General features: G+C 68.1%; 47 protein-coding genes and 1 tRNA gene (2 of these 48 cut by a window edge). 27 read left to right on the forward strand and 21 right to left on the reverse strand.

Translation table 11 applies throughout. The features are described from left to right. Together AC1DES_RS06575 and AC1DES_RS06580 are read left to right on the forward strand one after the other, a co-directional pair. A protein-coding gene (locus AC1DES_RS06575; RefSeq protein WP_476894885.1) for a thioredoxin domain-containing protein crosses the window boundary here: on the forward strand, positions 1 to 690 show its 3' end. 1617 nt of this gene lie to the left of the window's left edge; the window shows 690 of its 2307 coding nt (coding positions 1618-2307); the start codon falls outside the window, past its left edge; its stop codon occupies positions 688 to 690. Continuing rightward, positions 687 to 1352, forward strand: a complete 666-nt coding sequence (locus AC1DES_RS06580; protein ID WP_476894886.1) for an HAD family hydrolase — start codon at positions 687 to 689, stop codon at positions 1350 to 1352. The genes AC1DES_RS06575 and AC1DES_RS06580 overlap by 4 nt, the downstream gene beginning before the upstream one ends. Before the next feature lie 71 nt (positions 1353 to 1423). On the opposite strand, the gene trhA is transcribed toward AC1DES_RS06580, so the two are convergent. Further along, entirely contained in the window at positions 1424 to 2086 is a 663-nt protein-coding gene (gene trhA, locus AC1DES_RS06585) for a PAQR family membrane homeostasis protein TrhA (protein WP_476894996.1), read from the reverse strand. Between the two features lie 213 nt (positions 2087 to 2299). Between trhA and AC1DES_RS06590 the strand changes: the two genes are divergently transcribed. Beyond that, the gene (locus AC1DES_RS06590; protein ID WP_476894997.1) at positions 2300 to 3061 is read left to right on the forward strand and encodes an isoprenyl transferase; all 762 of its coding nucleotides are present in this window, start codon (positions 2300 to 2302) and stop codon (positions 3059 to 3061) included. A 233-nt stretch (positions 3062 to 3294) separates the two neighbouring features. Continuing rightward, positions 3295 to 4737, forward strand: coding sequence for a PhoH family protein (locus AC1DES_RS06595; RefSeq protein WP_476894887.1), 1443 nt, complete (start codon positions 3295 to 3297; stop codon positions 4735 to 4737). 477 nt (positions 4738 to 5214) lie between these two features. Here the strand turns inward: AC1DES_RS06595 and AC1DES_RS06600 are convergent, their stop codons facing one another. Together AC1DES_RS06600 and AC1DES_RS06605 are read right to left on the reverse strand one after the other, a co-directional pair. Further along, positions 5215 to 5865, reverse strand: coding sequence for a GNAT family N-acetyltransferase (locus AC1DES_RS06600; RefSeq protein ID WP_476894888.1), 651 nt, complete (start codon positions 5863 to 5865; stop codon positions 5215 to 5217). A 36-nt stretch (positions 5866 to 5901) separates the two neighbouring features. Next, positions 5902 to 6720, reverse strand: a complete 819-nt coding sequence (locus AC1DES_RS06605) for a hypothetical protein (protein ID WP_476894889.1) — start codon at positions 6718 to 6720, stop codon at positions 5902 to 5904. Between the two features lie 58 nt (positions 6721 to 6778). On the opposite strand from AC1DES_RS06605, the gene AC1DES_RS06610 reads away from it, so the two are divergent. Then, positions 6779 to 7327, forward strand: coding sequence for a prepilin peptidase (locus tag AC1DES_RS06610; protein ID WP_476894890.1), 549 nt, complete (start codon positions 6779 to 6781; stop codon positions 7325 to 7327). Positions 7328 to 7387: 60 nt separating this feature from the next. Next, positions 7388 to 7858: an NUDIX hydrolase gene (locus AC1DES_RS06615; protein ID WP_476894891.1), complete on the forward strand. Its 471-nt coding sequence runs from the start codon at positions 7388 to 7390 to the stop codon at positions 7856 to 7858. Between the two features lie 104 nt (positions 7859 to 7962). Here AC1DES_RS06615 and AC1DES_RS06620 read toward each other — a convergent pair whose 3' ends face one another. The 5 genes from AC1DES_RS06620 to AC1DES_RS06640 form a co-directional block, all read right to left on the reverse strand. Then, positions 7963 to 9624 carry an MDR family MFS transporter gene (locus AC1DES_RS06620; RefSeq protein ID WP_476894892.1) on the reverse strand — a complete coding sequence of 554 codons (1662 nt, stop codon included), beginning with the start codon at positions 9622 to 9624 and terminating at the stop codon, positions 7963 to 7965. Continuing rightward, complete coding sequence (locus tag AC1DES_RS06625) at positions 9621 to 10292, reverse strand: TetR/AcrR family transcriptional regulator (protein WP_476894893.1); 672 nt, start codon at positions 10290 to 10292, stop codon at positions 9621 to 9623. Before AC1DES_RS06625 ends, AC1DES_RS06620 begins: the two co-directional genes overlap by 4 nt. Before the next feature lie 192 nt (positions 10293 to 10484). Next, positions 10485 to 11921, reverse strand: a complete 1437-nt coding sequence (locus AC1DES_RS06630; RefSeq protein ID WP_476894894.1) for a class II fumarate hydratase — start codon at positions 11919 to 11921, stop codon at positions 10485 to 10487. Positions 11922 to 11972: 51 nt separating this feature from the next. Beyond that, positions 11973 to 12608, reverse strand: coding sequence for a carbonic anhydrase (locus AC1DES_RS06635; protein ID WP_476894895.1), 636 nt, complete (start codon positions 12606 to 12608; stop codon positions 11973 to 11975). Positions 12609 to 12618: 10 nt separating this feature from the next. After that, a complete protein-coding gene (locus AC1DES_RS06640; protein WP_476894896.1) occupies positions 12619 to 13341 on the reverse strand; it encodes a DUF4245 domain-containing protein in 723 nt (240 codons plus the stop codon). Positions 13342 to 13552: 211 nt separating this feature from the next. On the opposite strand from AC1DES_RS06640, the gene glpX reads away from it, so the two are divergent. Both glpX and galE read left to right on the forward strand, forming a co-directional pair. Beyond that, a complete protein-coding gene (gene glpX, locus AC1DES_RS06645) occupies positions 13553 to 14575 on the forward strand; it encodes a class II fructose-bisphosphatase (RefSeq protein WP_476894998.1) in 1023 nt (340 codons plus the stop codon). Between the two features lie 113 nt (positions 14576 to 14688). Next, a complete protein-coding gene (galE, locus tag AC1DES_RS06650; RefSeq protein WP_476894897.1) occupies positions 14689 to 15663 on the forward strand; it encodes a UDP-glucose 4-epimerase GalE in 975 nt (324 codons plus the stop codon). Between the two features lie 417 nt (positions 15664 to 16080). Here galE and AC1DES_RS06655 read toward each other — a convergent pair whose 3' ends face one another. From AC1DES_RS06655 to AC1DES_RS06675, 5 genes are all read right to left on the reverse strand, one after another. Further along, positions 16081 to 17052, reverse strand: coding sequence for a lipid II:glycine glycyltransferase FemX (locus AC1DES_RS06655; RefSeq protein ID WP_476894898.1), 972 nt, complete (start codon positions 17050 to 17052; stop codon positions 16081 to 16083). 4 nt (positions 17053 to 17056) lie between these two features. Further along, the gene (gene manA / locus AC1DES_RS06660) at positions 17057 to 18349 is read right to left on the reverse strand and encodes a mannose-6-phosphate isomerase, class I (protein ID WP_476894899.1); all 1293 of its coding nucleotides are present in this window, start codon (positions 18347 to 18349) and stop codon (positions 17057 to 17059) included. A gap of 49 nt (positions 18350 to 18398) precedes the next feature. Next, entirely contained in the window at positions 18399 to 19985 is a 1587-nt protein-coding gene (locus AC1DES_RS06665; RefSeq protein ID WP_476894999.1) for an LCP family protein, read from the reverse strand. An 88-nt stretch (positions 19986 to 20073) separates the two neighbouring features. Beyond that, complete coding sequence (gene purE, locus AC1DES_RS06670) at positions 20074 to 20679, reverse strand: 5-(carboxyamino)imidazole ribonucleotide mutase (RefSeq protein ID WP_476894900.1); 606 nt, start codon at positions 20677 to 20679, stop codon at positions 20074 to 20076. Beyond that, positions 20676 to 21872: a 5-(carboxyamino)imidazole ribonucleotide synthase gene (locus AC1DES_RS06675; RefSeq protein ID WP_476894901.1), complete on the reverse strand. Its 1197-nt coding sequence runs from the start codon at positions 21870 to 21872 to the stop codon at positions 20676 to 20678. The genes purE and AC1DES_RS06675 overlap by 4 nt, the downstream gene beginning before the upstream one ends. A gap of 205 nt (positions 21873 to 22077) precedes the next feature. Here AC1DES_RS06675 and AC1DES_RS06680 point away from each other — a divergent pair, with 205 nt between their 5' ends. Further along, a complete protein-coding gene (locus AC1DES_RS06680) occupies positions 22078 to 22641 on the forward strand; it encodes a GtrA family protein (protein WP_476894902.1) in 564 nt (187 codons plus the stop codon). 91 nt (positions 22642 to 22732) lie between these two features. Here AC1DES_RS06680 and AC1DES_RS06685 read toward each other — a convergent pair whose 3' ends face one another. After that, on the reverse strand, positions 22733 to 23437 hold the full coding sequence (locus AC1DES_RS06685; protein WP_476894903.1) for a TIGR03089 family protein: 705 nt from the start codon (positions 23435 to 23437) through the stop codon (positions 22733 to 22735). Between the two features lie 365 nt (positions 23438 to 23802). Between AC1DES_RS06685 and AC1DES_RS06690 the strand changes: the two genes are divergently transcribed. From AC1DES_RS06690 to AC1DES_RS06700, 3 genes are read left to right on the forward strand one after another with little or no spacing between them, the layout of a single operon-like run. Next, a complete protein-coding gene (locus AC1DES_RS06690) occupies positions 23803 to 24345 on the forward strand; it encodes a WhiB family transcriptional regulator (protein WP_476894904.1) in 543 nt (180 codons plus the stop codon). After that, the gene (locus tag AC1DES_RS06695; RefSeq protein ID WP_476895000.1) at positions 24345 to 27752 is read left to right on the forward strand and encodes a glycosyltransferase family 2 protein; all 3408 of its coding nucleotides are present in this window, start codon (positions 24345 to 24347) and stop codon (positions 27750 to 27752) included. Before AC1DES_RS06690 ends, AC1DES_RS06695 begins: the two co-directional genes overlap by 1 nt. Beyond that, entirely contained in the window at positions 27745 to 29385 is a 1641-nt protein-coding gene (locus AC1DES_RS06700; protein ID WP_476894905.1) for a DUF5719 family protein, read from the forward strand. The genes AC1DES_RS06695 and AC1DES_RS06700 overlap by 8 nt, the downstream gene beginning before the upstream one ends. On the opposite strand, the gene AC1DES_RS06705 is transcribed toward AC1DES_RS06700, so the two are convergent. Further along, positions 29382 to 29924, reverse strand: a complete 543-nt coding sequence (locus tag AC1DES_RS06705) for a metallopeptidase family protein (RefSeq protein WP_476894906.1) — start codon at positions 29922 to 29924, stop codon at positions 29382 to 29384. The genes AC1DES_RS06700 and AC1DES_RS06705 overlap by 4 nt on opposite strands. Before the next feature lie 209 nt (positions 29925 to 30133). Between AC1DES_RS06705 and AC1DES_RS06710 the strand changes: the two genes are divergently transcribed. The 5 genes from AC1DES_RS06710 (at position 30134) to AC1DES_RS06730 (ending at position 35279) form a co-directional block, all read left to right on the forward strand. Beyond that, entirely contained in the window at positions 30134 to 30523 is a 390-nt protein-coding gene (locus AC1DES_RS06710) for a DUF3499 domain-containing protein (protein WP_476894907.1), read from the forward strand. Positions 30524 to 30606: 83 nt separating this feature from the next. Beyond that, positions 30607 to 30870, forward strand: coding sequence for a hypothetical protein (locus AC1DES_RS06715; protein ID WP_476894908.1), 264 nt, complete (start codon positions 30607 to 30609; stop codon positions 30868 to 30870). A gap of 158 nt (positions 30871 to 31028) precedes the next feature. Next, positions 31029 to 32507 carry an adenosylhomocysteinase gene (gene ahcY, locus AC1DES_RS06720; protein ID WP_476894909.1) on the forward strand — a complete coding sequence of 493 codons (1479 nt, stop codon included), beginning with the start codon at positions 31029 to 31031 and terminating at the stop codon, positions 32505 to 32507. A gap of 204 nt (positions 32508 to 32711) precedes the next feature. Further along, positions 32712 to 33938, forward strand: a complete 1227-nt coding sequence (locus tag AC1DES_RS06725; RefSeq protein ID WP_476894910.1) for a L,D-transpeptidase — start codon at positions 32712 to 32714, stop codon at positions 33936 to 33938. A gap of 111 nt (positions 33939 to 34049) precedes the next feature. After that, entirely contained in the window at positions 34050 to 35279 is a 1230-nt protein-coding gene (locus AC1DES_RS06730) for a TIGR01906 family membrane protein (RefSeq protein WP_476894911.1), read from the forward strand. A 97-nt stretch (positions 35280 to 35376) separates the two neighbouring features. Here the strand turns inward: AC1DES_RS06730 and AC1DES_RS06735 are convergent, their stop codons facing one another. Both AC1DES_RS06735 and AC1DES_RS06740 read right to left on the reverse strand, forming a co-directional pair. Beyond that, on the reverse strand, positions 35377 to 37206 hold the full coding sequence (locus tag AC1DES_RS06735) for an AMP-dependent synthetase/ligase (protein WP_476894912.1): 1830 nt from the start codon (positions 37204 to 37206) through the stop codon (positions 35377 to 35379). 59 nt (positions 37207 to 37265) lie between these two features. Continuing rightward, positions 37266 to 39011, reverse strand: coding sequence for a dolichyl-phosphate-mannose--protein mannosyltransferase (locus AC1DES_RS06740; protein ID WP_476894913.1), 1746 nt, complete (start codon positions 39009 to 39011; stop codon positions 37266 to 37268). 121 nt (positions 39012 to 39132) lie between these two features. On the opposite strand from AC1DES_RS06740, the gene rsmI reads away from it, so the two are divergent. Beyond that, complete coding sequence (rsmI, locus tag AC1DES_RS06745; protein WP_476895001.1) at positions 39133 to 40005, forward strand: 16S rRNA (cytidine(1402)-2'-O)-methyltransferase; 873 nt, start codon at positions 39133 to 39135, stop codon at positions 40003 to 40005. 206 nt (positions 40006 to 40211) lie between these two features. Then, the gene (locus AC1DES_RS06750) at positions 40212 to 41711 is read left to right on the forward strand and encodes an NAD-dependent succinate-semialdehyde dehydrogenase (RefSeq protein ID WP_476894914.1); all 1500 of its coding nucleotides are present in this window, start codon (positions 40212 to 40214) and stop codon (positions 41709 to 41711) included. 60 nt (positions 41712 to 41771) lie between these two features. Here the strand turns inward: AC1DES_RS06750 and AC1DES_RS06755 are convergent, their stop codons facing one another. The 3 genes from AC1DES_RS06755 to AC1DES_RS06765 are packed head-to-tail and all read right to left on the reverse strand — an operon-like array spanning position 41772 to position 46995. Then, positions 41772 to 44375, reverse strand: a complete 2604-nt coding sequence (locus tag AC1DES_RS06755) for a transglutaminase TgpA family protein (protein WP_476894915.1) — start codon at positions 44373 to 44375, stop codon at positions 41772 to 41774. After that, positions 44372 to 45829, reverse strand: a complete 1458-nt coding sequence (locus AC1DES_RS06760; RefSeq protein WP_476894916.1) for a DUF58 domain-containing protein — start codon at positions 45827 to 45829, stop codon at positions 44372 to 44374. Before AC1DES_RS06760 ends, AC1DES_RS06755 begins: the two co-directional genes overlap by 4 nt. 14 nt (positions 45830 to 45843) lie before the next feature. Beyond that, positions 45844 to 46995 carry an AAA family ATPase gene (locus AC1DES_RS06765; RefSeq protein WP_476894917.1) on the reverse strand — a complete coding sequence of 384 codons (1152 nt, stop codon included), beginning with the start codon at positions 46993 to 46995 and terminating at the stop codon, positions 45844 to 45846. A 238-nt stretch (positions 46996 to 47233) separates the two neighbouring features. Here AC1DES_RS06765 and AC1DES_RS06770 point away from each other — a divergent pair, with 238 nt between their 5' ends. From AC1DES_RS06770 to AC1DES_RS06790, 5 genes are all read left to right on the forward strand, one after another. Further along, positions 47234 to 48121 (forward strand): TatD family hydrolase, encoded by an 888-nt coding sequence (locus AC1DES_RS06770; RefSeq protein ID WP_476894918.1) that lies wholly within the window; start codon positions 47234 to 47236, stop codon positions 48119 to 48121. Positions 48122 to 48402: 281 nt separating this feature from the next. After that, a complete protein-coding gene (locus AC1DES_RS06775; RefSeq protein WP_476894919.1) occupies positions 48403 to 49587 on the forward strand; it encodes a ubiquitin-like domain-containing protein in 1185 nt (394 codons plus the stop codon). Between the two features lie 103 nt (positions 49588 to 49690). Next, entirely contained in the window at positions 49691 to 50578 is an 888-nt protein-coding gene (gene rsmA, locus AC1DES_RS06780) for a 16S rRNA (adenine(1518)-N(6)/adenine(1519)-N(6))-dimethyltransferase RsmA (RefSeq protein ID WP_476894920.1), read from the forward strand. A 161-nt stretch (positions 50579 to 50739) separates the two neighbouring features. After that, on the forward strand, positions 50740 to 51702 hold the full coding sequence (locus tag AC1DES_RS06785; protein ID WP_476894921.1) for a 4-(cytidine 5'-diphospho)-2-C-methyl-D-erythritol kinase: 963 nt from the start codon (positions 50740 to 50742) through the stop codon (positions 51700 to 51702). 84 nt (positions 51703 to 51786) lie between these two features. Further along, complete coding sequence (locus AC1DES_RS06790; RefSeq protein WP_476894922.1) at positions 51787 to 53616, forward strand: ABC-F family ATP-binding cassette domain-containing protein; 1830 nt, start codon at positions 51787 to 51789, stop codon at positions 53614 to 53616. Between the two features lie 655 nt (positions 53617 to 54271). Here the strand turns inward: AC1DES_RS06790 and AC1DES_RS06795 are convergent. After that, positions 54272 to 54871, reverse strand: coding sequence for a TetR/AcrR family transcriptional regulator (locus tag AC1DES_RS06795; protein ID WP_476895002.1), 600 nt, complete (start codon positions 54869 to 54871; stop codon positions 54272 to 54274). Positions 54872 to 55071: 200 nt separating this feature from the next. On the opposite strand from AC1DES_RS06795, the gene AC1DES_RS06800 reads away from it, so the two are divergent. The 3 genes from AC1DES_RS06800 to AC1DES_RS06810 form a co-directional block, all read left to right on the forward strand. Continuing rightward, positions 55072 to 55143: transfer RNA gene (locus AC1DES_RS06800), tRNA-Gln, on the forward strand. A gap of 208 nt (positions 55144 to 55351) precedes the next feature. After that, entirely contained in the window at positions 55352 to 56839 is a 1488-nt protein-coding gene (gene glmU, locus AC1DES_RS06805) for a bifunctional UDP-N-acetylglucosamine diphosphorylase/glucosamine-1-phosphate N-acetyltransferase GlmU (protein ID WP_476894923.1), read from the forward strand. Between the two features lie 5 nt (positions 56840 to 56844). Further along, positions 56845 to 57671: the 5' portion of a ribose-phosphate diphosphokinase gene (locus tag AC1DES_RS06810; RefSeq protein ID WP_476894924.1), read on the forward strand. Its footprint extends 154 nt past the window's final position; the window shows 827 of its 981 coding nt (coding positions 1-827); the start codon lies at positions 56845 to 56847; the stop codon falls past the right edge of the window.

Consider the following 57671-nt stretch of genomic DNA (forward strand, 5'->3'; position numbering starts at 1 on the left):
GCCGGAGTGGCTCGGGGGATCGGGGGGTTGCTGGAGGACTACGCCTTCTGCGCCGAAGGGCTGCTTTCGCTCTACGCCGTTTCCGCGCGCACACGCTGGTACCTGCTGGCCGAGGCCGTCGTGCAGGCGGCCTGCGGACGGTTCGTGACCGAAGGAGTCCTGAGGGACACGGAGGGCGCGTCGGCGCAGGTGTTCAATGCCCAGGGCGGGCGTGCCTCCCTTGACCCCTTCGATAACGCCGCCCCCAGCGGCGCCGCAGCCTTCGCAGGCGTGCTGCTGGCGTACTCGGCCCTCTCCGGCTCCAGCGAACACCGCGCCCTGGCCGGCAACATTTTCGCCGTGCTGCCGCCCCTGGCAGTCCGCGCACCCCGGGTGGCAGGCTGGCTGCTCGCCACGGCGCAGGCGGCACTCGCCGGCCCGGTGGAAGCCGCCGTCGTTGGCGCGGACACACCGCAGCGCGCTGCACTGCACCGGGAACTGCTGCTGTCTCCGAGCCCCGGGCTCGTGATTGCGGTCCAGGACGCGGCCCTCCGGGAGGACACCGGGCTGACGCAGGTGCCGCTCCTGCGCGGGCGCGAGGCAGCTCCGGACGGAACTGCGCTGGTCTACCTGTGCCGCGGCATGGTCTGCGATCTTCCGGTGGGTTCTGCCGCGAAAATGCGCGAACGCCTCGCTACCATGGCGGAATGACTTTCCGGGGCGGCTTCGAACTCGTGGTGTTCGACTGTGACGGCGTCCTCGTCGATTCCGAGGTGATCGCCGTGCGGGTGGACCAGCTGGTGCTCGCGGACCTGGGCTGGGAGCTCGAACTGGAAGAAATCGTGGAACGCTTCGTGGGCAAGAGCGAGGCGAATTTCATCGCCACGGTCGAACAGCAACTGGGGATCGAGCTGGCCGAGGGCTGGGACGGCAAATACGAGCCGTGGTACCGGCAGGCGTTCGAGCGTGACCTCGTGGCCGTCGACGGCATCGTGGAAGCCCTGGACCGGCTCGGGCTTCCGCACTGCGTTGCCTCAAGCGGCAGCCACGCGAAGATGCAGCGGACCCTCGGGCAGACCGGACTGCTGGACCGGTTCGAAGGGCGGATCTTCAGCGCCACGGAAGTGCCGAACGGCAAGCCGGCGCCGGACCTGTTTTTGCACGCGGCGGACCGGCTCGGCACTCACCCGGCGCGGTGCGCCGTCATCGAGGACAGCGCCTACGGTGTTCAGGCGGCGCGGGCGGCCGGGATGCACGTCTTCGCCTATGCCGGCGGGGTAACCCCGGCCGGGCGGCTGTCTGGCCCGGGTACCACCGTGTTCCACGACATGCGGGACCTGCCGGAGCTCATTGCCGCCGGACGTCCCGGCTGACCCTCCCTCCCGGCGTCGCTGTCTCAAAGGTTGGGAGAATCCGCACGGGCAGCCGCACTATGCCGGCAGGCTCAGCCCAGGACAGCGATGGCAATCGCGATGAAGTGCGCTGCGAAGGCCAGGACCGTAAACGCGTGGAACAGTTCATGGAAACCGAAGTGCTTGTAACTGAAGTTCGGTTTCTTCAGGGCATAGAAGACCGCACCGGCGATGTAAAGCGCGCCGCCGACGCAGATCAGCACGGCAGCGGGAACACTCGCGGCGAAGAAGTCCGGCAGGTAGAACAGTGCCCCGCATCCCAGGGCAATGTAGATCGGCACGTAGAGCAGGCGCGGCGCATGGGTCCAGAGCACCCGGAAGAGCACTCCCAGGATGGCCCCGCACCAGATCACCCACAACAGCAGGACGGCCTTGGGCCGCTCCAGGAGCGCCCAGGCGAGGGGCGTATAGCTGCCGGCGATGACCAGCATGATGTTCGTGTGGTCCAGCCGCTTCAGCACGACCTTCACGCGCGGCGACCAGTTCCCGCGGTGGTAGACGGCGCTCACGCCGAACAGCAGCACCCCGGTCAGGCCGTAGATGGCGGAGGCGAGCTTTAGGTCCGGCGTCGGGGCCAGGATTACAAGCACCAGGCCGGCCGCCAAAGCGAGCGGCGCCGTCACGGTATGGATCCAGCCGCGCCACTTGGGCTTGATCATCAGGAGTTCGGCGATCCGGACCGCGGCATCGTCCATCGCTCGGTTTCCACGGGCCGTGGGCTGCTCCGGCCGGGGCTCAGGAGTGTTGCTTTCCATTCCGCCATAATAACCTACGCTCCGGTAGGTTACTCAGGAGTAACAAGCGACCCTACTAGAATCGTTCCAGCCGTGCACGTGCTCCGCCCTCCGGCAGGTAGCCTAGGATCTGCACTGCGCAAAGTACCTCAAGGAAGCCAGGTGAATCTCCGGATGGAATTGCCCGGATTCCTCTACGGCTTCTACGAGCGCAGGATCCAGCGCTCCCTGGACCCTGCGCGCATCCCGCGTCATATCGGCGTCATGGTGGATGGCAACCGGCGCTGGGCCCGCCAGTTCAACGCCCCCACAAGCCAGGGGCACCAGGCCGGCGCCGACAAAATCCACGAGTTCCTCGGCTGGTGCCAGGAGCTCGGCGTCAAGGTCGTCACGCTCTACATGCTCTCCACGGACAACATGAACCGCTCGGGGGAGGAGCTCGATCTCCTCATGGGCATCATCGCCAACACCCTGGACCGGCTGGACGACGACGCCAACATTTCGGTGCACGCCATGGGCGCCCCGGAACTGCTGCCGGACTATCTGGCCGAGCGGCTGAACAAGCTCACCGCCCGCACACCTGCCCGGGAGAAGATCCACGTGAATGTCGCCGTCGGCTACGGGGGACGGCGCGAGATCGTCGACGCCGTCCGGGAACTGCTGCACGACGCCGTCGCCCGCGGCTCGGACATCGGGAAGCTGGCTGACGAGCTCACCGTGGATGACATCTCCAGGTTCCTCTACACGCGTGGCCAGCCCGATCCGGACCTCGTGATCCGCACCTCGGGGGAGCAGCGGCTGTCCGGGTTCCTGATGTGGCAAAGCGCCTACAGCGAGTTCTACTTCTGCGAGGCCCTCTGGCCTGCGTTCCGCAAAGTGGACTTCCTGCGCGCCCTGCGTGACTATGCGGGCAGGCAGCGCCGGTTCGGCGCCTGAGCCGTTCACGCGGAGTTCACGGTGAGGTAACAAGAATCGCCGGAAAATGGGCCCGGAATGTGGCGTCGGAGGCTTACGCTAATCCCATCGGCAGGCAATTCGCCGGCCGATCGGGGAGGCCAGTACTATGGAGCGGATTTTCGCACCGGATGTATGGGAGGCCGCGTCCGGCCTCCAGGCCGAGCCGCCTCACCAATAACAATTCCGGGCACTGCCCCGGGGCTGGAGTCGATGTGGCTATTTCTGAGCAACTGCCCGACGTCATTTCCGACCAGGGACAGAAAGCTACCTCTCGCGCCAAGCGAGCCACCTCAAAGACCGGTGCAGCACGAACAGATGCTGTGGCCGGTCTTGCTGTTTCCGGGGAAGGAACAGGGAACCGGGGCGCGGCCCGCAGCTTCGTGATCGATACCTCCGTGCTGCTCTCCGATCCGCGGGCCATCCTGCGCTTCGCCGAGCACGAGGTCATCCTGCCGATTGTCGTCATCACCGAGCTCGAAGGAAAGCGCCACGACCCGGAGCTGGGTTACTTCGCGCGCAGGGCCCTGCGGCTGCTCGATGACCTGCGTCTTGAGCACGGCGGCCTGGACCGTCCCATCCCGCTGGGCCGCGACGGCGGCACGCTCACGGTGGAGCTGAACCACATTTCCGCCGAGGTGCTGCCTGCGGGCTTCCGCGGGGCGGACAACGACAGCCGCATCCTCGCGGTCGCCAAGAACCTGGCCAACGAGGGCCGCGACGTGACGGTGGTGTCCAAGGACCTGCCGATGCGCGTCAAGGCCTCGGCCATGGGGCTGTTGGCCGACGAGTACCGCAACGAACTCGTGAAGGATTCGGGCTGGACCGGCATGGCCGAGATCGATGCCGGCGAGGACGAGGTGGCGACCCTCTACGGCCACGAGCCGGTCTTCATCCCCGCGGCTGCGGAGATGCCGACCAACACCGGGCTGGTGCTGCTGTCCAGCCGCGGTTCGGCACTCGGGCGGGTGGGCGCGGACAAGCAGGTCCGCCTCGTCAGGGGCGACCGCGACGTCTTCGGCCTCCACGGCCGTTCGGCGGAGCAGCGACTTGCGATCGACCTCCTCATGGACCCGTCGGTGGGCATCGTGTCCCTCGGCGGACGCGCCGGTACCGGCAAGTCCGCCCTGGCCCTGTGCGCCGGTCTTGAGGCCGTCCTGGAGCGCCGCGAGCACCGCAAGGTGATCGTCTTCCGCCCGCTCTATGCGGTGGGCGGGCAGGAACTGGGCTACCTGCCCGGATCCGAGGCGGAGAAGATGAACCCGTGGGCCCAGGCGGTGTTCGACACCCTGGGTGCGCTCGTCAGCCAGGAAGTCGTCGAGGAAGTGATGGACCGCGGCATGCTTGAAGTCATGCCGCTGACCCACATCCGGGGACGGTCGCTGCATGATGCGTTCGTGATCGTGGACGAGGCACAGTCCCTCGAGAAGAACGTCCTGCTCACCGTGATGAGCCGGATCGGTCAGAACTCCAAGATCGTCCTGACCCACGACGTCGCCCAGCGCGACAACCTGCGGGTCGGACGGCACGACGGCGTCGCCGCCGTTGTCGAGACGCTCAAGGGCCACCCGCTCTTCGGCCACATCACCCTGACGCGGTCCGAGCGCTCGCCGATCGCGGCACTGGTGACGGAACTGCTGGAGGGCGCGGAGATCTAGGCTCATTCCGCGAAGGGCCGTGGCTGGGTTCGCCGGGCCGCGGCCCTTCGCCGTTGTTGGGTTTGCCGTGGTTGCGTTCGCCGGGCCACGGCCTTTCGCCGTCGCTTAGCGCAGAGGTCCCTTCCCAAGGCTCGCAAGCTCGCCTCGGGGCCCGCGGGACGCTGCTTGCGACGCATGGGACCCGCTGCGGTCGCTGGGCGACCTCCGGGGTCCGATGCGACGCGATGCGCTCCTTTACGAAAGACCGCGTCCCGGCAGGTTTGTCCTTCACGTTGCGAAAGTCCGCGTCCCGGCTGGCGAGCGTCCCACCTTACGATAGTCCGCGTCCCGGCTGGTGAGCCTCTCATCGTCGCGGGGCTGCGGTGTCCCGCAAAGGAGCGCATCGCCGACCAAAGCGAAGCGAAGGTCGCCCAGCGACCGCAGCGCAGCGACGGGAGGTGTCTAAGCGACGGCGGGACGCCGCGGCCACGCCTCGGGTTACTTTTGAATGCCCAGGAACTTTGCGGTGGCTTCGTGGCCTTCCACCTGCAGGTTCCAGTCGGGGCGCTTGAAGGATCGCGTGGTGAGACGGACCTTCTGGACTTCCTGGAGTTCGCCGCCCCAGGCGGCCCGGGTCACGCCGTTCAGCTCGTAACCGAGGGCGCGGGAAACGCCGAGGGACTGCTGGTTCCAGGCCGCGGCCTCGGATTCGGCAACCTCGGCGCCGAGCCAGCCAAAGGCATACAGGGCGACGGCGGCCCGCATCTCCTTGCCGAAGCCTTGGCCTTGGGCGCTCTTGCGGAGCCAGGATCCTGTGCTGACCGTCTTGAGGGTCGCGAAGTCCTTGCCCTCGATGTCCTGGCAGCCGATGAATTCGCCCTCGTGCCAGATCGCCAGCAGCAGGGTCCATTCCTGCGGCGACATGTTCGCCCGGCACCGCCAGTACCACTGCGCCATGTTTGCGCCGAGCTCATCGGCGGGGGCCTCGGTCCACGGGTTGCTGAAGGGGCTGCGCCCGGGCTCGTGGATGCCGCTCAGGGCCGCCTGCACGGCGGACGGAATCTCCTCGTCACGGATCGGCCGGAGGGTGAGGCGGGGCGTGGTCAGCGTGAGGCCGAAGGGCGGCCAAAAAGGGACGGGCGCAGTCATTTCGGAAGCCTAGCCGCGGGCGCCCCGGACCGCCAGTCACACGCCCCGCGGAACGTCCCAGCTGATGTGCCGGCGCACATCGGTGAGGTTCATTGATTCGGCAAGGAAGAGGTCATCGAGCATGTACTCGTCCACGGCCAGGATCCGCAGCCAGTGGCCGTAGCTGGCTGGCCCGTCGCTGGCTCCCGGCGCGTCCAGCCAGCGGCTCGAGACGCAGACCCCGGTGCCGGCGTCGATCCTCAGCAGCGTGCGCCCGGGCCGGCACAGGGGCGCTCCGGGATCGGCGGGCCGGTAACTTGCGTTGGGACTGACGGTGGTTTCCAGGGCTGGCCGGCCCTCGTGGTCCACCTCGGTGATGGGACCTAGCTCGACGGCGTTGGAGTTCGGGAATTCGAGCGGTACGGGGCTGCTTCCTGCCAGCTCGACGGGGTCCAGGGCGGCGGCGAAGCGGGCGTTGCCGAAGGAGGGTTCACCGTAGGCGGCCTCCGGCCGGCGCCGGACCAGGCCGCCGTCGTCGTAGACCGGCGTGAGCAGGTGCGGGGGCAGGAGCCAGGACTTCCGTGTGGAACGGACGTAGAAGCCGTCCCGGGAATCGTTGATCCCGGTGGTGCTGTGGAGGACCAGCCCATCGGCGGTTTCAAGCCGCATCGCGCCGGGGCGCCGCAGCCACGCCCTGACGAGGTCCGGCGCCCCGGATTCCGCCGAACTCGCCGGTGGCCGGTCCAGGTATTCGAACCGCAGCGACTGCCACTTCCAGGGCGAGGAGCGGCATAGGTTCCGGAACGCAGCAGCCTGCTCCGCCGGGCCGCCGGGCGCGCGGGGCTCGCGCCGGTTCCTGCTGTCCCATGCGGCCATATCCACAGTTTACGCGGGGGTCCGTCCCGGCGGGAGGAATATCGCGTAGCATCCGAGAGTGATCGAACGACTCGGCGAACTCGGCGCAGCCAACATGCCGGCCTTCTGGCTCGTGATGGCCGCCTGCGTGTATTTTGCGGTCATGGCCGTCCGGCTCGCGGTCATCGACGTCCGGCACCACCTCCTGCCGGACCGGATCGTCTTCCCGTCGTACGCCGTCGCTGGGCTCCTCCTGCTGGGGGCCGCCGCCAGCCAGATGTTCGCGGGCGCGCAGACCTCCGACGCCGGCGCCGGAATGTTCGGGGTGCCCGGGCTCCGCGTGCTGGCCGGGGGAGCGGTGCTGTGGCTGTTCTACTTCCTGCTGCGTGCCGTGTACCCGCCGGGGATGGGTTTTGGCGACGTGAAACTGGCCGGGGTCCTGGGGATGTACCTGGGCTTCCTCGGCTGGCCGCATGTATTCGCGGGCACCTTCGCGGCGTTTGTGCTCGGCGGGCTGTGGAGCGTCGCCCTGCTTACCCTGCGCCGCGGCACCCTGAAATCGGCCATTCCCTTCGGGCCCTTCATGCTGGCCGGTGCCGCCGCCGCCATGCTGATGCCCGCGCTCTGACCACCGGCCGGACGATGCCGCCGATCGCGCCAGGCGGAAGGCCCCGTCTAGGCTGTCGGGATGGCTACCCCGGACTTCATCCTCAGGCTGCGCGAAAAAATAGGTCACGAGACTCTCTGGCTTCCCGGTGTCCGGGGAGTGGTGTTCGATGACGCCGGACGGGTGCTGCTCGGTCAACGGGCGGACAACGGGCGCTGGGGCCTGATCACCGGGATCCTGGAACCCGGTGAGGATCCGGCACCGGGTCTGCTCCGGGAGATCCTCGAGGAGACGGGCGTCGTAGCCGTCACCGAACGTCTCGTGTCCGTTGACGCCGTGGGCCCTACGATCTACCCGAACGGGGACGTCTGCCACTTCCTGACCCTCGTCTTCTGTTGCCGCTATGTGTCCGGCGAAGCCAGGATCAACGACGACGAATCCCGGGCGGTGGGCTGGTTCCGGCCGGCGGACTTCCCGGAGCTGATGCCCGGTCACCGGGAAGCCGTCCGGCTCGCAGCTGATCCGGCCGCCGCCGTCCGGTACCGGCGCTGACGTGCGCCACCGGCGAAGGAACGCCGCAACCCCCAAGGTTTGCGGCGGTCCTTCGATTCACCCGGGTTGATTCATCCGGGCTGGTCCAGCCGGGCAGGCGAGGCTCAGCTGCGAGCGCGCGTGAGCCCGTCGCCGTCGTTCCTGACGGCGGTGGCGCGCGCGGCGTGCCGTTCGGCCTCGAGGAGCTCAGCTTCCTCGCCGCCCACGGCCTCGCCGCGGGCCACCATGCCGGCGGTGTCCGAGAGCGGGATCTGCTTCAGGGTCAGCGCGAGGACCAACGCGATCCCGAGGAAGGGCAGCAGGTACCAGAACACAGGCGCCAGTGAATCGGCGTAGGCATTGACGATCGCGTCCTTGAGCTGTGCCGGAAGCTGGCTCAGGGCCTGCGGGTCCAGGGTGCGGGTGGACTGCGAGGCCTGCGCGGCGGAAGCGCCCGCGCCGGTGAACGCCGTGGTCAGGGACTCGGAGAGACGGGTGGTGAAGATGGAGCCGAACACTGCGACGCCAAGCGAGGCGCCCACTTCGCGGAAGTAGTTGTTGGTGCTGGTCGCGGTGCCGATCTGTTCTGCCGGCACGGAGTTCTGCACCACCAGCACGATGACCTGCATGATCGAGCCCAGGCCGGCACCGAAGACGAACAGCTGCACACAGATGACCCAGATGGGAGTCGCTGCGGTCAGGGTGGTCAGCCACAGCATCGCGGCAATGGTCAGGGCGGCGCCGAGGACCGGGAACATCTTGTACTTGCCGGTCTTGGAAATGCGGATACCGGAGAAGATGGCCATGCCCATCAGGCCCACCATCATGGGCAGCATGAGCAGTCCGGATTCCGCGGCGGAGGTGCCGGAGGACATCTGCAGGAAGGTCGGGACGAAGGCGATCGCCGCGAACATGCCAAGGCCAAGGGTGAAGCCGATCGCCGTGGAGTTCACGAAGATCCGGTTCTTGAACAGGCTCAGCGGAATGATGGGGTCCTCGGCCTTGCGCTCCACGAGCACGAAAGCGATGGCCGCCAGCACCATGCCGGCGCCGAAGGTCCAGGTCAGCGGCGAATCCCAGCCCTCGTCCTTCTTACCGCCGAAGTCGGTGAAGAAGATCAGGCAGGTGGTGGCAGCGGAGAGCAGCAGCACGCCGGGGAGGTCAATCCGTTTCTCGGCCTTCTTGTTGGGCAGGGTCAGCGTGAACCAGGCGATGGTGAACGCTGCGATGCCGACCGGGATGTTGATGTAAAAGGCCCATTCCCAGGTCAGGTGGTCCACGAAGAAGCCACCCAGCAGGGGGCCGGCGACGGCGGAGAGGCCGAAGATCGCGCCCAGCGGCCCCATGTACTTGCCGCGCTCCTTGGCCGGCACGATGTCCGCGATGATGGCCTGCGAGAGGATCATCAGCCCGCCGCCGCCCAGGCCCTGGATGGCGCGGAAAATGACGAAGCCCCAGAAGTCGCTGGCGAAGGCGCAGCCCACGGAGGCGAGCGTGAACAGCCCGATGGCGACCAGGAACAGGTTCCGCCGGCCCAGGATGTCGCCGAACTTGCCGTAGATCGGCATGACGATGGTGGTGGCCAGCAGGTAGGCGGTGGTGATCCACGCCTGGTGTTCCACGCCGCCGAGCTTGCCGACGATGGTGGGCATGGCCGTGGACACGATGGTCTGGTCCAGGCTGGAGAGCAGCATGCCCGCGATGAGGGCGGAGAAAATGATCCAGATACGCTTCTGGGTCAGCAGCAGCGGTTCGGCTGCTGGTTTGGTGCTGACGGCGGAACTCATTGGGGTCCTTCGGGGGAGAGCGGCAGGGAGATGCCAAAGGGCTGGCAGAACAGGGTGCGGGCCGCTGCGACGTTCTCGAGCAGCATGTCCTTGTACGGGCGGGTGTTGCCCTCGGAGAAGTAGACGGCGCTCGTTTTCCGGGCGATCGCGCCCAGGAGGAGGACGGCCATGCGGACGACCGGATGCTCCGGGGCCACCCCTTCCCGGGCCGAGAGCAGCCGGGCGAAGTCGGCTTCACGTTGTTCCGAGGCGCCGATAATCCGCAGCATCAGCTGGGGTTCCTTCTGGATGACGCCGATCAGCTGGCGGGTCTCTTCCTCGGTGGCGTTCATGTGTTCGGATAGGTCGAGGGAGAGCTGCACAAGGTCCTCCAGCAGGGTCGGTGAGACGGTCCCGGGGGCAGAGCCGGCGCCGCCTTCGATGAAGCGGCTCACCACCTCGGCCGGGAAGTCATCGTCGACGTGCCCGATGATCGCGTCTTCCTTTGTCGGGAAGTAGTTGAAAAAGGTCCGGCGGGAGATCCCTGTCCGTTCGCAGACTTCCTCCACGGTGTAGCCGTTGAGGCCGCGCTCGGCAGTCAGGGAACGCGCGACGGCGGTGATCGCGGCCCGTGTCGCGGCCCGTTTGCGCTCGCGGAGGCCGACCTCAGAGATTGCACTGTTGCTCATATAGTGTATTTTTACACTAAATCCGAATTAGTGCAAAGAGCTTGGCCGGTCGGTGCGGTCGATATTGTCGCTGCCCGCCGTAGCCTGCTCGTGTCCAGCGGCCGGGGTAGAGCCCCGGTTCCTGGGCCGGACACGACGGCGGCCGGCGCCTTTCGGAGGAAAGGCGCCGGCCGCAGGGAACCGGATCCCGGACTAGGCCTTGTGCGGCGGACGTGTCATGGACATGACGTCCAGGGCGGTGTCCAGCTGATCTTCGGTCAGTTCGCCGCGCTCGAGGAAGCCCATGGCCACCACGGTTTCGCGGATGGTCAGGCCCTCGGCCACGGCCTTCTTGGCGATCTTGGCGGCGTTCTCGTAACCGATGAACTTGTTCAACGGCGTGACGATGGACGGCGAGGCCTCGGCGAGGAAGCGCGCACGCTCCACGTTGGCGGTGATGCCGTCGATCATCTTGTCCGCCATGACGCGGCTGGTGTTGGCCAGCAGACGCACGGACTCGAGCAGGTTGGCGGCCATAACGGGAATGCCGACGTTCAGCTCGAAGGCGCCGTTGGTGCCCGACCAGGCAATGGCGGTGTCGTTGCCGATGACCTGGGCGCAGACCATGATGGAGGCTTCGCAGATGACCGGGTTGACTTTGCCGGGCATGATCGAGGAGCCGGGCTGCAGGTCGGGGATTGCGATTTCGCCGAGGCCGGTGTTGGGGCCGGAGCCCATCCAGCGGAGGTCGTTGTTGATCTTCATGAACGAGATCGCAATGTTGCGCAGCTGGCTGGAGGCCTCGATCAGGCCGTCGCGGTTGGCCTGGGCCTCGAAGTGGTCGCGGGCTTCGGTCAGCGGCAGGCCGGTGTCGGCGGCGAGCAGTTCGATCACGCGCTCCGGGAAGCCGGCCGGGGTGTTGATGCCGGTGCCGACGGCGGTGCCGCCGAGGGGGACCTCGGCGACACGGGGAAGGGAAGCGTTGATGCGCTCGACGCCGTAGCGGACCTGGGCGGCGTAGCCGCCGAATTCCTGGCCAAGGGTGACGGGGGTGGCGTCCATGAGGTGGGTGCGGCCGGACTTCACGACGTCCTTGAACTCGACGGCCTTGCGGTCCAGCGAGTCGGCGAGGTAGCCGAGGGCCGGAATGAGGTCGTTGATGAGGGCGGAGGTGGCAGCGACGTGGACGGAGGTCGGGAAGACGTCATTGGAGGACTGGGAGGCGTTGACGTGGTCGTTCGGGTGGACCACCTTGTCGCTTCCGCCGGCCTTGAGGGCGCGGGTGGCGAGTTCGGCGATGACCTCGTTGGTGTTCATGTTCGAGGACGTACCGGAGCCGGTCTGGAAGACGTCGATCGGGAAGTCGCCGTCGTACTTGCCGGCCGCCACCTCATCCGCGGCGTCCGCAATCGCCTGGGCCAGCTCGCCGTCGAGCACTCCCAGTTCTGCGTTGGCCTGCGCGGCCGCCTTCTTGACCCGGGCGAGGGCTTCGATGTGGGTGCGCTCCAGGGTCTTGCCGGAGATGGGGAAGTTCTCCACTGCGCGCTGCGTCTGTGCACGGTACAAGGCGTTCACGGGGACGCGGACTTCGCCCATCGTGTCGTGTTCAATGCGGAACTCTTCGGTGTTCAACTCATCTGTGGAAGTCATGGGGCTAGCTTATTGGGCGCGGGCGTCCCACCGAAAACCGTGAACGGCGTGCTACTGCCCGCCGGGGAGTCCCTCGAGTTCGCCGATTCCGGATACGAGGTCGGCCCTGCCGTCCACGAGGCTGTACGCAAGCCCGATCACGGCCGCCCGGCCGCCTTCGACTGCGTCTGAAATCACACGGGAACTGTCCACCAGGCGCTGCGAGGTCTGTTTGACGTTCTCGACCACCATGTCGTTGATCTCGGGCTGGTTGTTGCGCAGCGAGGTGAGCACGGCGGGGGTGATGCGCTCGACGAGGCTGCGCATGAAGCCGACGGGCATCTGGCCGGTTTCCACGGCGCTCTTGGTAGCCGTCACCGCGCCGCAGCTGTCGTGCCCGAGCACGACGATTAGCGGGACGCCGAGGATGCTGACGCTGTACTCCAGTGAGCCGAGCACGGCATCATCGATCACCTGGCCGGCCGTGCGAACCACGAACGCGTCCCCGAGGCCGAGGTCGAAGATAATTTCGGCCGCGAGCCGGGAGTCGGAGCAGCCGAAGATCACGGCGAACGGGTGCTGGTTCTCCACGAGGGAGGACCGGCGGGATGCATCCTGGTTGGGGTGGGAGGCTTTGCCGGCGACGAATCGTTCATTGCCTTCACGGAGGCGGCGCCAAGCCAGGGCGGGAGTCAGGTAAGTGGCCACGGCCAATAGCTTACGGCGAAGGGGTGCCTGTTGGTGAAACCGGTGTGTCGGGCCGGGCGGCGGATGACGGGCTGTTGAGTGACTTCACGACGGCAGTTGCCAGCGCGGAGAATTCATCGAGCTGCGCCGTCCCGGTCAGGACGACCGTGGTGCCGGCATGGACGAGCACCATGGACTTCTCGCCCTTGCCGGTGTCGCGAAGTTCCCAGTCCAGTCCACCAGCGTTCCGGGTTCCCGTCACCCGGGCGTTTTTGGTCTGCTCCAGCAACCACGTCGGGTTGGCCTGCCGTGTCTGCACCAGCCCGATGAAGGACTCCCTGGGGGTGACGAAGCCGACCTCCCACGCGGCCACGCCGCTCCCGGCGCCCGAGTTCCACCGGGCATAGTTGGGGCGGAAGTTGCCGCCCGGCTCCGGGGCCACGGGTGTGAATCCCGCCACATCCGCGGCGTTCTGCGCGACAGCGCTGACGTTGATGTCCGGCCGGTAGCCGTCGGTCTTCGGCGACGGATTCATGAGGACGATCGGCAGGAAAGCCGCGATGCTCACGACCAGGGCGATGATCATGCCCATCACCGAGGCGTTCGCCCTTTTCGCCGCGGCCGCCGGGATGACGGGCCGGACGGGCGTCTGGCCGGCCGCGGCCGGGTCTGTTTTGGGGTCCGCGGCGGCCGGAGAAGGCTGGGTTCCGGGGGACGTGTCCTGCAATTCACTCACCCCTCTATAGTCGCCCATGACCGGGCCGATCTCCCATTCGGGCCGACCGCCCGCCCGCCGGGCGGGCGCGTGCCTCGGCTGTTGTGTTTCATGGCTTGGTCATCCAATGACCTGCGGATGCCGCCGCGACTATGATCAGTAGCAGACGAATCACCGCGACGGATCGAAACTGGCCGTACGGGTTCTATGATCGCCACTCGAAGAAGAGGTTCACGTGACACCAGCGCCTATGTCCCAGAAGTACTCCACGCTTTCCCCCTCGCTCGCCGTCGGGATCGACGAGCCTGACCGCAACCTCGCACTGGAACTGGTCCGCGTCACCGAAGCCGCGGCCATCGCCGGTGGCCACTGGGTCGGTTTCGGTGACAAGAACAAGGCCGACGGCGCCGCCGTCGACGCCATGCGCTCCTTCCTCCAGACAGTGCACTTCAACGGTGTCGTTGTCATCGGTGAGGGCGAGAAAGACGAAGCGCCGATGCTCTTCAACGGCGAGCGTGTCGGCGACGGCACCGGCCCGGAGTGCGACGTCGCCGTCGACCCTATCGACGGAACCCGTCTGACCGCCCTGGGCATCAACAACGCCCTGGCCGTCCTGGCAGTGGCCGAGCGCGGCTCCATGTTCGACCCCTCCGCCGTGTTCTACATGGAAAAGCTCGTCACCGGCCCGGAAGCGGCCGACATGGTTGACCTGCGCCTGCCCGTCAAGCAGAACCTGCACCTGATCGCCAAGGCCAAGGGCGTCAAGGTCAACCAGCTCAACGTCATGATTCTGGACCGCGACCGCCACCGCCCGCTCGTGGAGGAAATCCGCGAAGCCGGGGCCCGCACGAAGTTCATCATGGACGGCGACGTAGCGGGGGCCATCGCCGCTGCCCGTGCCGGCACCGGCGTCGACGCCCTCATGGGCATCGGCGGAACCCCGGAAGGCATCGTTGCGGCCTGCGCCATCAAGTCCCTCGGCGGCGTCATCCAGGGCCGGCTCTGGCCCACGAGCGACGACGAGAAGCAGAAGGCCATCGACGCCGGCCATGATCTCGACCGGGTCCTGTCGACCAACGACCTCGTCTCGAGCGACAACTGCTACTTCGCCGCCACCGGCATCACCGACGGCGACCTCCTCAAGGGGGTCCGCTACTCCAAGGACAAGGTCCTCACGCAGTCCATCGTGATGCGGTCCAAGTCCGGTACCATCCGGTTCGTCGACGGCGAGCACCAAGCCAGCAAGTGGGAGGGCTACGCCCGCAAGAGCTAGCACCGTAGTTCAGCAGCAACACGAACATCACGAATCCCGGGGCCGCCACAGCCGCCCCGGGATTCGCTGTCTGGGTCCGGGTACCGCCGCCCGGAGTCCGCTAGGGTGGAGCCATGACGTGGCTCGTAACCGGCGGTGCAGGATATATCGGTTCGCATGTGGTGTCCGCTTTGCGCGGGGCCCGGATCCAGCCGGTGGTGATCGATTCCTTGTCCAGCGGGCACCGCGAATTCGTCCCGGATGATGTGCCCTTCATACACGGCAGCATCCTCGACGCGGAACTCGTGGCCCGCACCCTGCAGGACCACGCCGTGACCGGCGTGATCCACCTCGCCGGGTTCAAATACGCCGGCGTCTCGGTGCAGGAGCCGCTCCTGACCTATGAACAAAACGTCACGGGCACCGCGCAGCTGCTCAAAGCGATGGAGCTGGCCGAGGTCGACAAACTCGTCTTCTCGTCCTCCGCCGCCACCTACGGCACCCCGAGCGGCGCCCTCGTCACTGAGGCCACGCCCACGCTGCCGGAATCGCCCTACGGCGAGAGCAAGCTGATCGGCGAATGGCTGATCCGGGACCAGGGCCGGGCCCGGGGACTCAAGCACACCTCGCTGCGCTACTTCAACGTCGTCGGCTCCGGCTCATCCGAGTTGTACGACACGAGCCCCCACAACCTCTTCCCGATCGTGCTCCGGGCCCTGACCTCCGGGCAAACCCCTCGCATCTACGGCACCGACTACAACACCGAGGACGGCACCTGCGTGCGCGACTACGTGCATGTGTCCGATCTCGCGGTCTCGCACGTCTCCGCGGCCCAGGCCCTCGCCGCCGGCCGGCCTCTGGAGCGCGTGTACAACCTTGGTTCCGGCGACGGGCTCTCGGTACGCCAGATCATGACGGCGATGGCCAAAGTCACGGGTATCGACTTCGAGCCCGAGATCGGCCCCCGCAGGCCGGGCGATCCGGACCGGATCGTGGCCGACGGCACTCTGGCCGCCCGGGACCTGGACTGGAAGATGCGGCACTCCGTCGAGGACATGGTGGCCAGCGCCTACGAGGCTCAGAAGCGGGCTGCCGCCGCGGGACGGTAGCGGCGCTTCACGGGTGGACATGCTCAGTGTTCAGTGCCGGAGCTGACTTCCTCCAAGGGACATGTCCAATGTTCACGCCTGCCGCTGCTCCTTCATGGAACATGCCCAGTGGCCAGCCCGAGCGTGGGGCATGTCGGGGGTTCACGGGGGACATGTCCAGTGTTCAGTGCCGGAGCTGACTTTCTCCAAGGGACATGTCCAATGTTCACGCCTGCCGCTGCTCCTTCACGGAACATGTCCAGTGGCCGGGCCGGACGTGGGGCATGTCTGGGGTTCACGGGGGACATGTCCAGTGTTCGCGCCCTGGGCTGGACATAGGGGCCTATGTCCAGTGGCCAGCCCGAGCGTGGGGCATGTCCAGTGGCCGGGCCGGGCGTGGGGCATGTCCACTGGTGGGCAGGGCGGCCGCCGCAGGACCTAGCGCCCGAGCCGGGTCCGCAGCGCTTTGAGAAGCGTCCTCGCACCTTGCGCGCCAGTGCGGGCGAGCTGGTACGCGCCGTAGCGCAGTTTCCGGACGGGCAGGTCCCACGTTCCGGGATAGGCAACTTCGCGGCCGCCGAAGGACTTTTTGAACGCGGTGAAGCCGGCCCACTTGTGATCCGGCTGGTCGGCCGGGGCCACTCCCCACAGGTCCACGTGCTGCAGGCCCTTCGCCTTCGCGTCGGCGATCAGGGTGACCAGCAGCGGGATGCCCGCGCTCAGTTTGCGGTGGGTGTCATCCAGGGCGGCGTGGGCGTACGTCCGGGTATCCGCGGAATCGTAGGCGAGGGCCGCGGCGATCGGCGCCCCCTCGAGCTCGGCGATGAAGAGGGTCGCGGCGCCGGACGGCATCAGCGAGCGGGCCACCTGGCTCAGGTACTCGTCGCTCTGGGGCTTGAAGCCGTTGCGGGCGGCGGTCATGTGCAGAAAGTCCAGGAGCACGGACACCTCGGCCGGGTCCTGTGTTGAACGGAAGGTCACGCCCTTTTTGTGGATGTTCCGGTACAGGTTGCGGTTGACCGGCTTCATGTCCGCCAAGACGTCCTTGAAGTCCCGGTCCACGTCCACGATCCAGCTGAGCTCGGGCTGCTGGTTGGCCGGGGCAGGCAGCAGGCCGCGGCTGCGGAGCACGGCATCGGCCTCGGAGGGCCGGAAGCCTGCGCTGACCGGCTCAATCCGGACAAACACGGCCCCGGAGGATTGTGCTAGCGCCGTCAGAGCCGCCAGCGCGGCGTCGAACGCCACCAACGACTCGGCCACGGGGCCGTAGGGCGCGTACAGCAGCTTCCCGGCCGGGTTGGTCTCCTCGACAGCAAGGAAGCTCCAGCCGGGACCGGACTGTTGGTGGACGGTGCGGCCCAGGGCTCGTTGGAATTCGGCCCAGTGCGGGCCCTGCAGGAAGAAGTCCACGGTGTCAGGCTTTCAGTGCGGTGGTGACGGCGAAGGCGAGGGCGGTGTCCGTCGCACCGGAGACGGGGTGCACGTTGACCGGGGCCTCGGCGGCCGGCAGGAATGCGCTCGCCCCGCGGGCCAGGTGCAGGTCGCCCTTGGGGGAGTCGAGGAGGACGGATCCGGACACCACGATGATGACGGCGGCGCCGGACTGCGCCAGCGGGACCGGGGCGGCACCGGGTGCCAGTTGGATGCGCTGCAACTGGAATTCCAGGAACGGGGGCCGGAAGAGTTCCTGGCCCAGCTCCGACGTCTCGGCGCTCAGCATCGGCACCCCGACAGCCTCAAAGGCGACGGTCTTGAGCAGTTCCGGCACGTCGACGAACTTCGGCGTCAGCCCGCCGCGGAGTACGTTGTCGGAGGACGCCATGACCTCGATCCCGAGACCGCGCAAATAGGCGTGCACGTTGCCCGCGGGCAGGTAGACGGCTTCCCCCGGGGCCAGCGAGATCCGGTTCAGCAACAGCGAGATCAGCACGCCCGGATCACCGGGATACTGCCCATTGAGCGTGATCACGGTGGTCAGTTCGGCCTCGTAGGGCGCGTGCGGCGCGCCGGAGGCCAGGGCCTCGGCGGCGACTCCCGTCGCCTCGGAAACTTCCTCCCCGCCGGTGATCAGGCGCTGGAAGGCTGACTTGAGGGCCGTCGGCTCGTCGGGCTGGGCGAGGTCCGCCAGGAGCTGGGGGATCACCGGGGGCACCTCCGCGCCGGCCTGCTGAATGCAGGCGGCCAGGTGCTGGAGGACCGCGCGTGACTCCGCGGCCGGCCGGAAGCCGCACAGCGCCTCGAAGGGCGTCAGCGCGAGGATCATTTCCGGCTTGTGGTTGTCGTCCTTGTAGTTGCGTCCGGCGGCCGAGCGGTCGACGCCGGCGGCCTCCTCACGGGCGAAGCCTTCCCGCGCCTGGGCGAGGGTCGGGTGGACCTGCAGGGACAGGGGACTGTCCGCGGCCAGGACCTTGAGCAGGAATGGGAGGCGGGGCCCGAACTCGGCCACGCTTCCGCCGCCCAGGTGGTGCTCGGGATCCCCGGCGATCAACGTATCCAGGGCCAGCCGTCCGCCGTCGGCCGTTTCCGGCGTGTGCCGCCCCGGACCGGGGGCCGCGGACGGCGCCGCCACCACGGAAGGGGAGTCGGGGTGGGCCCCGATCCACAGTTCTGCCTCCGGGCCACCGGAGGCAGGACGGCCCAGCAGCTCGGCGATGGCGGTCGTGGACCCCCAGGCATATGGCCGGAGGACGTTCTCGAGTTCGTACATAGCCTGGTCCCTATCTGGTCAATTATGTCCGGTCACGCGTGGGCGGCCCTTAGAGCGGTGCACACTGGCCGTTGGTGGCGACGAGGTTGCGGATCGACTGTTCGTCGCCTTCGCGTTTGAACTGGTTCAGCATTTCCTCGGTGATCGGCTCGCCCTCGGGCGTCGTGGTCACCGGTGTGAAGTCCGACGGCGCCGGGGACGGTGCGGGCTGCGTGCCCGGCGCCGTTCCCGCCGCGGACAGCGGCCCGGCCGCCGCGGCTGCGGGCTGGCGGACCGAGTCATCAACCGCACCGGCGGCGGACGGGGTCCCTGCCAGGAGCTGGTGGACCCGGTCGTGGATGACGTTGAAGTCCGGTGTGGTGGAGAAGGCTGCGTCGAAGTCCGGCGGTCCGATGGTCAGCCGGCTCACGTTCTGGCCCTTCGCCTTCATAGCCAGGTCCACGAAGCTGCCGAGCTGGCTTGCAGAGATATTCGAATCCACTACCTTGGTGCCGGCCTTGGCGATGTCCTCGAACTTGGACAACAGGGTGGCGGGATCCAGCTGCTTCAGCATGGCCTGCTCGACGCACTGCTGCCGCTGGATGCGGGCATAATCGTCCACAAACTCGCGGGAACGCCCATACCAGAGGGCGTGGTAGCCGTCGAGCTTCTGGTCGCCCGCCGGGATCCACCCGGTGGGCATCCCGTGGATGCCGCGGGCCTCATCAACCATGTCGCCGCTGAGGGGAACCCAGCCGCCGGCCTTGATCCGGATGCCACCCATCGCGTCGATGAGTTTCGAGAAACCGTCCATGTCCACGAGCACGTAGGCCTGGACCTTGATGCCAAGGGTTCCGGACACGGCTTCCAGCGTGGCCTGCGCGCCAGGGTCCTCGACGCCGGGGTAGAGGTCCTGGTGTTTCTCGGTGACCTCGGTGTTGACGGCGTTGATGAGGCACTCGTCGCCGCAGTTGTAGCCCTCCGGGTAGATTTTGCGCATCGGGGAGTCTTCGCTGAACTGGGCGTTCTGCAGGTTGCGGGGGACAGAAATGATGTCCGATTTTCCGGTCTTGGCATCGACGCTGATGACTGAGAGGCTGTCCGGCCGGCGTCCCGTCCGGTCTGCCCCGGCGTCGCCGCCCATCAACAGGAAGTTGTACCGGCCGTCGGCGGGTTCGATCGCGGGTCCGTTGGAGGAGAAGATGCTGCCGATGGCGTCGCGTCCGACGTTCAGCAGGTACGCGGCGTACCCCAGCGAGCCGCTGCTGAGCAGCATCGACAGCACCAGGGCGATGCCGACGGCGGGCCGGATCCTGGGGGTGAGGAGTGCCGGCCGGATCAGGCGCAGGGTGTTGATGAAGAGGGCGGCCCAGCCGATAGCCAGGGCGGCGAGTCCGATAACCAGCAGAAGCGACGCGGCCGGGCTCGCAAGGAGGTTGATCAGCGTTGAACGGGCCGTCAGGAGGAGAACGATTGCCAGAATGACCAGGGCCCAGACCGTGAAGGTGACCCGGAGCGCGGTTCTGCCCAGCCGACGGCGTCCCGCGACGATCTGGGCACTGCCGGGAATGAGGAGCGTCATCAGGATCAGGACGAACGCCCGCTTGGTCAGGACCGGCGCAGCGGCACCCGAGGGGTACCGCACCGGGTCCGTCATCGCCTGTCGGGACCTTCCATCCGGCTGCGGTTCGTCCGGCCGTGCCGGCCGGCGGGAAGGGGCATAACTGTTGGTCATGTGGTGATCCTTAACGGCTGCCCCGTGTGATGACGTTTCCGTCGGCGAACATTTCGCTCACCTTGTGCCGCAGGGTTGCGCCCTTTCGGGTGGCGACATCGTTGAGCTCTTGCGCGAAATCCAGCAGATCTGCCCGGAGCTGGACCGCGAGCCCGTCGGTACCGGAGGCCAGCATGCGCACCGCCAGGAGGCCGGCATTGCGTGCCCCCGCAATGGAGACGGCCGCGACGGGAACTCCGGCAGGCATCTGCACGATCGACAGCAGGGAATCCATGCCGTCGAGGGTCTTCAGCGGTACGGGGACACCGATGACGGGCAGCGGGGTGACGGACGCGAGCATGCCCGGCAGGTGGGCCGCGCCGCCGGCTCCGGCGATGATGACGCGGAGGCCGCGCTCGTGGGCAGTCTTGCCGTAGCGGATCATTTCCGCGGGCATCCGGTGGGCCGAGACGACGTCGGCCTCAAACGGGATGCCGAACTCGGCCAGGGCTTCCGCGGCAGCTTCCATGACGGGCCAGTCCGAATCGGAGCCCATGACGAGGCCGACGATCGGGGCGGCCGGCCCGTTCCCGGGGTCCTGGGTTCCTGCGGCTCGGGGCTCGGTGCTGGCGCTCATGCGGTCTCCTCGGAAGTTCCGGATGTTTGGCCGGACCGGGTCCGGCCGTTCCGGATGATGTCGGCCACGGTGGTGGCCCGCTGCCGGACGGAGTCGACGTCGGCGGCGGACGCCCCGACGAGGTTTACATGGCCGATCTTTCGGCCCGGCCGCACGGCCTTGCCGTAGCAGTGGACCTTGGCCGCGGGTTCGCTCGCGAGGGCTGCGGGGTACGCGGAGAAGAGGTCCTGGTTGTCGCCGCCAAGGAAGTTCTTCATGACGACCACGGGGCCGAGGAGGTCCGTGGCGCCGAGCGGCAGGTTCAGGATGGCCCGCAGGTGCTGCTCGAACTGGCTCGTCACGGAGCCGTCCTGGGTCCAGTGCCCGGTGTTGTGCGGGCGCATGGCGAGTTCGTTGATCAGGAAACCTGCGCCCACCCCGGGGGTTTCGAAAAGTTCGACAGCCATGACACCGGTCACGCCGAGCTCGTTGGCGATCCTGATGGCAGCATTTTCTGCTGCGGCGGCCACCTCAAGGGGGATATCCAGGGCCGGGGCAATGACTTCGTCGCAGACGCCTTCGACCTGGATCGTGTGCACGACCGGCCACGCACGCGATTCGCCGTCCGGCGTCCGCGCCACCAGGGCCGAGAGCTCCCGGCTGAATTCCACCTTGGCTTCGGCCAGGAGGGGGGACATGGCGTCGAACCAGCCGGAGCAGTCCGCGGCGTCGTCGGCCGAGGACACAATCCGCACGCCCTTGCCGTCATAGCCGCCGCGGGGCATCTTCAGGACCACGGGCCAGCCGATATCCTCGCCGAAGGCGACCAGTTCGGCCACGTCGGCCACAGCGGCCCAGCGGGGATTGGGGAGCTCCAGCCTGTCGACGGCGGCGCGCATCACCAGCTTGTCCTGGGCGTTGACCAGGGCGTCCGGACTTGGGTGCACATTGACGCCGGCCCCGAGGAGGGAGCGCAGGTGCTCAGTGGGGACGTGCTCGTGGTCGAATGTCAGCACGTCCAGGCCGCGGGAGAACTCGATCAGATGGTCCAGGTCCGTGTAGTCACCGACCGGGGCGTTGGCGACGGCCGAGACGGCGGAGACGTCGTCGGCTTCGGCGAGGACACGGAGCTCGAAGCCCAGGGCGGTGGCGGCGGGGGCCATCATGCGGGCTAGCTGGCCGCCGCCAACAACACCGATTACAGGAAAAGTCACAAGCCCCAGCCTACCGAAAACCTCGCGATTTCCCGGCTTCTGCGGCTTCCGGCGCCGGAGTCCGACGCTTTTGGGCTCCTTTTGGCGGGCCCGATCGGGCCTTGCGCGGGCCAACCGGCGTCGGTTCAGGGCCAGCTCACGGAAAACGGCGCTAAAATGGGCGTTTGGCCCAATGGCCTACAGTTCCAGGAGGCCTCGGAGGGTCATGATTACTACACTTACTGAGCGCATGCGCGGGCTGGCCTCGCTGTTTTGGCGCGAAGTGGCCAAGTTCGGCGCCGTCGGCGGCATCGCGTTCGTCATCGACAACGGACTCACGTTCTACCTGATGCACGGTCCCATGACGGACAGCGAGGCGAAGGCCCGGTTCTTCGGGGCCAGCGTGGCGACGGTGTTCTCCTGGGTCGCGAACCGTTTCTGGACGTTCCGCCACCGCCGCCAGGACAACGTGCTGCGCGAGTTCGTGATGTTCATCCTGATCAACGGCATCGGCATCGGCATCTCCACCGGGTTCACCGCCCTGGCCAAGTACAGCGTAGGCATCACGGACAAAAACATGCTGTTCCTGGCCGGCGTGGCCGGCATCCTCGTGGCGACGGTGGTGCGCTTCTTCGCCTACCGCTTCCTGGTGTTCAACAAGGAACTCGACGACGAGCCGGAGTTCTCCCACGACCACGAGATCATGGATCGGCACCCGCACGTGCGGGCCGGTGTCCGGATACCGGAACCGGCCGTCGAGGATCCCGAGCTGCCCGGCCCGCACGCCTGACGCAAGGGCGTCCTGGCGCCGGGCGCGCGCCGTCCTGGCGCCCGGCGTTAGGACGGGGCCCTGATGCGGGCAGCCGGCGGACGCCGGAAAATCAGTGCCCGTGGATGCGTTCGTCGCCGAGCAGCTTCGGCGTGACCTCGACGTCGGGGTGCACCAGGACCACCGAACCGTCGCCCTTCCAGGCGCCCAGTGACTGCGCGAGCGACGCTTCAAGGCCGTCCCCGGCCGGAACCAGCAGGCGCAGGCCATGCTCGTGGGGAGCGGCGAAACCGTCCAGGAGTCCGCTGTGCGTGTGCGCCGCCCCCGCGGACGTCAGGACGGCGCGCCTCGAGGCCTCCGGGTCCACGTGGGGCATGAAGAAGTCCCCGTGGGAGCGGACCTCGGCGGCATAGTCGAGGACGCCGGAAGGCAGCTCGCCGTTCCACCGCATCGCCAGTGCCGGGAGGGCCACCGCCACGACGGCATCGAATCCGCCCTCTGCCGCGGCGGGACCGGGATCAGCGGTGGCCAGGAGTTCGGCCTCGGCGTCACCAAAGACAACTTCCATTCCGAGCTGCCAGGCGGCCAGGGCGAGAATCACTGACTTCCAATGCGCGGGCAGGTCCAGCCGCAGCCGCGTGCCGGGCTCTGCATCCAGCTCATCCTGCAGAAGGTTGCTTGTCTTGGCCACCCAGTTGTCCAGAACGCGTCCGGAGAGTTCGACCCGTTCGGAGTCCGGGCCGTACCAGGTCAGCCGGGGGGAAGTGGACTGGCCGGAACGCAGTTCTGCCATCAGGTCGATTGCCGGGATGCTCATGTCCTCATCTTGCCACGGCCGCCCTGCCCCGCCCCGGGCCGGTGTGATCTCCATCATGAAGCCGGCAGTGAGGATCGGCGCCCGGGATGGATGGCCGCCGGAATTGTCCCGGAAACTCAAGAAAAACCCCCCGAAAGTGCTCAGCACCCTGATGATTCCGCGGGTTTCTCTCCGCCTTTGACAAAAAACCCGGGCGTGGCGTGCCCGGGCTTTGGGTCTGAAGTTGATTATTATCTCCGCCGTGGCTTGACTCCCGGATACTTACACACGTGTAATTAGGTATCGAAAGCCAATGCGCAGAAACCGGCACACAACCGAGTGTCCAGGGGTCAGTTAGTGGCTGCAAAATCAGAGAGGGAACGCCAATGGGGCTTGCAGAGCGTATCCATGAAGATGCCGTCGTTGCCGGACAGGCAACGGCCAAATACCGTTCACGCGGGGTGCCGAGTGACTGGTACGTAGATCCGGCCGATCCGGACGCGGCAGACCGCTACAACGAACACACCAAAGATTCCCTGGATGAGGCGGCCACGGCCTTCCTCGCAGCGCACCAGGAACTTCTGGCCGGCCCGGATCAGGACGACGATCCCCTTGACCCGCCGATGGAACTTCATACCCAGCACCCAGGCACCGCCGCGCAGCCGGTCTGGATCGGCCTGCCGTCCCAACAAGGCTTCGACGACGAAGGCGAACTGGGCTGGCAGACTGACGCACTCTGTGCCCAGACCGATCCGGAGGCTTTCTTTCCGGAAAAGGGCGGCTCCACCCGGGATGCCAAAAAGGTCTGCGGCGCGTGCAACGTTCGGTCCCAGTGCCTCGAATACGCGCTGTCCAACGACGAGCGCTTCGGGATCTGGGGCGGACTCTCCGAGCGCGAGCGGCGCCGGCTTAGGAAACGAGCGATCTAATTCTTCAAGAAGTACGAGTCACCGCCGTTGTGGTCTCCCACAACGGCGGCGACTTTCTCCCCAGGACCCTCGCGGCGCTGGCGGGCCAGACCAGGCCCGCTGATGCCGTCATAGGGGTTGACACCGGTTCCCGCGACCACTCGGCAGCCCTGCTCGAACAGTCATTCGGCACAGCAAACGTCACCGTCTTCGACCAGCCCAAGTCGGGCATGGGCGGCGCGGTCAAGGCCGGCCTCAGTGCACTTGCGCCGTGGGCTGAGGGCACCGGCGATGCCGCCGGCCGCCCGGACCTGGACTGGATCTGGCTCCTGCATGACGACGCCGCGCCGGCACCGGAGGCCCTCGCCGAACTCCTCCACGCCGTCGAGCGTGCGCCGTCCGTCACCGTGGCCGGCTGCAAACAGCTGGACTGGCACGCTGAACGGCGGCTGATCGACGTCGGTCTGTCCACCAGCCGCTGGGCCGAGCGCCTCACGCTGATCGACGCCGACGAGCTTGACCAGGGCCAGTACGACGGCCGCAGCGATACCTTCGCGGTCAACTCTGCCGGCATGCTGGTCCGACGCGACGTGTGGGAGGACCTCCAAGGCTTTGATCCTGCCCTTCCGGGCAGCGGCGACGACGTCGACTTCTGCTGGCGCAACCGCCTCGCTGGGCACCGCGTCGTGGTGGTCCCCAGCGCAAAAATGTTCCATGTTTCGCACCGGCCCCATGGCCTGGGCAACGCCACGGCGGCCCGCAAGGCCCAGATCCACCTGCGGCTGAAGCATGCTGCTGGCTGGAAGGTGCCGCTGCACGCCATCGGCGCCCTCCTGGGAAGCCTGTTCAAGCTCGTCCTGAGCATTGCCGTCAAGGATCCCGGGCACGGGTTTTCCCAAATGCTCGCCACGTTCGTCGCGCTGGGACGCCCCGCTGCCGTGATCCGCGGACGCCGCAACGCCGCCCGCACCCGCCGGATCCGCCGCTCGGTCATCAAGGGACTGCAGACGCCACGCCGCGAGGTCTGGTCCCACCGGCGATCCCTGATGGAAGCGCTGGGAACGGATGACTCCCGTGACGGACTGACGGGACAGGACCCCCTGGCCGAGCAGCCCAGCGGTGACTCCGATGACGACTTCGCCGCGCTCGCAACCTCAGAGCGCGGATGGGTGGGCAACGGAGCGCTTCTCGCCGTGTTCGTCGCTGCGGCGGCGTCGCTGATCGGACTGCTCAGCCTGGTCAGGGCCGAGGCAGTCTCCGGCGGCGGCCTGATCCCCGTCTCGGTCCGGCTGGGCGAGATCTGGAACCATGCCTCCAGCTGGTGGATCAGCCTGGGCGCAGGCCTTCCCGGTCACGGGGACCCCTTCGGCTACATCCTCTGGGTCCTGGGCGTCCTCGGTGCCGGTGACGCCAACGGCGCTGTCGTCTGGCTGCTGATTCTTGCCATGCCCCTGTCCGCGCTCGGCGCCTGGTTCGCGGCCGGCGCCCTGACCCAGCGCCGGCGGCTGCGCCTTGCGGCCGCCCTCGTCTGGGCGGGAGCGCCCGCCCTGCAGGTGGCCCTCAACCAGGGACGGCTGGGCGCACTGCTCGCCCACGTCATGATGCCGGTCCTCGTGCTGGCACTGCTGCGGGCCACGGGGGCTCCCGCGGGACGCGGCATCTATGCCGTTCCGGCCCTGGGGGAGCGCCGCTTCACGCTGAAGCCGCCCGCCAAACCCGGAATCAACGGGACCCCCTCCTGGACCGCGGCGGCGGCCGCCGGACTGGCACTGGCCGTCGTGACCTCGGCGGCGCCCTCGCTGCTGGTGCCGTCCTTCGCCGTGGTGGCGCTGTGCGGCGGACTGCTGGGCCGGCGCGGCCGCACCATCTGGTGGGCGCTGTTGCCCAGCCTCGCATTGTTCCTGCCGTTCGTTCTCGCCGTGATCAACAACCCGCGGGCCGTGCTCGCAGACCCGGGCGCACCCGTGGCATTTGACGCTGCCCCGCTCTGGCAGCAGGCCCTCGGCCAGCCACTGCGCTTTGAAGCCGGCGGAGGCATCACCGGGCTGGCCCTCTTTGGCGGTCCGGCGGCAGGTTCCGCCGCAGCCTCCGGGGTCCCCTGGGCGTTGCTGCTGGCATTGCTGCTCGGGCTGCCCGTTGTGCTCCTGGCGCTTGCCGCACTGTTCATGCCGGGGCGCCTGGTACTGGGACGGCCCGCCCGGATCGCGCGCGGTCTCTGGGCCGCGGCCATCCTCATGCTGGCAGGCGGATGGCTGGCCGGACACGTCGCCACCGGCCTGAGCCCCGACGGCTTGGTCACCCCCTTCACCGGCCCGGCCGTGTCCGCCGCCGCGTTCGCGCTGCTGGGAGCGGCCCTGATCGGTGCCGAAGGACTTCTGGACTCGGCCGACCGGGCCGCGGGGGCACCCACAGGCCGCACGCTCCTGGCCCGCGGCACTGCGGTGGCTGCCGTCGTCCTGTTGCTCGCCGGTCCGCTGGCCGGACTCGGCGTTTGGGCGGCGCAGAACCTGCTGCAGCCCACCGCGCCGGTGGCGAGCCCCGCGGACACTGCCGGGATTGGCACACCGCGGCTTCTCCAGCCGGCCAAGGCACGCACCCTTCCGGCCACGGCAATCGACCGCGGCGAAGGCCCTGAACAGGCAAAGACCCTGCTGATCTCCGGCGGCGAGAACGAAAGCTATGACGCCTCCCTCATGCGCGGAGCCGGCACGACGCTCGACGCGCTGTCGACGGTCGCCTCCGCCCGCAGCATCCAAGGTGACCCCGGCAAGGAAACCGTCCGTGACGATGACGCCGTCGCCGGATCCATCCGCAGCGTCGTCGCCACGATCGTCGCAGGCCAGGGCGTGGACCCGCGGCAGGAACTCGAGCGCCTTGGAGTCGGCTTCGTGGTCCTCCGCGTCTCTGACACAGCAGCACAGCTGACGGCCAGCAGGATGGACGCCGTTCCCGGACTGGTCGCCGTCGGCCAGACTGACGTGGGCTGGCTCTGGCGGATCAGTCCGCTGAACCAGCCGGTCATCAAGGCCGCCGACGTCGCGCACCGCGTGCGGATTGTCGACGCCGCCGGCGCGGCCGTCGGACTCCTGCCTTCGGAGGCGGTCTCCGCCGAGAGTTCCGTACCGGCAGGACCCGAAGGCCGCCTTGTGGTCCTGGCCGAACGCGCGGATCCGGGCTGGAGCGCCTGGATCGACGGCCGCCGCCTGACGCCCACGACGTCGGGATGGGCGCAGGCATTCACCCTTCCAGCCCAAGGCGGCCAGCTGAGCATCCGCTACGAAGCACCCTGGGCCATTTGGGCAGGAATTGTGCAGGCCATCGTGATCGGCCTGACCGTTCTGCTGGCCATCCCCATGCCTGCCCGCCGGCCGAACACCGGACTCTCCAGGGACGAAGGCTCCCTGCGTAAGGAACATCAGCATGCATAAGGACGAGAACGACGTAGTGCGCCGCCTCAGAGCCCTGCCGCGGGGCGGGACAGTGGGAGGGATCCTCTCCGCGCTCCTCCTCGTCGCCGCTGGCGGCGGCCTCGTCTCCGCGGCCTCCCTGGCACCCCAAAGCCCGGCCGGACGGCAGCAACAGGTTCCCGTGGCGGCCGTCCCGGCCGGCAGCAGCGTCGGCATCTGCCCGGGCCCGGCCCGGCTGCTTGAAGGTACTCCGGTGGGCACGGATCCCCAGTTCAGCCCGGAGTCTGCCACCGCCAAGACCACGGTCAACGCCGTCGTGCTGAGCTCAAGCGCGGGCGTCATCCCCGGAAGCCGGCTGGCCCCGCTGCAAGGCAGCCCGCTCGTGGAGCTCGCCAAGGGTACAGCCGCATCGGCGCCCGGCACATCCGCGCCCGCAAGCCCCCCGGCGGCAGCCGGACCGCCCGTCCTGCTCGCCGGCATCGTGTCCCAGCGCGACGTGGACGCCGTGAGCGTCCTCACCGCCGACGCGCAGGACAACCGGCGGGCCGCGGCCGGCGCAGCCATGAACTATTCGGCCAGCGACGGCGACCTTCGCGGCTCCGCAGCGGCAGGCTGCCAGCAGCCGGCCAACGATCTCTGGCTGGCCGGGGCGGACACTGCCCTTGGCCGATCGGCGGTCCTCAACCTCAGCAACGCCTCAAGCACGCCGGCCACGGTCAGCCTGGATCTCTTCGGCGCCAAGGGGCCAATCCAGGCCCCCGGCAGCCGGGGCCTCCTCGTGGCACCCGGCAGCACCCGCTCTATTGTCCTGGCCGGGCTCGCCCCGGGGCAGGACCGGCTGAGCGTCAGGGTCCGCAGCGCCGGCGGCCCGGTGGCTGCCGTCATCCAGCAAAGCGTGCTCCGCGGCCTCACTCCCGGCGGAATCGACTTCATTGCCCCGGGCACAGCCCCGGGCACCCGCCAGGTGGTCTCCGGAATCGACCTTCAGGACCCCGCCGCCCTGGCTGCGCTCAGCGCCAAGCCCGGCTTCGCCGACGCCGGCCCGGCCCTTCAGCTCACCGTTCCCGGCTCGGCGGACGCCGTGGTCGAAATCAAGCTGTACGGGCGGGACGGCCAGAAAGCGCTCCCCGGCGGCGGTGTCGTGACGGCGAAGGCGGGCTCGGTCACGGAAGTTTCGCTGGCCGGAGTACCCGCCGGGCCGTATACCGTCGCCGCGAGCTCGGACGTGTCCTTCACAGCCGCCGCGCGCGTCACGAGGGGACTGGCGGCCGGGGATGCCGCCGACTTTGCCTGGTCGCCGGCCTCCGCCCGGCTGGGAAGCCAGCACGTGGTTCCCGTACCCAGTGCGGGGGACCGGTACCTTGTGTTCGGTGCACCCGAAGGCAGGGCCAAAATCTCGTACACGCCGATTACCGCCGACGGCAAGATCAGGACGCCGGCTACCGCCGATATCGCGGGCGGCACCACCGCGTCCATCAAGATTCCGTCCGACGTGGAGGGGTCGCCGCTCGTCGGCTACCAGGTCTCCGCCGCAGGGGACCCTGCCTACGGCTCGGTGCTCCTGGAGCAGGACGGCAAACAGGATATTTCCACCATCGCCGTCGCCCCGGAAGCGGCCGGCCAGGAACAAGTGCCGGTCAGGCTCGGCTACTAGTACCTGCGGCGGTAGACCGGGTCCAGCGACTCGGGCGGCACACCGAGCATCTCGGCCGTGTATTCCACGACGACGTCGTGCACGAGGTCCTGGAGTTCGTCCCGGCTGCCGCTCGCCTGCTCCACCACGCGGCGGTACAAGGTGATGACGGGCCCTTCCGTCGCCGTGGCGGGCGCATAGGCCCCCATCGGCGCCGGAGTGCGGTCCGCCACAAGCTTCTCCAGGCCCGGCGGGATCTCATCCACCGCAAAGCGAACGCCGTCCAGGGTCTTGCCCCAGATGTCGTGCAGCCGCTGGGCCGAGTCGAGGACGAGGTCGTCGAAGAGGTCGGATCGGGTCCGGTAGCCGGGCATCGTCGGCAGCATAAGCTCACCGCGAAGGCCCCGGCCGTGCCGGTTCCTGCGGCGCTGCCGGAAGCTCTTTCCCTTGGCGGTTCCTGCCGCGCCGGCCATGGCCGACGCGGGACCGGCGTCCGTACGTCCTGAGCCGGGGTCAGCCAACCGGACCGTAAAACCCGAATCGTGGTGCGATGACTGCATATCTTGACTCTAAACCCGGCACATGATTTACGCGATACGGTCCCCGCCGCGACCCGCCGCCGGAGTCCGTGCAGCCGATCCGCCGGGGAAATCGCCGGACGGGTTCAGCCGCGGAGGCCCGCGCGGACCGCGCGGACGAATCCGTTCGAATCCAACGCGTAGGTTTCAATGCGCGGTCACGGCGGGCAGGGGGAGTAGTCTGTGATGTCGTGGGTGCCATTCGTCTTTGTTCAAGGTCGGCCTGCCGCAATTCGGCGGTGGCCACTTTGACGTACGTCTATGCGGATTCCACCGCCGTCCTCGGCCCGCTGGCGACGTACGCCGAGCCGCACTGCTATGACTTGTGCGAACAGCACGCCGGCTCCCTGACTGTCCCGCGCGGATGGGAAGTGATGCGGCTGGCGATGCCGGCAACGCCCGCCGGACCCGGCCCGGACGACCTCCTGGCCCTCGCCAACGCCGTCCGTGAGGCCGCCGTCCGCCCGGCCGCGGCGGAACCGGCCAAGGGGCAACGCACGCTGCACCCGGCGCTGGAGGCTCCTGCCGGCGCCGAAGGGGCCCGCCGCGGGCATCTGCGCGTCCTGCGCGAACCCTCGTAAGCCGCTATCGGGCGGTAGGCTGGGAACTGCAAAATCCGTAAGCCACCGGCGCCTGCTGCGGCGCCCACCAGGGAGCGTTCACCATGCCAAAGCTCAGTCCCGAACTGTTGTCTGTCCTGCGATGCCCCGTCACCGGATCCGCCCTGGTGCAGGAAGGCGATGAGCTCGTCACTGTCACGGCAGGCGGGTCCGGCGAACAGCTGCGCTACACGATCGATGACGGCATTCCCCTGTTGCTGCCGCCGGAACTGCTCCCCGCGGCCGCGGCCGCACCGTCAGACCAGCACGACGCCGCCCCGCACGACGCCGCCCCGCACGACGCCGCCCCGCGCCACGCACTCGAATAGGCGCTGCTTCCCGCACTCCTGCATCCGGGTGTGCTCCGTCGCTCGGCCCGAAGCCCTGGCGGACGCCCATCGCTGGCGCTCCCGGCGCCGAACCACTTCCTAGTCACCGAACTACTGCCAGTCACCGGCCCGCCAGCCGGCTACCACAAAGGACTCACATGACTTTCGATTACAAGATTGCGGACATCTCCCTCGCAGAGGCAGGCCGCCACCAGATCCGCCTCGCCGAGCACGAAATGCCCGGCCTCATGTCCCTGCGCGCGGAATTCGGCGCCAGCCAGCCGCTGAAGGGAGCACGGATCGCAGGGTCGCTGCACATGACGGTCCAGACGGCCGTCCTCATTGAGACCCTCACCGCCCTCGGCGCCGAGGTCCGCTGGGCCTCCTGCAACATCTTTTCCACCCAGGACGAGGCCGCTGCCGCCGTCGTGGTCGGGACCGGCACGGCCGAGGACCCCCAGGGCGTTCCCGTCTTCGCCTGGAAGGGCGAGACGCTGGAGGAATACTGGTGGACCGCCCAGCAGATCCTCACGTGGCCCGGCGCGGACGCCAACCCCGAACTGGGTCCGAACATGATCCTCGACGACGGTGGCGACGCCACCATGCTGGTGCACAAGGGCGTTGAATTCGAGGCCGCCGGCGCCGTGCCCTCCGCAGCGGAGGACGAGTCCGAGGAAGGCCGTGTCTTCCTGGACGTGCTGCGCGCCTCCCTCCAGGCAGACCCGCAGAAATGGACCCGGATCGGCTCCTGCCTGCTCGGCGTCACCGAGGAGACCACGACCGGTGTGCACCGCCTGTACCAGCTCGCGGAGCAGGGCAAGCTGCTCTTCCCGGCGATCAACGTCAACGACTCCGTCACCAAGAGCAAGTTCGACAACAAATACGGCATCCGCCACTCCCTGCCGGACGGCATCAACCGTGCCACCGACGTCCTCATGGGCGGCAAGGTCGCCGTCGTCTGCGGTTACGGCGACGTCGGCAAGGGGGCCGCCGAGGCTTTCCGCGGCCAGGGCTCGCGTGTGATTGTCACCGAAATCGATCCGATCTGCGCGCTCCAGGCGGCCATGGACGGTTACCAGGTGGCGAAACTGGAATCCGTCCTCAGCGAGGGCCACATCTTCATCACCACCACCGGCAACAAGGACGTCATCCTGGCCGAGCACATGGCCGGCATGCGTGACAAAGCGATCGTGGGCAACATCGGCCACTTCGACAACGAGATCGACATGGCCGGACTCGCCAGGATCCCCGGCATCAGGAAAGTCGAGATCAAGCCCCAGGTGCATGAGTGGGTCTTTGATCACGGCACGGACGCCGAGCGCTCCATCATTGTCCTCTCCGAAGGCCGCCTTCTGAACCTCGGCAATGCCACCGGGCACCCGTCGTTCGTGATGAGCAACTCCTTCGCCAACCAGACGATCGCCCAGATCGAACTGTTCACGAAGGCCGGCCAGCCCGAGGGCGGCCGCGAATACGAAAAGCAGGTCTACGTCCTGCCGAAGATCCTTGATGAGAAGGTCGCCCGCCTGCACCTTGGTGCCCTCGACGTGGAGCTGACCGAGCTGTCCAAGGAGCAGGCCGAATACCTGGACATCGACGTTGCCGGGCCGTACAAGCCCGAGCACTACCGCTACTAGGAGCCGCGGGCTGCCGGCGCTCCACGCTGCAGGAGCGCCAGGCTGCCGACGGGGTGGCCACGGGGCGGCAACGGATTCCGAGGGGGCTCCGGACCACGGTCCGGAGCCCCACTTTGTGACCGTATCGTGGCGAAAACCGCCGGGTCCTTCAAGGTAGGTCGCTTATGCTGGCAGGATGACGCGTGGAATTGCCCGGGGCCTCTGATGGCTCCGAGGACCTGGAGTACCGGCCGCAAGATCGCCCTGCTGGGGGCGGTCTGCGTCCTTGCCGCGGGCGGCGGAGTCTTCGCCGCGGCCGCGCCCGGGGTCGCCAACGCCTCAATCTACTCCGAAGCGGGTTCGCCCGCACGGACGACGCCGGGGCTGGCGGCCCCGGTGGTTGCGCCGGCTGAACTCACCGTCTCTCCGGACGACGGCGCCAAACAGGTCAACCCGGCAGCGCCCGTCTCCCTCAAAGTCGCGCACGGACGCATTGACCGCGTGGCCCTCACGAGTGAGGCTGGCGACGCCGTGGACGGAACCTTGAGCGCAGACGGCTCCAGCTGGACCGTCGCCGGCACCCTGAAGTTCAACACCCGCTACAGCTACACGTACTCGGTGGCCGACGGCGCCGGACGCAAGACCAACAGCACCCGGACCTTCAGTACGGTCTCCACCGCCAACGAGGCCGATGCTGCCGTGTACCCGCTGGACGGCATGAAGGTCGGCGTGGCGCAGCCGCTGCAGATCACTTTCAGCGAACCGGTCCTCAACAGGGATGCCGTCGAGAAGGCCATCAAGATCAGTTCCACGTCAGGCCAGGCCGGTGACTTCCACTGGTTCAGCAACACCATGGTCAGGTACCGCCCGGAGAACTTCTGGAACGCGAACAGCACGGTCACCATGGACATGCAGCTTTTCGGCGTCGATCTCGGCAACGGGCAGATCGGCAACTTCAACAAAAAGGTGACAGTCCACATCGGCGACAAGAAAGTCGCCGTCGCTGACGCGACGGCGCACACGTTCACGGTCAGCGTCAACGACCAGCAAGTCGGGCACTGGCCCTCGACCATGGGCGACACCCGGTTCCCTTCGGCCCGCGGTTTCCTCGTGCTCATGGAGAAGTACCGGGTGGAGCACATGGATGCCTCCACCATCGGGCTCAAGCCGGGGGACCCGGCCTACTACGGCCAGCTTGACGTCAACTACGCCACACGCCTGACGCCCAGCGGGGAGTTCATCCACCAGGCCACGGACTCCGCGATGCCTTACGTCGGTGTGCTGAACCTCTCCCACGGCTGCATCGGGTTGGGTCCGGAAGGTGCGCAATGGGTCTTCGACAACATGACGACGGGCGACGTGGTGCAGGTGGTCAACACCGAGGGCGACTTCGCAAACTTCGATGACGGCTTCGGGGACTGGAACATCCCGTGGGCCCAATACGCCAACTGACGGGGTGGCACCTCGCCGAGTCCGATCCTCTGACGGTAGGCTCGGGACCAGATATGTTGCGGTGCCGGGCCCAGTCCCGGCGGCGCGAAAGCCTAAGGAAGCGAAGCTGCAGTGACTGAAACAAGTCCTACCCCTCCCGATCGACAGGATCCGCAGCTGGATCCTGCCGGCGACACCGACGAACCAGCCTTCGACTGGATGAAGCCGGCCCCCGCGGGTAAAAGGGCTGACGAGGTCACCGCGCAGCGGTCCGGGTCTCGTGAGGCCGCGGTAAGCACGGCGGAGACCTCCACGCCGGAATCCGCGCCGGCCGCAAGGAGCCAGCCGGGAAGCCGCGCCGATCGCAAGGCAGCCGAAGCCGCCGCCGGGCACGACGCCCTCTTCAGCGAACCGCTGCCGACCTCGGCCCTGCAGATCCGTCCCCCGCAGGAGGATGTGGAACGCCGGAACGCCGAGCGCGAGCACGCTGCCAACGCCAAACCCGTGGCCCCGCGCGTCATGCAGGTGCTGCTCGCGGTCTTCTACCCGGTGATACTGCTGGTGTTGGCCGTCCGCGCCGTGACCAGCCCGCTGTTCCTCTGGGTGGAATACAACCGGCCAGGCTTCCCCGGCGACGGCTACGGCTTCAGCACGGATGACCGGATGACCTATGGCTCCTACGCGGTGGACTACCTCAGCAACTGGTCCGGCCCGCGCTACCTGGGCGAACTCGTGACGCACAGCGGAGAAATGCTATTCAAGCCCGGGGAAGTCAGCCACATGGCGGACGTCAAATTCGTCATTCTGTCCACGTTCGGTGCTGGGGCCCTGCTGGTCCTCCTGAGCCTGATGGCCGTGATCTACCTCCGCCGGCGCAGCAGCGGAGGAGTGCGCCGCGGCTTGTTCGCCGGCTCCATCCTCACGCTGGTGATCGTCATCGGCCTCGGCCTGCTGGCAACACTCGGCTGGGAACAGTTCTTCACGGATTTCCACCACATCTTTTTTGCCAACGGCACTTGGACCTTCTCCCTCCAGGACACCCTGATCCGGCTGTTCCCGGGCCAGTTCTGGGTGGACGCAGGAATTGTGATCGGGGCCCTCGCCCTGCTGGCATCCCTCGTGACGCTGATCCTCACCTGGCCGACCCGGAAGCGCCGCGGCCTCACGAAGGAGAGCACGCTGAAGGGCCGCACCCTCGAAGAGGGCACGGCGAAGGGGGGCACGGCCAAAGGCAGCGCCCTGGACGGGACAACGGTGAAGGATGCCGCCGTCGAGGACGAAGACGAGCCCCTGGACCCCTCGGCTCCGGTAAGCGGTGACAATGCCCCGTCCGTCGTCAGGGGCCGCACCAACGCCCGCTGACAGACCCCTGCGCCGGGACTAAAGAGCACGCGCCGAAAGCGGCCGGCACCAAGGTGCCGGCCGCTTTCGCGTTGCTGACGGCCCCGGCCGCCGGCCCTCAGCCGTAGATCCGGTTGATGTGCTCCTCGTAATCCCGGACGACGGCGGTGCGCCTGAGTTTCAGTGACGGCGTCAGGTGACCTGACTCCACGGAGAAGTCGGCGTCGAGAATGACGAAGCTGCGGATGGATTCAGCCTTGGACACCAGGACGTTCGCCGCATCGACGGCGGTTTGGATGGCGGCCCGGACCGCTTCATTGGACGTCGCTTCGGCGAGGCCCATGGCGGGGACCTTGTGCGCCGCGCACCAGTGTTCCAGGCCTTCCGGGTCCAGGTTGATTAAGGCCGAGACGAACGGCCGGCCGTCCCCGACCACCACGGCCTGCCCCACGAGCTGGTGCTCCCGGATCTTCTCCTCCAGCGGGCCCGGGGCGACGTTTTTGCCGCCGGCGGTGACCAGCAGGTCCTTCTTCCGCCCGGTGATCGTCAGGAAGCCGTCCGCGTCGAGGGACCCGAGGTCGCCGGTGCGGAAGAAGCCGTCCACGAAGGCCTCCGCGTTGGCGGCCTCGTTGGCGTGATAGCCCTTGAAAACCCCGATGCCCTTGACTAGGATCTCTCCGTCGTCGGCGATCCGGATGGTCGTTCCGGGCACAGGGATGCCGACGGTCCCCACCTTGGTGCGGGTAGGGGTGTTCGCCGTGCAGGGTGCCGTCGTCTCGGTGAGGCCGTAGCCCTCAAGGACCGGGATGCCGGCGCCGCGGAAGAAATGGGCGTCGGTGGAACTCAGCGGGCTGGCGCCGGAGACCGTGTAGCGCAACTGCCCGCCGAAGGCCTGCCGGAGCTTCGGGTAGAAAAGCCGGTCGAAGAGCGCGTGCGTGGCGCGCAGCACCGGGCCGGGACCGCTTCCCTCCCCGCGCGCCGCGGCGTCGAGGGCCTTCGAATAGCCGATGGCTGCGGCTGCCGCGGCGTCGAACAGCCGGTCTTTGCCGGCGAGTGAGGCCTTTTGCGCCGCACCGGCATGGACCTTCTCGAAGATCCGGGGGACCACCAGGAGGAATGTCGGCTTGAAGCTGCCCAGGTCCGCCAGCAGCTCCTTGGCGCTGGAGGTGTGGCCGAGCGTGGTCCCGGCGCTGAGGCAGATGACCTGGACGGCCCGCGCGAGGACGTGGGCCAGCGGCAGGAACATGAGGGTCCGCGAGCGGGGCTGCATGAGGATCTCCGGCAAGAACACGACAATGTTCCTGGCGACAAGTGCGAAATTGCCGTGCGAGATCTCGCAGCCCTTGGGCCTGCCGGTCGTCCCCGAGGTGTAGACCAGCGATGCGACGTCGGAGAGGCCCGCCGCGCTCCTGTGGCGTTCGAGCTCGGCGTCGCCCACTCCGGTGCCGGCTGCGGCCAGGCTGGCCAGGTTCGGGGCGCCGCCGTCGTAGTCCATCCGGACCACTGCGACGAGCCTGTCGCCGAGCAGTGCGGAGGCATCGAGGACCCCCTGGACGAGGGCTGCCTTGGACCGGTCCTCAACGAAGATCCGGCGGGCGCCGGAATCATGGAGGATCCATTCGACCTGGCTGGCGGAGGAGGTCTCGTAGATCGGGACGGTCACGCCGCCGGCGAACCAGATGGCAAAATCAACGACCGTCCACTCATACCGGGTGCCTGACATGACGGCTACGGTTTCGCCGGGCGTGATGCCGCCGGCAATCAGGCCTTTGGCGAGGGCTGTCACCTGGGCCAGGAACTGCCGTGCGGAGATGTCGGCCCAGCCGCCGGGACCCTTGCGGGAGTAGAGGGCGTGCACGGGATCCTTGGCGTGCTGCTCGAGGAGCAGGTCCGTTACGTTGCTGCCCGGGTCCAGCTCCACGAGCAGTCCGGTGCTTGCTTCTCTCACAGCCGAGTCTCCATTCCGGGTCCGCCCGGATTGCGGCGGACTTCTCCTGCAATCCTGCCCTAGATCCAGGACGGCATCCACATTCGGAACCGCCAGTCCTGGTAAGAGATCACCTCGGCGGTCCACACGGGGTAGAAGAAGGCCGAGAGGAGCACGGCCGTCACGACGAACAGGGTGAGAAGGTACAGCCCCGAACGGCGTCGCCAGGGAGGGTCGCTCCGCTTGCCCAGGACGAGCCCCAGGCAGTACACGAGGGCCAGCACCAGGAACGGCTCGAAGGACACCGCGTAAAAGAAGAAGGTGGTGCGTTCCGGATACATGAACCACGGGAGGTAGCCGGCGGCCACCCCGGCCAGGATGGCGCCCGCGCGCCAGTCGCGGCGGCCCGCCCACCAAAAGAGCAGGATGCCCAGGCAGATGGCCGCGCTCCACCAGATCAGCGGGTTGCCGACCGAGAGGATGGCCGTTGTGCAGTTGCTCAGATCGCAGCCGGGGCTGCCTTGTTTGGGGGATTCGTAAAAAAACGACGTGGGCCGGCCCATGACGAGCCAGGTCCAGGCGCTGGCCTCGTAGGGGTGGTCCGCGCTGAGTCCCTGGTGGAACTTGTACGCCTCAAGGTGATAGTGCGCCAGGGACCTGATGGCATTCGGCAGCCAGCCCCATTCGGCCGAGGGATTGGCCTCGGCCCAGTGCCGGAAATAGGCGTCCTTCGAGCGGAACCAGCCGGTCCAGGTGGCCGCGTAGACGAGGGCGGCCACGGGGACAATGCTCAGGAAGGCCGCCATGCCGTCCTTGAGGATGCCGCCGCTGATCCAGGCGTGCACCCCCGCGATCCGGCGTGCGCTCAGGTCCCAGAAGACGGCCAGCAGCCCGAAGCCCGCGAGGAAGAACAGCGCAGACCATTTTGTGCCGACGGCCAGGCCCATGCACACGCCGGCTGCCAGACGCCACCAGCGGACGCCAAGCCACGGACCGGAGGCCAGCTGGAGCGGGGAAGGCCGGCCCGTGGGGGAGGCCGCGGCCTGCCGCCCGAGCCTGTCCGCCAGCCGCCGCCGGCCGTCGTCGCGGTCCATCAACAGGGCGCCGAAAGCGGCGAGGAGCCAGAACATGAGGAAAATGTCCAACAGCGAGGTCCTGGACATCACCAGGTGGTGGCCGTCCACCGCGAGCAGCACGCCGGCAACGGCTCCGAGGGTCAGCGAGCGGAAAAGCTTCTGGGCTATCAGCGCCAGCAGGAAGATGGACAGCGTCCCGGTCAGGGCGGCACTAAACCTCCAGCCGAAGGGGTTGTCCGGGCCGAAGAGCCACATGCCGGCGGCAATCATCCACTTGCCGACCGGCGGATGGACGACGTACTCGGGCGTGTCCAGGAGCACTCCGGGATTGCCCGCAACGAACGAATCATTGGCCTTGTCGGGCCAGCTCCGCTCGTAGCCGCTCATCAGGAACGAGTAGGCGTCCTTGACGTAATAGGTCTCGTCGAAGACCAAGGCCCGCGGCGTGTCCAGCCGTACGAACCGCAGGATGCCGCCCAGCACTGCCGTCAGGGCCGGAATGAGCCAGAACCACAGCCGCAGCGATGCCGGATAGTCGCGCCAGCTCTGGATGCTCCCGATCAGGCGCTGCTTCAGGGCCTCGGGGGTGAAGGCCTCGGCCGGGCGTTCGATCCAGCGGTGGCCCTCCAGGTTGCGGCCGGTCCCGGCTGAGTCGCCGGCTCTGCCTCGGGGTCGATCCGGGGCCGGGGGTGCCGATGCGGCTTGACCGGCCTCGCCCGGCCGCGTGGAGGTCTGCGTCACGTTGCCCATGCTACCTTTTGCGGCTGGGCCCTCTTGCCCGCAGTAGGCTGGTCGTGTGGACCATGAACCCAGCACATCCCCGATTCTTCCGGCCGACAACGCCGTCCCCGCTGATGAGGCCGCGGCCGTAATGGGCCACGAAGCGCCGGCCGCCGCCGTTCCGGCCGGCGGACCGGGCAGGATCGTCCTGGCAGCAACCCCGATCGGCAACGTCGGCGACGCCTCCGTCCGGCTCGTCGATCTGCTCTCGACGGCGGACATCGTCGCCGCCGAAGACACCCGGCGGTTGCACCGGCTGGTCCAGAGCCTCGGAATCACCGTGGCCGGCCGCATCATCAGCTATCACGAGCACAACGAGGCAGCCAAGACAGCTGACCTCCTGGACCAGGTCCGGTCGGGCAAGACCCTGGTCATGGTCACCGACGCCGGAATGCCGTCGGTTTCCGATCCCGGCTTCCGTCTCGTCGAAGGAGCCGTGGCGGCCGGCCTCACGGTCACCGTCGCTCCCGGCCCCTCGGCCGTGCTGACCGCCCTGGCCCTTTCCGGGCTCCCGACTGACCGGTTCTGCTTCGAAGGCTTTCTGCCCCGCAAGGCCGGCGAACGGTCGTCCCGGCTGGCGGACCTCGACGCCGAACGGCGCACCATGGTGTTCTTCGAAGCGCCGCACAGGCTCGAGCCGATGCTCCGCGCCCTGCACGAACGCTTCGGTGCCGACCGCCGCGCCGCCGTGTGCCGGGAACTCACGAAGACCTACGAAGAGGTCATCCGGGGCACCTTGCGCGAGCTTCTCCAATGGGTCGAGACCAACGAGGTCCGCGGCGAGATTGCCGTCGTCGTGGGTGGCGCCCCCGAACGGGAGCCCGGCCGGCCGGAAGACCACGTGGCCGCGGTGAACGGGTTGATTGCGCAGGGGATCCGGCTGAAAGAGGCCGTCGCCGCCGTCGCCGAAGACGCCAGGGTCAGCAAGCGCGAACTCTACTCGGCGGTCCTGGCGGCACGGTGAGCACCCCGCCGCCGTTGCCGCGAACCGCACCCGGCGGTCTTGTGCAGCTGCACAGCGCTATCCGCGCGACGTAGTGCGCCGATGCATAGACGTGCCGGAGAACGCGGCAGTACCGTGGCAGTAATCCCAGCGCACGTGCACGTGATTGAGAACGAGCGCTGAATCCACATCCTAGTTCCACTTGAATTGCTGACGAGGGAGTCGTTGTGACTGTAACTGCCCAGCCCATTGTTACGGCGGAGCGTGAGAGCGCCCTGCTGGCCTCTGTTCCGACAGGTCTGTTGATTGGCGGACAGTGGCGTCCGGCCGCGTCCGGAAAGACCTTCGATGTCGAGGACCCCGCCACCGGGAAGGTGCTGCTGACCATCGCTGACGCCGGCCCCGAGGACGGCAAGGCGGCCCTGGATGCTGCCGCTGCCGCGCAGGACTCCTGGGCGAAGGTGCCGGCCCGTGAGCGCGGGGAGATCCTGCGACGGGCGTTTGAGCTGGTCACCGGGCGCGCCGAGGACTTCGCGCTCCTGATGACCCTCGAGATGGGCAAGCCCCTGGCGGAGGCCCGCGGTGAGGTCACCTACGGTGCGGAGTTCCTTCGCTGGTTCTCCGAGGAAGCCGTGCGTGCTTTCGGCCGGTATTCGGTGTCCCCGGACGGGAAGTCCCGGCTGCTGGTGACCAAGAAGCCGGTTGGCCCCTGCCTGCTGATCACCCCCTGGAATTTCCCGCTCGCCATGGCCACCCGCAAGATCGCCCCTGCCGTCGCCGCGGGCTGCACCATGGTGCTCAAGTCCGCGAACCTGACACCCCTGACTTCACAGCTGTTTGCTGCCGTGATGATGGAGGCCGGGCTGCCGGCGGGTGTCCTGAATGTGATCCCGACGTCCACGGCCGGCGCCACCACCGGTCCCCTGATCAAGGATTCCCGGCTGCGCAAGCTGTCCTTCACCGGATCCACCGAAGTGGGCCGCCGCTTGCTCGCGGACGCCTCCGAGACCGTGCTGCGCACCTCGATGGAGCTCGGCGGCAACGCCCCGTTCGTGGTGTTCGAGGACGCCGACGTCGACGCGGCCGTTGCCGGTGCCATGCTCGCGAAGCTGCGGAACATGGGCGAGGCCTGCACTGCCGCGAACCGCTTCATTGTCCACGAGTCCGTCGCCGACGAATTCGCCGGGAAATTCGCGGCCAAGATGGCGGAGATGACCACCGCCCGCGGCACCGAGGCTGACTCCAAGGTGGGCCCGCTGATCGATGCCAAGAGCCGGGACAAGGTCCACGAGCTTGTCGCGGACGCGGTCTCCGCCGGTGCGGTCGCAGTGATCGGTGGCTCCGCCGTGGAGGGCCCCGGTTACTTTTACCAGCCCACCATCCTCACCGGCGTGACGGAGGGAACCCGGATCCTGTCCGAGGAAATCTTCGGCCCCGTCGCTCCGATCATCACGTTCGGCACCGAGGACGAGGCCGTCCGGCTCGCGAACAACACCGAATACGGCCTGGTGGCGTACGTCTTCACGCGGGACCTCAACCGGGGCATCCGGATGGGCGAACGCCTCGAGACCGGCATGCTGGGCCTGAACGCCGGAGTGGTCTCCAACGCCGCGGCACCGTTCGGCGGCGTCAAGCAGTCCGGCCTGGGCCGCGAGGGCGGCCTCGAAGGCATCGAGGAATACCTCTACACCCAGTACATCGGCATCGCCGACCCGTACGCGGGCTAGTCGGTCCTGCTGGCCAGGCAGCCCGGCTTACCCGGCAGCCCGGCTTACCCGGCAGCCCGGCTAACCACGGCGCACCCGGCGCACGGCATCGCGGGTCCTCAACCAGGATCCCGCGAGGCCGCGCCGGGTGCGTTTTGCCGTCCGGGACACGGCACCCAACGGCGCGTAGGCCGAGCGCCGCCAGCCGGACATGACCGACGGCGGCAGCCACACGGCGCGCAGGCGCACCAACGGCTTGGCGTTGCCCCGCAGGGCGGCCTCCACGAGGGCAATCCTGGCCGCCGCCGAATCGTCGGCCCGGGAACCGCCAGCGGCCGAATCGTTCGCCCGGGAACCGCCGGCAGCGGACGCATAGGTGCCGGATAGCCCGGACCCGGCGGCGGGTCCGGCGGCCGGCCGGCCATACTGCTGGCGTTCGAAGTCTGCGGTCAGGGCTGCGACGGCATGGTGTCCCGGCGCGTCCATGCCGCCAGGTTCCCCGAGGGCCGCGGAGGAGCGCATCCGCTCGGAGAAGTGCCGCGGTGTCTCGCTGGTGCCCGGCGCCACGCCGTAGTCCGCCGCGAGCGCCTGGAGCTCCGCCCAGGCCGGCTGGGCCGATCCGCCAGCTGATCCGCCAGCCGGGCCCGGGTTGCCGGACGCCCTTAGCCTGCGCCGCCGCAGGCCGGCGCGCGCGAGCCGGGGGGAGATCACCAGCAACACCAGTACTGCCACAGCGCCGGCGCTGTAGAGCGCGGGTGCCAGCTGGCTTCCCGTGCCCGCTGTTGCTCCTGAGCCTGGGAGCGGGACGGGGGAGAGGGAGGGTATGGCCGCCGGGCTGGCCTGGTTTTTGGGCGTCAGGCTGTCGTTGGTGTCGTTGGTGCTGGCGCCGCCGGGTGCGGAGGTTTCGGAGGCGTACGCCGGGACCACGCCCCGGGAAGGGGTCGGTTCGAAAGCGACCCAGCCGAGGCCCTGGAAGTAGAGCTCCGGCCATGCATGCGCGTCCCGGGCGTCCACCTCGAACTCCGGCAGCGCGCCTTGACCCGGCACGGACACCGTGGCGCCCGTGGGCCGGCCCGGGGCGTAGCCCACGGCGATCCGGCTGGGAATCCCCTCAAGCCTCGCCATCACGGCCATGGCCGAGGCGAAATGGATGCAGTAGCCGCTCTTTTGCGTCAGGAAGTCCGCCAGCACGGACAGCCCGTTGCCGTCGTAGCCGCCCTGCACGGGGGACTGCAGGGAGTAGCTGAACTCGGACGAGCGCAGGTACTTCTGGATGGCCATCGCCCGGGCATACGGCGTGCTTAAGCCAGAGGTGACGGAATCCGCCGTCGTCCGCACGATCTCCGGAACGTTTGCCGGGGGACGGATGAACAAATCAGGTATCCCCTGCACCGGCCCCGAACTCTGCGCCAGGAGCCCGGGCGTGAGCTGCGGGGCGGCGGACGTGACCACATACTGCTGGGCGTGGGAATTGGTGTCGACTCCCTTGATGCTCAGCGTGGCCGGATCCCAGCTCCAACGTCCTGTGAGTCCGTTGACGGCAACGGGTGCGTAGGGGGCGGGAAGATAGGGGCTCGTGAACTGGCCCGTGCTGACCGCGGTGACCACCAGGAGCTCCGCCGTGGCCGGGTTCAGACCGGAGTCCATCCGCCCGGTCCCGAGGCGGCGGGCCGCTTCGCGGTCATCCGGCGCCCAGGAATCACCGTCGAAACTGTCCACGGTGACGGAGCGGAGATAGGGAACCGTGGGCGCGTTTGTCGCGAAGGTGATCCTGCCGTCGCCGGAGGGGCTGCGCAGGCTGTTGCCCAGGCTGATCATGGGGTTCAGGCCGCTGGCCGTGCCGAAGGGGTTCAGCCGCGATCCTTGGGGAAAGGTGCCCTGGTCAAAGCCGGGAAGAACCAGCTGCAGCAGGAGGGTGACGGCAAGTGCCAGGGCCCCCGTCACAGCCGCCCGCCGGAGCTGTCCCGGGCTTCGCGCGGTGTCGGCCGGGGTGGTGGCGCGGGAGTTCGGGCTGAACCACTGGCTGCACGCCAGAATCAGCAGGTAGCCGATCGTGGCGCCGGCGAACCCCAGCAGGCCCACGCTCTGGGGCTTGATCATGGCAGGAGCCACGAGGACCGCCAGAACCCCCAGCCCGCTGGTGGCCGGCAGCCCGAGCGGGAATGCAAGCGTGTCCACCAGGATCACCAGGAGCCCCAGGACCGCGCAGATGACCATGACGATTCCGGCGTTGGGGGCGACGGGGGAACTCTCGGAGAGGACCGTTTCGCTGGTCCGGCGCAGGAATTTCCCCAGCTGGGCCATCGTGTCGGCGGAAGGAATGAGCCCCGCAATGCTGTGCTGCCGGAAGAACGTGAACGTCAGGACAAGGATGAGCGCCGCGAAGCCGCCGGCAGCCACCAAAGAATCGCGGAGCCGGAGGGCCCGCAGTGCCGCCATGGCAAACGCGACGGCCAGGACGGTGGTCAGCACGGGGGAGTACCAGGCCCATCCCCGAACGACTCCGTTGATGCCCAGCGCTGCTCCGGCGACGGCCGCAGCGACGGCGATGCCCTTGACCCAGGGCTGCGCGCCGGCTCCCTCCCGCGCGGCAGGAGCCCCCGGGCCAGGGACGGCGGGATCGTCTGCTCCGGTGGTGGAAGAACCGTCCGACCGGCCGGAGTTGCGCTGCGGTGCCAGGGTCATGGCCGGCCTGCGGATCCACGGCGCACATCGGCAGCGGCCGAATCCATCCCGGCCTCGTCCTGGTCGAAGGCGGCCCAGGCCGCCGGCAGCGGCGTCGAGCCAGATACGGCCACCGCCCTCCACCCGCCAAGGCGCAGCGCAGCGAGGACGCTGCCGGAATCCTGCGCCTGGTCCGTGACCAGCAGCGCAAAGGCGTTGGCGCCGAACCCGGCTGCGGGGGCCAGTGCCCGGGCGTCCGGCAGGGACAGGTTCCCCAGGATCGCCAGGACCGGACCCCGCAGCCGGTGGGCGGAGAGCTTGTCCATGAGCCTGTCATCAAACGGTTCCGGGCCGGTGTCGGTCGCGGCGGTGCCCGCCCGGCGGGAAGGGTCCGGAGTGTCCCACCGGGGGTAAGGCGCCCCGGAGAGCTGGATGGCGGCCAGGCTCTCCGCAACGGACTGCAGCCCGGACGCCCCGAGGTACTCCTCGGCTTGGGGATCCGGTGCGGAGGGCGAATGGAGGAACGCAGGTTCGCCCGCGGCATCGAGGATGCGCAGGGCGTAGTTGCGCTCCGAGAGATGCGTGCCGATGGATATCGCCGCCGTAACCGCCCACTCAAAGGTCTCACTGGTGACGAGCTCATGGCCGTCACCGCCCTGGCTCCCGGCCAACCCGGAGCCGGCTCCGTGGGCAAACGCGCCGTGGGCAGACGCGCCGCGGGCGTGGGCCGCCAGACGGTGGTCCAGGATGATGGTGGCCTCCGGCGTGGTGACGGACTCCTCCTGGCGCACCATGAGCGCTCCATGGCGTGCTGTCGCGGCCCAGTGCACGCGGCGCAGCGGATCGCCATGACGGTATTCGCGGGTCATCACGTCGTCGTCGCTCGGGTTGGCCCGGATTCGTGTGGCCGTGACGCCGTCGTTCCCGCGGGCACCGGCGAGCCCGGTCACGGGCAGTTCGACCGCTGCGGGAGTGACGGTGAGGATGTCGCCGTCGTCGATCGCATGGCGGTGGACTGACAGCCCGAACGGATCACTGAATTCGGCTGTCACCGGTCCGATCAGGAACTGGCCGCGCTTGCCTGAGCGCAAATGGTACTCGTACCGGCTGGTGCCGCCCGTAGCCGAGCGCGCCGGGAAACGGAAGGCAGGGGATTGCCCGAACCGGGCGGGCAAGTGCTCTTCCATGACCGCCTGGCCGGCCCCGGCTCCGGTCCGGGCCACGGCCAGGCGGACCGTTGTCCTGGCCGACGTCTCGACCGACGGGGGACTGAATTCCCGGTACACCTGGAACTTTGGCTTGAGCATGCGCGTTCCGGCCAGGGACAGCAGCGGCAGGGCCAGCAGCAGGCTCGCCAGCGCCAGCAGGTCACGGCGCCCCATCACCTGCGCCGCGAGGAGGCAGGTTGCTCCCGCGGCAATCATGCCCCAGCCGCGCGTGCTGAAGATGTGCCGGAACCGAACCGTCAACGCCACGGCGGGTCCGGATCCTAGCCGCGGTTCGGCAGAGTGGGCGACTGCGCCAGGGCGGCCCTGTCACGCGCGGCGCGGCCGGCCCTGGCAGGGGCGGCGGCAGCCACGTCCGGGCTGACGGGAATCCTGGCCAGGATCGCACGGATGACGCTTTGCGGCGTCTCGCCCGTGCTGGCGGCCTTGCGGTCGAGGATGATCCGGTGAGCCAGCACGGCTTCGGCGACGCTGACGACGTCGTCCGGGAGCACGAAGTCCCGGCCCTCCAGCGCAGCCGTGGCCTTGGCCGCGCGCAGCAGCTGCAGCATGGACCGGGGGCTGGCGCCCAGCCTGAGCATCCCGCTCTCACGCGTGGCCCGGCCCAGGGACACGGTGTATTCCTTGATCGACCGGGACACATAGACCTGCTGAACGGTGGCGATCATGGCGGCCACCTCGGCCGCGGTGACGACGGCGGTCACCCGGGTCAGCGGGGACGATGCCTGATGCGTTTCCAGCATCTCCATCTCGGAGTCCTTGTCCGGGTAGCCCATGGAAATCCGGGCCATGAAACGGTCGCGCTGCGCCTCCGGAAGCGGGTAGGTGCCCTCCATCTCGATGGGGTTCTGCGTTGCCACCACCATGAACGGCTCATCGAGTTTGTAGGACTTGCCGTCGACCGTGACCTGATGTTCCTCCATGCATTCAAGCAAGGCCGACTGGGTCTTCGCGGAGGCGCGGTTGATCTCGTCGCCGATCACGATGTTGGCGAAGACGGCTCCGGGCCGGAACTCGAAGCTCCGGGACGACTGGTCATAGATCGACACGCCCGTCACATCGGAGGGCAGCAGGTCAGGGGTGAACTGGATCCGGCTGACGGAACAGTCGATGCTGCGGGCCAGGGTCTTGGCGAGCAGCGTCTTGCCCACCCCCGGGACGTCCTCAAGCAGCAGGTGCCCCTGGGCCAGCAGCACGGTGAGGGCCAGCTTGGCGGCCTCGGCCTTGCCGTCAATGACGGTGTTGATGGCCGCGAGGATCCGTGTGCTGGCCGCGTGGAATGCCTCGGCCTCCATGGCCCCCGGGGCGCGCGGCACGGACCGGCGCTGCGCCGCGCGCCGGTCAAGGCTGGAATCATCCGCGAACCCCTCTCCGTCAGGGAGAACGTCGCCTACGGTAGTGCTGTGGTAGTCCATCGGCAGCCTTTCAGCCCTGGTGGGTCCCGTAATGGATCGGCAACCGCTGCCGGGCCCCTCATCGGGTGTTTGCCTGTATTGCTATCAGAGTACTAACACAACTGCCGGGCTTGACAGCGAGTTCCGCGCAATTCTCTGCCGCTAAGCCCCGGAAGTTCCGGGGCTTATTAACTTGAGGGTGTTAATACGGTCGGCGGACCGCGGCGCGAAGCGTGGGCCGCCCGGTTAGGGTAGAAGGATGCTGAACCCCCGCACCCCCGCCCCGTTCCGCGCGCCTGGAAGTGACGGCACCGGACGTAGCGGCTATCCGCCGGCGCCCGAGCCCCTTCCGGTCGCGGTCATGGACAACCACACGCACCTTGACTTCCCCGACGCGGAGTTGACCGTCAGCTTCAAGGACGCACTCGACGCGGCGGAGGCAGTTGGCGTCCAGGGGGCCGTCCAGGTGGGGTGCGACCTCGAATCATCCAGGTTCACCCTCAAGGCCGTCGAGGCGGACCCCCGGCTGCTGGGCGCCGTCGCGATCCACCCGAATGACGCCCCGGAGTACGCCCGCCGCGGGGAGCTGGAGGAAGCCCTGGCCGAGATCGAGGCGCTCGCCTCGCACCCGCGGATCCGGGCGATCGGCGAAACCGGCCTCGATTTTTTCCGGACCGAAGGCGAGGGGCTCGCCCACCAGCGGTATTCGTTCCGGCGCCACATCGACATCGCCAAGCGGCTCGGACTGACCCTGCAGATCCACGACCGGGACGCCCACGACGACGTCGTCCAGGTCCTGCGGGAAGAGGGGGCCCCCGAGCGGGTGGTTTTCCACTGTTTCTCGGGTGGCGGGGAGCTGGCCCGGATCTGCAATACGGAGGGCTGGTACATGTCCTTCGCCGGGACCCTGACGTTCAAGAACGCATCGAATCTGCGCGAAGCCCTCGCCATCGCCGAGCCCGGGAGGCTCCTTGTCGAGACCGATGCGCCCTTCCTGACCCCGCACCCGCACCGGGGTCGTCCCAATGCAAGTTACATGGTTCCCTACACCGTCCGGGCCATGGCGGAATTGACTGGGTCCGAGCTGTCCGGGCTGTGTGCGCAAATTGCCGGAAATACGGTGCAGGCATACGGATCCTGGGACTGAAACGACCGTTTTCGGCCTCCCCTCGAGAATACCGGGTATGCACAAAATCTTGGCTGCTTTATAACGCTACGGTTACAGTGGACAACTATTAGCCGGGGTCGGGGAAGGCCTTCGGATATTTTCACTCCAGCAGGGCGTGCATCGTGGCAATCGAACCACATGTGCGCTCTCGTTTGTGAGTGTGGCAGTGCACGCATCTGCCGCGAACAGCCGGACCCCGTCCGGAGCTGCCCCTGGGGCGTTTGCGGAGGGTGGTTCCGTGCGCTTTTCCCCGTGCCCGGATGGTCCAAGAGATTCGGGCAATCGTGGTCAAGTTCTTCACATCGGACGGAAAGATCAGCTTCGTCAAGGTCGGTTCGCAGCTTGTTGTGCTCGTGGCACTCGTGCTGGGCCTGGTGGCCTTTGTCGGCAACAACAAGACGATCACACTCAACGTCGACGGGAAAGTGAGCTCCGTCCAGACATTCGGCGGCACCGTCGGCCAGGTGGTCAAGGGCGCCAAGGTTGAACTGCAGCCCTCCGACAGGGTGTCGCCTTCGGTGGACTCCCATGTGCAGGACGGGTCCGTCATCAACGTCAACCTTGCCAAGGCCGTCAAGGTCAGCCTGGACGGCGCGGAGCGCACCATCAGCACCACCTCGCCCACCGTTGAAGGGCTCGTGACGGAACTCGGCGTCGCCAGCGCCTCGCAGGTTTCCGTCCCCAAGGACGCCCAGTTGTCCGTCTCCGGTTCCTTCGTGGCCATTTCGACGCCGAAGACCGTGAGCATCGTCGCGGACGGCAAGGCCACCAAGGCCACCACGACGGCGGCCACGGTCGCCCAGGTACTCGACGACGCCGGTCTTTCGCTGGGCGCCAGCGACCGCACCTCCCAGCCGGGAAATGCTCCGGTTGTCAATGACATGGTCATCAAGGTTTCCCGCGTCGACGCCAGCAAGACGGCCGACGTCACCGATTCCCTCCCGTTCGAGACCCTCACCACCGAGAGCGCCGACATGTTCAAGGGTGAGAAGACAACCACCCAGGCGGGCGTAGCCGGCAGCAGCAAGAAGACGTTCAAACTGGTTCTCGTAGACGGCCGCGAAGCGTCCCGCACGCTCGTGTCAGAGTCCGTCAGCGCCCAGCCGGTCACCGAAAAGGTCACCGTCGGCACCAAGGACAAGCCCAAGCCTGCGGCCGCTCCGGCTGCCGGCAACACCGGCGCCGCAGCCCCGGCGATGATGAACGAAGCCATGTGGGACAAGATCGCGCAGTGCGAGTCCGGCGGCAACTGGGCCATCAACTCCGGCAACGGCTACTACGGCGGACTGCAGTTCGACGTTTCCTCGTGGCTGGCCAACGGCGGCGGAGCTTACGCCCCGAACGCCAGCCAGGCTTCGAAGGGTCAGCAGATCGCGGTAGCCAACACGTACTACGCCAAGGCAGGGCTGCGCCCCTGGGGCTGCGGCTGGGCCGCCTCCAGCTAACCCAAGGCTTCCGCGGCTGACCACGGCTGCATTGCCCGGCACAGGCCGGGTCCGGATCTCCGGACCCGGCCTCTGCCATGCCCGGACGGGATAGGATACCTAGGTGACTGAACCGACCCCCTCCGCCCCCGGAAACGCGCCCGCATCACTCATGGGAGCCTCCGACATCCGCCGGCTGGCCGAGGAAATCGGAGTCCGCCCCACCAAGACCCTGGGCCAGAACTTCGTCATTGACGGAAACACGATCCGGCGGATCGTTGCCGCCGCGGACATCCATCCCGATGAAACAGTTCTCGAGGTCGGGCCCGGGCTGGGATCGCTCACCCTGGGCCTGCTGGACGCCGCACGGACCGTCGTCGCCGTCGAAATCGATCCGGTCCTGGCCGCACGGCTCCCGGACACGGTCAGCGAATGGCGGGCCGGCGCCGTCGGGAACTTCCACCTCGTGCTGGCCGACGCCATGAAGGTAACGCAGCTTCCGGTCGAACCGACCGCCCTCGTGGCGAATCTGCCGTACAACGTCGCCGTTCCGGTGGTTCTGCATCTCTTGCAGCATTTCCCGAGCCTCCGCCACGGGCTGGTGATGGTCCAGGACGAGGTTGCCGACAGGCTCGCCGCAGGGCCCGGGTCCAAGACCTACGGTGTGCCCTCAGTCAAGGCCGCCTGGTACAGCAGCATGCGCAAGGCCGGCGTGATCGGCATGAACGTCTTCTGGCCTGCGCCGAAGATCCACTCCGGCCTCGTCGCGTTCACGCGCCGCGAACCACCCGTCACCACGGCCACCCGGGAACAGGTCTTCGCCGTCATCGATGCCGCTTTCGCGCAGCGCCGCAAGACGCTGCGCGCTGCGCTGGCCGGCTGGGCCGGCAGCGCTGCCGAAGCCGAACGGTGCCTCCGGGCCGCCGGCGTCGACCCCGCCGCGCGCGGCGAAGTAATCGACATTGCGGCATTCGCCAGGATCGCCGAAGCACACGCCCTGCCCGAGGCCTGAGCACGTCTCCTGGGAGCCGCTCCGGCGCCTCTCCGGTGCCTCTCCGGAGCGCCGCCGGGCACGCCGCCGGCGGCCGAAGGGCACCGTGCCGGGTGGCCGAAAGGCACGGTGCTTCCGTCGCATGCTTGGAGGCGGAGCCCGCGATGCCATAGCGTGGAGCCATGAACGCAGTGAGAGGGCGCTTTGCCGCGAGGACTGTTCGGGTCAAGGCTCCCGGCAAGGTAAACGTCTCACTGGACGTCGGACCGCTGCGTGCGGACGGATACCACTCTGTGGCAAGTGTCTATCTGGCCGTTTCCCTCTACGAAGAAGTCGCCGCCACCAGCACGGACACCGGGAAGATTACCGTCAGCATCAGCCCGGCCAGCACGCTGGACCTGGACGACGTGGACATTCCCCTCGACGAACGCAACCTGGCGCACAAGGCCGCAGCCATCATGACCGACGTCTCGGAGCATTCCACGGGCGTCCACCTCGAAATCACCAAGCGGGTACCCGTCGCCGGCGGCATGGGCGGCGGTTCCGCCGACGCCGCCGCCACACTGCTGGCCTGTGACGCGCTGTGGAACAGCGGACTCTCCCGCGACGAGCTGGCACATCTGGCCGCCGAACTCGGCGCGGACGTCCCGTTCTCGCTCCTCGGGGGCACCGCCGTCGGACTGGGCGTGGGCGATGACCTCTCGCCGGCCCTCGTGAAGGCCCAGACCGACTGGGTCCTCGTCACGGCCGACTTCGGTCTGCCCACCCCCGAGGTCTTCCGGACCCTGGACCGGCTGCGCGCCGCCGAAGGCGTGGCGATCGATGAACCCACTGCCGTGGACCCCGGAGTCCTCACGGCGCTGCGCAGCGGGGACGCCGACGCCTTGAGCCGGGTCCTGGTCAACGACCTCCAGCGCGCCTCCATCGAGCTGGCCCCCGGACTGCGGGACACCCTCGGACTCGGCGAAGCCTGCGGCGCCATCGCAGGAATCGTCTCCGGCTCGGGACCCACCGTAGCCTTCCTCGCGCACAGCCCGGCCGCGGCCGCAGGCCTGGCCGAGGACCTCCGCCACCACGGCCTTGACGCCCTGGCCGTCCACGGCCCGGTGCACGGTGCACGCATCATCTCCGATACGCTCCTTTAGGAGCTTCTGCGCTCCCCGACGCAACATTTCATCCCAACACAGCACTGATCCACCTCACCGATACACCTAAGAAAGCAGTTCCCAGTGGCACACCTGCTCGGCGGCGAGAACCTCACGGTCTCGTATGCAACCCGCACCGTCCTCGACGGCATCACCCTCGGCCTGGAAGAGGGCGACCGGATCGGCATGGTGGGCCGCAACGGCGACGGCAAATCGACCCTCATGCGGCTGCTGGCCATGCGCTCCACCCCGGACTCCGGCCGGGTGACCAAGCGCAGCGAGGTCAACATCGGCTACCTGGATCAGAGCGACGTGCTCGACGGCGACCTCACCGTAGGCGCCGCCATCGTCGGGGACCAGGCGGACTACGAATGGGCCCGCAATCCCCAGATCCGTGAAGTCATGGGCGGACTCGTGTCCGACGTCGACTGGCACGCCAACGTCCACGCTCTCTCCGGCGGGCAGAAGCGCCGGGTGGCGCTGGCGAAGCTGCTGATCGAGGACCACGACGTCATCATGCTCGACGAGCCGACCAACCACCTCGACGTCGAAGGCGTCGCGTGGCTGTCCCGGCACCTGAAGACCCGCTGGCGGGCCAACCAGGGCGCCTTCCTCGTCGTCACCCACGACCGCTGGTTCCTCGACGAAGTCTGCACCAAGACCTGGGAAATCCACGACGGCATCATGGACCCGTTCGACGGCGGCTACGCCGCCTATGTGCTGGCCCGCGCCGAACGTGACCGCTCCGCTTCCGTGGTGGAAAGCAAGCGCCAGCAGCTCGTGAAGAAGGAGCTTGCCTGGCTCCGGCGCGGCGCCCCGGCCCGCACCGCCAAGCCGAAGTTCCGGATCGAGGCGGCCAACGCCCTGATCGCCGACGTCCCCGAGCCGCGCGACTCGACGGCGCTGAGCAAGATGGCCACGGCCCGGCTCGGCAAAGACGTGCTGGACCTGGAGAACGTCTCCCTCGACTTCCTCGGCGGCGAACCCGGCCAGAAACTCTTCGACAACATCACCCTGCGGCTCGCCCCGGGTGAGCGGCTGGGTCTCGTGGGCGTCAACGGCGCCGGCAAGACCACCCTGCTGAAGCTCCTCAACGGCGAGATCGAGCCCACCTCGGGCAAGGTCAAGCGCGGCAAGACGGTTGTCACCGCCGTGCTGTCCCAGGAGGTCAAGGAACTCGACGACGTCTCGGACCTGCGCGTGATCGAAGTGATCGAGCGTGAGAAGCGTTCCTTCAATGTGGGCGGCAAGGAATTCACGGCCGGACAACTCGTGGAGCAGCTTGGCTTCACGAACGAGAAGCAGTGGACCCCGGTCAGGGACCTCTCCGGTGGCGAACGGCGCCGCCTCCAGCTCCTGCGCCTGCTCGTCGGCGAGCCCAACGTGCTCATGCTGGACGAACCGACCAATGACCTCGACACCGACACCCTGGCAGCCGTCGAGGACGTCCTGGACGGCTGGCCCGGGACGCTGGTGGTCGTCAGCCACGACCGCTACCTGCTCGAACGCGTCACGGACCACCAGATGGCGCTGCTCGGCGACGGCAAGATCCGTGCCCTGCCGCGCGGCGTGGACCAGTACCTGGAGCTGCGGGAAGCCACGATGGCGGGCTCCACCATCACCGGCGGCGGCAACCCGGTCACCTCCTCCAGTGCCGGTTCCGCCCCCGCCGTCGCCGGCCCTTCGGAGGCCGAGAAGCGCGACGCCCGCAAGGCCAAGAACCGGATCGACCGCCAGCTGGGCAAGCTCAAGCAGCAGGAGGACAAGATCCACGCCCAGATGACGGCCGGTGCCGGGGATGCCAGCAAATTCGATGAGCTCGCCGGACTTAACAGCAAGCTTCAGGGCCTCGCCAGCGAACGCGAGGCCCTGGAACTCGAATGGCTTCAGGCCCTCGAAGTCCTGGGGGAGTAGTCCGCTGGTGTCCCGGTGGGCCTTGGGACATGATGGCTGGCGCCCCGTGGGGACATGGTCAATGTGCTGCGGCACGGCTGGACATGTCCCCGGCTCACGAAAACCCTCTGGCTAAACCCTCAGGACAAGCCCTGGGTTAACTGAAACCCTCTGGCTAAACCCTCGGGACAAGCCCTGGGTTAACTGAAACCCTCTGGGCATGTCCCGCGGTGAAGGCGAGGGATGGACATGCTCCCCTTTGTGCCCAGAACCTTCAGGACATGCTCTTTGGTGGAGGCCGGGGATGGGCATGTTGGTGTTATGTCCAGTCCTGGAGGCCGGGGGAGGGCATGTCCCGCGGAGCGCTCCGGGGGCTTCGCTGCCGGGGAGGGTTGGGCATGTCTCTGGGTTGAGGCCAGGGATGGACATGCTCCCCGGTGTGCCCTGAATCTTCAGGACATGCTCTTTGGTGCAGGCCGGGGATGGACATATTGGCGCCATGTCCATTCCTCGGGGCCAGGGGTGGGCATGTCCCGCGGAGCGCTGAACCTTCAGGACATGCTCTTTGGTGGAGGCCGGGGGAGGGCATGTCCCGCGGAGCGCTCCGGGGGCTTCGCTGCCGGGGAGGGGAGGGCATGTCCCGCGGCGGCAAGCGAGCAGCGGACAGCCCCGGGACTCACTCCTGGCTGCGGAGCCCGGGTTCCTTCTGCAGCCCCGTCAGGCCGTTCCAGGCCAGGTTGACCAGGTGCGCAGCAACTTCGCGCTTGTCCGGCTGGCGGCTGTCCTGCCACCACTGGCCGGTCATGGCGACCATCCCGACCAGCATCTGGGCGTACATGGCGCCGTCGGCAGTGCTGAAGCCCCGCCGGGCAAGCTCGTCCTCCAGGATGTGCTCCACGCGTGCCGTCACATGGGAGAGCAGTGTAGAGAACGCCCCTTCAGGCTGCGACGGCGGCGCGTCGCGCATGAGGATGCGGAAGCCGTCGGTACGGTCCTCGATGTACGTCAGCAGGGCAAGGGTTGCCCGCTCCACCAGGACGCGGGGCTTGGCGTCCTCGGCCAGGGCGTCGTTGACGGAGGTGAGCAGGATCCGGAATTCGTACTCGACCACCTGCGTGTACAGCCCCTCCTTGGACCCGAAGTGCTCGTAGATCACGGGTTTGGAGACGCCCGCGGATGCGGCGATTTCCTCGATGGTGGTGCCGTCGAGGCCGCGCACGGCGAATAGCCCGCGGCCGATTCCGATCAACTGGGTGCGGCGCTGCTGGCCCGTCATCCGGGGCCTGGGTATGTAGCCGGGGGCCTGCCCTGGCCTGCCGCTCGGGCCGTCCGCCCCGTCGGATGCGCCTGCACTCTTGCTCACAGGTCCATCATGCCCTAACGGCGTGCCGCCTCGGCTGCGCGCGCTGGGTCGCACGACGTTCAATCTTCGTGGCAGAATTGGTTCTCGTGCCACAGGCTCAAGGCCCGGCACTGTCCGCTCTGGTGTAATGGCAGCACCCCGGCCTTTGGAGCCGTGGAGTATAGGTTCGAGTCCTATGGGCGGAACCGTCGTGGGATGTGGCGTGAGGACGCCCCGGCGGGCGGATTCCTGCAGGAGTCACGTAGGATGAATCTGACGCCGTGACCGGATTCCCGGTCCGGACATGGCCGCGCGGAACCGGCAACCGAGGTGCACCAGGACCCCGGCCGCGGGGCGAACCAGAACCACCCAGCAGAGGCATGAGCTAAGCCACTGAGCAAGGAGAGCCCGTACGTGAGCCCCGAGAACACCGGCCCAGCCGCCGTCATCGTCCTAGCTGCAGGTGCCGGTACCCGGATGAAATCCCGTACCCCCAAGATCCTCCATGAGATCGGCGGCCGGTCCCTCGTCGGCCACGCCCTCTTGGCGGCCCGCACCATTCACCCGCGCGAGCTCGCTCTCGTCGTCCGGCACGAGCGTGACCTCGTCGCCGCCCACATCGCCGCGGTCGACCCCGGTGCCCTGATCGTCGACCAGGACGAGGTGCCCGGCACCGGACGCGCCGTCGAGGCCGCCCTCGACGCCCTCGACTCGCTCCACCCCGAAGCGCGGCTGAGCGGAACGGTTGTCGTCACCTACGGCGACGTCCCCCTGCTCACCGGCCAGCTTCTCGCCGAGCTGGTCGCCACCCACGAGGCCGAGGGCAACGCCGTCACCGTCCTCACGGCAGTCCTGGACGACGCCACCGGCTACGGCCGGATCCTCCGGGCCGCGGACGGCACAGTCACCGGCATCCGTGAACACAAGGATGCCACGGACGCGGAACGCGGGATCCGCGAGGTCAACTCCGGCATCTACGCCTTCGACGCCGCCGTGCTGCGCGACTCGCTGGCCCACGTCACCACCGACAACGCCCAGGGCGAGAAATACCTCACCGATGTCCTGGGCCTGGCCCGCGCGGCCGGGGGACGCGTCGCCGCCGTCGTCACGGAAGACCGCTGGCAGGTCGAAGGCGCCAACGACCGCGTCCAGTTGTCGGCCCTCGGTGCCGAACACAACCGCCGCACGGTGGAGGCCTGGATGCGTGCCGGCGTGACGGTCGTGGATCCGGCGAGCACCTGGATCGATTCCACGGTGACGCTCGGCGAGGACGTCCGGGTCCTGCCCAACACCCAGCTGCACGGCGCCACCACAGTGGCGCGCGACGCCGTCGTCGGTCCGGATACGACCCTGACCGACGTCCACGTGGGTGAGGGCGCCACGGTGACCCGTACCCACGGTTCCGGCTCCACGATCGGCGCGAAGTCCAGCGTCGGTCCCTTCACGTACCTGCGTCCCGGCACCGTCCTGGGTGAGACCGGCAAGATCGGCGCCTTCTACGAGACCAAGAACGTCACGATCGGCCGCGGTTCCAAGCTCTCCCACCTCGGCTACGCAGGAGACGCGGAAATCGGCGAGGACACGAACATCGGCTGCGGCAATATCACGGCCAACTACGACGGCGAGAAGAAGCACCGGACGGTCATCGGCTCCGGCGTGCGCACCGGCTCCAACACCGTTTTCGTCGCGCCCGTCCAGGTGGGCGACGGCGCGTACAGCGGTGCCGGCGCAGTGATCCGCCACGACGTCCCGGCAGGCGCCCTGGCCCTGTCCCTGGCCAAGCAGCGGAACGCGGAAGGCTGGGTCCTGGCGAACCGCCCGGGCACGCTCTCCGCCAACCTGGCCGAGGCCGCAGGCGCCCCAACATCCTCCACTACTCCGGCACCGACAGAAGAGGGCTAGCAATCATGAGCGAAATTACGGCACACGGCGAGAAGAAGCTGGTGCTTGCCGCCGGGCGCGCACACCCCGAACTGGCGAAGGAGATCGCCAAGGAACTCGGAACCGAACTGCTGCCCCTGGACGCCTATGACTTCGCCAACGGCGAGATCTACGTCCGCGCCGGCGAGAGCGTCCGCGGCACCGATGCCTTCGTCATCCAGGCGCACCCGGCCCCGCTGAACAACTGGCTCATGGAACAGCTGATCATGATCGATTCGCTCAAGCGGGCCTCCGCCAAGCGCATCACGGTGGTCTCGCCGTTCTACCCCTACGCCCGGCAGGACAAGAAAGGCCGCGGCCGCGAGCCGATCTCCGCACGCCTCGTCGCCGATCTGTACAAAACGGCCGGCGCCGACCGCATCATGAGCGTTGACCTGCACACCTCGCAGATCCAGGGCTTCTTCGACGGCCCGGTGGACCACCTCATGGCCATCCCGCTCCTCGCCGATTACATCCGCACCCGGGTCGGGTCGGACAAGATCACCGTCGTCTCCCCGGACACCGGCCGCGTCCGGGTCGCCGAGCAGTGGGCCGAGCGCCTCGGCGGCGCGCCGCTGGCGTTCGTGCACAAGAGCCGCGACCTCACCGTCCCCAACCAGGCCGTCTCCAAGACCGTCGTCGGGCAGATCGAAGGCCGCACCTGCGTGCTGATCGATGACATGATCGACACCGGCGGAACGATTTCCGGCGCGGTCCAGGTGCTCAAGAACGCCGGCGCCAAGGACGTCATCATCGCCGCGACCCACGCTGTGTTCTCCGATCCGGCGGCCCGCCGGCTGTCCGAGTCCGGAGC

Source organism: Arthrobacter sp. 05T442, assembly GCF_056395945.1.

Excerpts from the sequence above, each read along its gene's own strand:
- AC1DES_RS06590 (WP_476894997.1), top strand. The coding sequence starts at position 2,300 with ATGGAATTGCCCGGATTCCTCTACGGCTTCTACGAGCGCAGGATCCAG.
- AC1DES_RS06615 (WP_476894891.1), top strand. The coding sequence starts at position 7,388 with ATGGCTACCCCGGACTTCATCCTCAGGCTGCGCGAAAAAATAGGTCAC.
- AC1DES_RS06715 (WP_476894908.1), top strand. The coding sequence starts at position 30,607 with ATGCCAAAGCTCAGTCCCGAACTGTTGTCTGTCCTGCGATGCCCCGTC.
- AC1DES_RS06665 (WP_476894999.1), bottom strand. The coding sequence starts at position 19,985 with ATGACGGACCCGGTGCGGTACCCCTCGGGTGCCGCTGCGCCGGTCCTG.
- AC1DES_RS06755 (WP_476894915.1), bottom strand. The coding sequence starts at position 44,375 with ATGACCCTGGCACCGCAGCGCAACTCCGGCCGGTCGGACGGTTCTTCC.
- AC1DES_RS06690 (WP_476894904.1), top strand. The coding sequence starts at position 23,803 with ATGGGGCTTGCAGAGCGTATCCATGAAGATGCCGTCGTTGCCGGACAG.
- ahcY (WP_476894909.1), top strand. The coding sequence starts at position 31,029 with ATGACTTTCGATTACAAGATTGCGGACATCTCCCTCGCAGAGGCAGGC.
- AC1DES_RS06630 (WP_476894894.1), bottom strand. The coding sequence starts at position 11,921 with ATGACTTCCACAGATGAGTTGAACACCGAAGAGTTCCGCATTGAACAC.
- AC1DES_RS06685 (WP_476894903.1), bottom strand. The coding sequence starts at position 23,437 with ATGAGCATCCCGGCAATCGACCTGATGGCAGAACTGCGTTCCGGCCAG.
- manA (WP_476894899.1), bottom strand. The coding sequence starts at position 18,349 with ATGTACGAACTCGAGAACGTCCTCCGGCCATATGCCTGGGGGTCCACG.
- rsmI (WP_476895001.1), top strand. The coding sequence starts at position 39,133 with ATGGGCCACGAAGCGCCGGCCGCCGCCGTTCCGGCCGGCGGACCGGGC.
- AC1DES_RS06700 (WP_476894905.1), top strand. The coding sequence starts at position 27,745 with ATGCATAAGGACGAGAACGACGTAGTGCGCCGCCTCAGAGCCCTGCCG.
- trhA (WP_476894996.1), bottom strand. The coding sequence starts at position 2,086 with ATGGACGATGCCGCGGTCCGGATCGCCGAACTCCTGATGATCAAGCCC.
- glpX (WP_476894998.1), top strand. The coding sequence starts at position 13,553 with ATGTCCCAGAAGTACTCCACGCTTTCCCCCTCGCTCGCCGTCGGGATC.
- AC1DES_RS06775 (WP_476894919.1), top strand. The coding sequence starts at position 48,403 with ATGGTCCAAGAGATTCGGGCAATCGTGGTCAAGTTCTTCACATCGGAC.
- AC1DES_RS06680 (WP_476894902.1), top strand. The coding sequence starts at position 22,078 with ATGATTACTACACTTACTGAGCGCATGCGCGGGCTGGCCTCGCTGTTT.
- AC1DES_RS06640 (WP_476894896.1), bottom strand. The coding sequence starts at position 13,341 with ATGGGCGACTATAGAGGGGTGAGTGAATTGCAGGACACGTCCCCCGGA.
- AC1DES_RS06795 (WP_476895002.1), bottom strand. The coding sequence starts at position 54,871 with ATGACGGGCCAGCAGCGCCGCACCCAGTTGATCGGAATCGGCCGCGGG.
- AC1DES_RS06580 (WP_476894886.1), top strand. The coding sequence starts at position 687 with ATGACTTTCCGGGGCGGCTTCGAACTCGTGGTGTTCGACTGTGACGGC.
- AC1DES_RS06765 (WP_476894917.1), bottom strand. The coding sequence starts at position 46,995 with ATGGACTACCACAGCACTACCGTAGGCGACGTTCTCCCTGACGGAGAG.
- AC1DES_RS06725 (WP_476894910.1), top strand. The coding sequence starts at position 32,712 with ATGGCTCCGAGGACCTGGAGTACCGGCCGCAAGATCGCCCTGCTGGGG.
- AC1DES_RS06600 (WP_476894888.1), bottom strand. The coding sequence starts at position 5,865 with ATGACTGCGCCCGTCCCTTTTTGGCCGCCCTTCGGCCTCACGCTGACC.
- AC1DES_RS06770 (WP_476894918.1), top strand. The coding sequence starts at position 47,234 with ATGCTGAACCCCCGCACCCCCGCCCCGTTCCGCGCGCCTGGAAGTGAC.
- AC1DES_RS06705 (WP_476894906.1), bottom strand. The coding sequence starts at position 29,924 with ATGCAGTCATCGCACCACGATTCGGGTTTTACGGTCCGGTTGGCTGAC.
- AC1DES_RS06605 (WP_476894889.1), bottom strand. The coding sequence starts at position 6,720 with ATGGCCGCATGGGACAGCAGGAACCGGCGCGAGCCCCGCGCGCCCGGC.
- AC1DES_RS06620 (WP_476894892.1), bottom strand. The coding sequence starts at position 9,624 with ATGAGTTCCGCCGTCAGCACCAAACCAGCAGCCGAACCGCTGCTGCTG.
- AC1DES_RS06740 (WP_476894913.1), bottom strand. The coding sequence starts at position 39,011 with ATGGGCAACGTGACGCAGACCTCCACGCGGCCGGGCGAGGCCGGTCAA.
- purE (WP_476894900.1), bottom strand. The coding sequence starts at position 20,679 with ATGAGCGCCAGCACCGAGCCCCGAGCCGCAGGAACCCAGGACCCCGGG.
- AC1DES_RS06785 (WP_476894921.1), top strand. The coding sequence starts at position 50,740 with ATGAACGCAGTGAGAGGGCGCTTTGCCGCGAGGACTGTTCGGGTCAAG.
- galE (WP_476894897.1), top strand. The coding sequence starts at position 14,689 with ATGACGTGGCTCGTAACCGGCGGTGCAGGATATATCGGTTCGCATGTG.
- AC1DES_RS06625 (WP_476894893.1), bottom strand. The coding sequence starts at position 10,292 with ATGAGCAACAGTGCAATCTCTGAGGTCGGCCTCCGCGAGCGCAAACGG.